Below are 56,761 nucleotides of genomic sequence, written 5' to 3' on the forward strand. Positions count from 1 at the left end.
CCAGATCGCGATGACGGCGCAACAGATCGAAGCAACGGCGAATGGCACTGAGCATGCCCAACGCGAGGATATCGACCTTGAGCAAGCCGACCGCGTCCAGATCGTCCTTGTCCCATTGAATGATGGTGCGCTCGGCCATGGCGGCGTTTTCCACCGGCACCAGCGTGTCCAGCGGGTGCTCGGAAATCACGAAGCCACCGGGGTGCTGGGACAAGTGCCGGGGGAAGCCGATCAGTTGCCCGGTGAGGCTCAGTACGCGTCGCAGCACCGGGCTCTCGGGGTCGAAACCACCCTCCAGCAAGCGCTCCACGGGTGGGGTTTCATCGCTCCAGTGACCGCAGCAATCGGCCAGGGCATTGATCTGATCCGGCGGCAACCCCAGCGCCTTGGCCACATCACGCACCGCGCCAGCGGCATGATACGTACTGACCACGGCGGTCAGCGCCGCGCGTGCCCGGCCATAGCGCTGGAACACGTACTGCAAGACTTCTTCGCGGCGCTCGTGCTCAAAGTCCACATCGATATCCGGCGGTTCGTCGCGTTCCCTGGACAGAAAACGCTCGAACAACATGTTCATCCGGTCCGGATCGATCTCGGTGATGCCCAAGGCGAAGCACACCGCCGAATTGGCCGCCGAGCCCCGGCCCTGACAGAGGATTTTCTCGCGCCTGGCGAATGCCACGACGTCCTGAACGGTCAGGAAATAGCTTTCATACCCCAGCTCGGCGATCAGCCCCAGTTCCTTGTCGATCAGCCCGCGCACCTTCTCGCTCGCACCGGCGGGCCATCGCTGGCGAATGCCACGCTCGGTCAACTCGCGCAGCCAGGAGCTGGCCGTGTGCCCCTCAGGCACCAGCTCCCGCGGATACTGATAACGCAACTGGCCGAGGTCGAACGTGCAGCGCCGGGCGATGGCCAGCGTTTCGTCGAGCAAGGCGGGTGGATAAAGCTCACGCAGGATCTCGAGACTGCGCAGGTGCCGTTCGCCGTTGGGGTGCAGGCGCAACCCGGCATCGGCCACCGGCAGGTGATGACGGATCGCGGTCATGGTGTCCTGCAAGGCGCGGCGACCGCGAGCGTGCATGTGCACATCGCCGCTGGCCACGGCGGGGATGCCCAGTTCCCTGGCCAGGGTCAGCAGATCGTTCAGGCGCCGGCTGTCGTCCTGACCACGATGCAGCTGCACCGCCAGCCACAGGCGTTCGGCGAACACCTGTTTCAGCCAGCGGCCCTGCCCGACGTCATCCACCGCGTCCGGCCCCCACAACGCCAGCAGCCCCGGCAAGGGTTCGCTGAAGTCATCGCGCAGGATCTGATACTGGCCTTTCTGCGTGCGGCGACGGGCCCGGGTGATCAGTCGGCACAGGCTCTGATACCCCTCGAGATTCTCCACCAGCAGCACCAGTTTCGGGCCGTTCTCGATGCGCATTTCGCTGCCGATGATCAGCGGCAGCTCGACGGACTTCGCCGCTTGCCAGGCACGAACGATCCCGGCCAGGGTGCATTCGTCAGTGATCGCCAGCGCCTGGTAGCCCTGTTTTTTTGCCCGTTGAAACAGTTCAAGGGCACTGGAGGCACCGCGCTGGAAACTGAAATTCGACAGGCAGTGCAGTTCGGCGTATCCGACGCTCATGCGAACCAACCCTGCAACCACAACGGGCCGTTTTCGCCAACCGCGCGCCAGGCCCAGCCTTGTTGGCCGGCTCGGGTTTCGATCAGGTAATAATCGCGGCGCACGTCGTCGCCGTCCCACCAACCGGATTCGATGCGCTCCGGTCCCATGAGGATGCATGTCGAGCCTTCATGCACCGCCAGCGGTTCGGTCAGCAGCCAGCCCGGTCGTTTCACGGTAGGCAATCCCGTACAGGGCTGACTGTCGGCACTGGCCTGCCATGCGCACTCGGGGCGGTGATCGGCCTGAAAGCGCAGGCCATGCACGGCCTCGTCCCCCAGCCGTGCGCGCAGACGTTCGCGCAGTTGCTCCCAGGGCAAGGACTGCTGCGGGCGGTCGTCGAACAGCTCCTGACACTGGGGCACGAAGGCCGGCAAGTCTTCGGCGCGCAGGCGAAACCCGCGCACCGGTGCCTCGACCTGAACCTGTTCCAGCCGCCCCCGGGCCAGCTCAAAGAGCATCGCCGGATCGCGCTCGGCACTGAGCAGGCCGACCTTGATCAGCGTGTCCGGCAACCCTGCATGCTCCAGGTGCAGGTCGAAGCGCTGCACACCGCTGTCCCGGCCACACAGGAACGCCGAGAGATCACCGGTCAAGCGGCGCAATGGAAACAGCAGGGCCTGATGGGATTGCACATCGAAGTTGAGTTCGATGCGCACATCGAAACGATCCGGCGGCAGATAGAACGCCAGCGCCAGCCGCCGCAACCCGAACAAGTCGTCCAGATGCTTGAGCACCCGGGCCTCGAAACGCCGGGCCAGACTCTGCCGGGGCAACGCCTGCACCTGGCTCAAGGTGCGCAGCCCCATGCGCGACAACGCCGTGGCAACGCCGGGTTCCAGGCCGATACGGTCCACGGGCAATTGTCCGAGGTAATGCTGCAAGGCGTGATCGTCGGGCACCACCAGACCGTCATAGGCATTGGCCAGCATCCGCGCCGCCACCGGGTTGGGCGCGGCGACAATGCGGTGACGAAAGCCCAGCTCGCCGAGTTCGCTGCGCAAGCGCGCCTCCAATTGCGGCCAGGCGCCGAACAGGCCCAGGCTGGACTCGATTTCAAACACCAGCGCCCGCGGGTAATGCACGCTGACCTGGGCACTGAAGCGGTAGGCCCAGGCGGCCAGAAACTGCTGCCAGTGTTCGATCTCGGCGACGTCGTACTCGGCCGTGGCAAAGCCTTTGCTCAAGGCCTGGGCGGCGCTCATGGACTGGCCGGGACGCAGCCCCAGCGCTCGCGCCGGCCCGTTGACCGCCTGCAACACCCGACGCTGGGCCGGACCGGTCAGCAGCGCCAGTGGCTCGTCAGGATCGGCGCGCTGACGCAGTACCGCGTCCAGCGCCAATTGCGGGAACAGAATACAGACCCAGCGCATGGCAACCTCAATGCCCCACGCAGAAGGCAATCGGCGCCGAGCGGGCCAGCCCGCCCCGGCATTTGAGCACGCGCAATTGCGCAGGCCTGGCGTCGATGGCGATGCGCAGGGCGGCTGGCGACGGATTGATCGCTTCACTGAGCGAACGGTAGGCGAACGCCAGGGTCTGGCCGGTTTCCGCCGCCACCTGCAAGCGGCGCAAGGCGCGGTCGTCGGCCTTGTGCGGCCAGCACAGCACCGCGCCGCAACTGCCCGAACGCAGGCATTGTTCCGCCGCCCACAACGCATCGCGCTCGCTGGCCTGGATGATCGACAGCTGGCGTAGATCGACCCCGGCGCTCTGCCAGGCCTGGGGATACGGCACATAGGGCGGTGCCACCAGCACGATACGCTCGCCCGCCGCCGACAGCCGTGCCAGCGTCGGCCACACCAGTTGCAACTCGCCCACGCCCTGCCCGGCCAAGAGAATTTCGCTCAGTGCCGCTTCGGGCCAGCCCCCCGTGGGCAGCGCCGCATCCAGCGCGGCATGCCCGGTGGGTTGCGGACTGGCGGCCGGTGGCGCAGGCCGGCCCTTCCAGACCTGGCCGCCATTGAACAGCGTCTCCAGCGCAACGACGGCACCCATCAGCCTTGCCTCACCAGACCACAGAACACCCCTTCGATGGCCAGGTCCCGGTCGGCTTCGACGATGATCGGCTGATAGGCCGGGTTGCGCGGCAGCAGGCGCACCGTGTCGCCGACCCGTTCGAAGCGCTTGATGGTGACTTCGCCGTCGAGCCGCGCCACGACGATCTGGCCATTGACCGCCTCAGGGCTGCGGTGCACGCCCACCAGATCGCCGTCGAGAATGCCGTCTTCGATCATCGAGTCGCCGCGAACCCGCAGCATGTAGTCCGGTGCCCGGGAGAAAATCGCCGGGTCGAGCAGCAATCGGCCATGGATTTCGGCATCGGCGCCGATTGGCGCACCGGCCGCCACCCGGCCGAGCACCGGGATATCCAGCAATTCTGGGCGCGGCGGCTGCCCGAGCAGGCGAATGCCCCGGGCCTGATGCGGGTTGACCTCGATGAAGCCGGCTTCGGTGAGCGCCAGCACATGCTTGCGCGCCACACTGCGCGAGGCAAAACCGAACGCCTCACTGATTTCAGCGAGGCTCGGGGACTGACCGTGCTCGGCGATACGCTCGCGGATAAAGGTCAGGATGGCGGTACGGCGGGGAGTTAATGTCGTCATGGAGTACATTTGTACTCTTCTGCGAATTTTCTTACAAGAACTGTCCGTCTGCTCGCACTGTGGCGCACACCGTTGTGGGAGCAAAGCTTGCTCGCGATGGCGGTGCGTCAGACACATCAATATTGATTGTGGAAACGCAATCGCGAGCAAGCTTTGCTCCTACAGGACGGGGGATGCCAGGAAATCGGTGATGTAGTCGATGAACGCCAGCACCTTGGCCGTGGCCCGCCGATGGCTGGGGTACACCGCCAGGATGTGCGGGCCGAAGCTGTCCGGGTCGATGTCGTAGTCGGCCATCACCCGCACCAGTCGTCCATCGGCCAGATACGGTGCGGCGCTCCATAGCGGCGTATGCAACAGACCGCGCCCGGCCAGGGCATTGGCCAACAACAAGTCGTAATTGTCGCTGCGCAGGCGCGGTGCCGAAGGCTGCGGAATGCTCAGGCGCTGGCCGTCGCGCTCGGCCCACCAGAATTCGCGGCTGAGCAACGGATGGCGATAGAGCAACCATTCATGCGCCTCGAGGGTCTGCGGGGTGACCGGCAACCCCTTGCGCGACAAATATTCCGGGCTGCCACACAACGCCAGGCGATTGCTGCCGACGACACGGGCAATCAGCCCCGGCAGGTCGTCATGGCCTTCGCGCAAGGCCAGGTCGTAGCCGCTTTCCAGCAGATTGACGAAGTCGTCGCACAGGTCCACCTGCAGATTGATTTGCGGGTATTGCTCCAGAAAACCGCCACACACCTGATCGAGAAAGGCCTGACCGTAGGCCAGCGGCGCGGTGATTTTCAGGCTGCCGCGCAGACCGTGTTGCAACTGTTCGATTTCCTCGCCGGCCTCGTCCAGTCGCTGCAACACCTGGCGCGCGGTTTCCAGATAGAGCCGCCCGGATTCCGTCAGCGCAATCCGCCGGGTGCTGCGCTCGAACAAGCGCGCGCCGAGTTCCGTCTCCAGGTGAGTGACCGCTTTGGTCAGGGCCGAAGGGGTCTTGCCCAACTGCTCGGCGGCGCGGCTGAAACTGCCCAGCTGCGCCGTGACCACGAACATTTTCAGTGCACCCAACTTGTCCATGCTTTTTCCATTCAGGCAAAAACGTTTTTCGCCAGCGAGGCGTTCTGCCCAGCGCAGCAAGCCACTAATCTGGCCATCAGACGCAATAACAAGGAAACATTCAATGAAAAGATTCATTCCGAATCTATTGATGGTCGCCATGAGTTTTGCCTCGTTGGAAGCCATGGCGGCCGCTGATCTGGTGGTATTCAACGGCAAGATCTTCACCGCCGACCGCAGCCAGCCCAGGGTTCAAGCCCTGGCTGTGCTGGACGGCAAAGTGCTGCAAGTGGGCAGCGATACGCAGATCAAGGCCCTGATCGAATCGGGAACCCAGGTCATCGACCTGGGCGGCAAGACCCTCATGCCCGGCCTGATCGACAGCCACTCCCACGCTATTTTCGGCGGCCTGGAGATGGTCTCGGCCAACATGGAAGACGAGGTGGTCGATCTCGACGAACTGGAAAAACGCCTGCGTGGCTGGCGTGACGATGGCAAGGCGAAGCACGGCGATGTGCTCAGCGTGGCGGGCATGAGCTCGGCGTACTGGGCGCAGTCCGAGGCACTGGGCAAGACATTCAACAGTGGCGAATGGGCCAGCGTGCCGGTCGTCTTTACCGGCAGCGACCACCACACGGCCTGGGCCAACGACGTGATGCTCAAGCGCGCCGGCGTCGATGCCGCGCTGATCAAGTCTTTGCCGGCCGCTGAAGACGGCACCATTGGCAAGCTGAAGGACGGCAGGCCCAATGGCTTTCTGGTGGACGCCGGCTGGGACCGGGTCGCCTCGAAAATGCCGGCACCGGGCGCCGCCGACCTGCTCAAGGCCGCGCAAACCGCGGTGCGTTACAACAACAGCCTCGGCATCACCGCGTGGATGGACCCCGCCGCCAACGCCGCGCCCGGCGAACCGGTGTTCGCGCTCAAGCCCACGGAGAAAACCGTCGGCGTGCTGCCGGTGTACAAAGCGTTGTCGCAAAGCGGCGGCATGACCGCCCACGTCGCCGCGCTGCTGGTGGCCAATCCGAAAAGCGTGCCGGCCGATCTCGACACCCTGGACAAGGTTCGCCAGCAATTTCAGGGCGTCCCCAACCTGACCTTGCCGGGCATCAAGATCTTCGCCGACGGTGTGATCGAGTACCCGGCGCAGAGTGCGGCGATGATCGACCCCTACAGCAACTCGCACAAACAGGGTGAACTGTTGATCGATCCAAAGCATTTCGGCGAACTGGTCAGCGCCATCGATCAACGGGGCTGGCTGGTGCACATTCATGCCATCGGTGACCGCGCCGTGCGCGAATCCCTGAACGGTATCGAACAGGCGCGCAAGGATCGCCAGAGCGGCGTCACCCACTCCATAACTCACTTGCAGATGGTCAACCCGAAAGAGTTCGCCCGGTTCAAGCCGCTCGATGTCATCGCCTCGATGCAACTGCTCTGGGCCAGCGCCGACGACTACACCACGGACATGATCAAGCCTTACGTCAGCGCCCTGGCGTTCCGCTACCAATACCCGGCGCACTCGCTGCTCAAACAGGGTGCAACCATCGCCGGGGCCAGCGATTGGCCGGTGTCCTCACCCAACCCGTTCAACGCCATGGCCCAGGCCATCACCCGTGACGGCCCGCTGGGCGTGCTCAACGCCGATGAACGCCTGGACCGCGAAACCATGTTCTACGCCTACACCCTCAATGCCGCCCGGACCATTGGCCTGGACCACCAGATCGGCTCGCTGAGCGTCGGCAAGCAAGCGGACTTCATCGTGCTCGACCGCGACGTGTTCAACGTCGACAACAAGGCCCTGCACGACACCCAAGTGCTGCAAACCTGGTTCGCCGGTCGCCAGGTTTACGCACCACCCCTCTAGCAGCACTGTTTTCCCTGTGGGAGCCAGCCTGCTGGCGATTGCGGCCTGACATTCAACGTTTATGCATCGCTATCGCTGGCAAGCCAGCTCCCACAGGTTTCCTCGCTCCCCAAAACAATCACAATAACGGGACTTCACATGAAAGCCTTGCCCCTGCTCGCCCTCACTTCCTTGAGTCTGCTGCCCCTGTGCAGCCAGGCCCTGACCTTGAACGATGATTTCTCGCTACTGCTGGACGTGACCCTGGCCAGCGACTACCGCACCCGCGGCATCTCGCAGACCCAGAACGACCCGGCCGTGCAGGCCGGTGCAACCCTCGCTCACAGCAGCGGCCTGTACCTGGGCGCCTGGAGCTCCAACGTCGATTTTGGCGGCGACCTGAAAACCCGCCAGGAAGTCGACTATTACGCCGGTTGGCTGTGGCAGGCCACTGACGATGTCAGCCTCGATGTCGGCTATCTCAAATACACTTACCCAAGAGAGAGCCAGTTCAATCAGAGCGAGGTCTACGGCATTCTCAGCCTCTACGGGGTGAAACTCGGGGCCTATTACTCCGACGATGCGCCGGGCATCGACAGTAAGCAGAACTCGCTCTACAGCTACGTCGGTTACGAGACCGAATTGCCCTACGACATTGGCCTGAAACTGCGTTACGGCATGATGGACTTCAAGGACCCGCACCTGTATTCGAGCTCGGGCAAGGCCGAAGACTCGTACCGTGAATGGGAGGTCAAGCTGACTCACGAACTGGCCGGTGTGGTGCTGGGGCTGAGTTATATCGACACGGATCTATCGAAAAGCCAGTGCGCCAGCAATTGGGGGTTTGACGATGTGTGCAGCGCCACCGTCGTGGCGAGTGTCAGCAAGTCCTTCTAACCACCCGCCCTTTGTAGGAGCGAGCCTGCTCGCGATGGATGTCCGGCTGATGCGTTCATTCAGGCAGCACGCGTTATCGTTGTCGTCCATCGCGAGCAGGCTCGCTCCTACAAGGGGATCAGGTCAGGCTGGAAAGATAGGCCCACGGATAGATCCCGCGTTCGTGGCCATCGCTGAAGATCAGTTGCACCCCATAACCCTGCGCATTCAATTCGATCACCTGGATTCGCTCATCAACCATCGGCGTCATCCCCCGCACCCGAAACGCCCGGCACTGCGAACACGGGCACTGCCGCCGTAACTCGGCATGACCCAGCACCTGCTCGCGGCCATCCGGCCATTGCAGGCGCAGTTGCTGTTGGCTGCGTGAATTACCCACCGCCACCGGGTTCATTGCAGTTGACTCAAGGCGATGCGCACGGCTTTGCGCACTTCCGGGTCGCCGTCATCTTGCGCGGCCTGCAACGCTGCGATGGCGCCTTTATCGTTCAGTTCACCGAGGGCCAGGGCGGCTTCCTTGCGCAGGTTGCTGATGCGGTGGCCGAGGGTTTCGATCAGCGGGTCGAGGGCGGGTGCAAAACGCAAGCGGCCAAGGCTCCGGGTGGCACGCAGGCGGACTTGCCAATAGTCGTCACCCAAGGCTTCAACCAGCGCCGGCCCGGCATCAGCGTGACCAACCTTGCCCAATGTGGTGGCGGCTTCTTCGCGCACTTGCCAGGCCTGATCCTGCAATGCCTGGCGCAATGCCGGCAGGACCTGTGCATCAGACGCCAGGCCCAATGCCCCGGTGGCGGCGCGACGGACTTCGGTGTCCGGGTCATCACTGGCCAGGCTCGCCAAGGCCGGCAAGGCATCGAGCTGCTTGAGCCAGCCCAGTACGCCGACCGCTTCGCGCCGGACATTGGCGTCCCGGTCGCTCAGCGCCAACACGGCAGCCGGGGCCGCTTCGGCAAAGCGCAGTTCGCGCAAGGCCCGGAACGCGGCGATGCGCACACTAACGTCGGCATCCCCGGTCCACGGCAGAATCACCCGTCCCGCTGCTTCGCTCTTGAGCAGACTGAGGCTTTGCGCGGCGGCGGCCCGCACGGTGTCGCAAGGGTCGGTCAAGGCCTGGCACAGCGCCTCGACCACCGGTTCGTCCTCCCAGGCCTCCAGCAACCGCGCGGCTTCGGCGCGGACGTCGGCGACCGGGTCTTGAGCCAGTCGATTGACCAGCCACAGCAGGCCCTCCGGTTCTTCCAGGTCCGCCAGTTCGATCAGTGCGATGCGGCGCACGCCGGCATCCTCATCGGTCAGGCGCGGTTGCAGGGCGAGAATGTCATCGTTATCGGTTACATCAAATAGTGAGGTCATAGGGCAAATCGCGGCAGTTTGTTTTCTGGGGGAAGTCCGAGAGGGTTCAGGCGCGGCAGCTGCCGACCCTCTTCGTGACGCAATAACTCGAGGCAGTGACGCTTCAAGCGGGAAAATTCGTGGCTCGTCACCAATTCAGTGGTACGGGGCCGGGGGAAATCCAGGCGCAGGTCTTCGATGATCCGGCCGGGACGCGGACTCATGACCAGCAGGCGATCGGCGAGGAACAGTGCTTCGTCGATGTCATGGGTAACGAACACCACGGTGGTGCGAATGCGCGACCAGATGTCCAGCAACAGCTCCTGCATGTTCAGGCGGGTCAAGGCATCGAGGGCACCGAAGGGCTCATCCATCAGCAACAGGCGTGGACGGTTGACCAGCACCCGGGCGATTTCCACTCGCTGCTGCATGCCGCCGGACAGTTGGTTCGGCCAGCGTTCGGCAAAGCCTTCGAGGCCGACCAGCGCGAGAATGTCGGAGGCCGCCTTGTGCCGTTCGGCTTTGCCGATGCCGCGCATTTTCAGGCCGAAGGCGACGTTGTCGCGCACCGTGTGCCAGGGGAACAACGTGTGTTGCTGGAACACCATGCCCCGTTGCGGTGACGGGCCCGACACCGGCACGCCATCAACCTTAAGGCTGCCAGTGCGCGGTTGCAGGTGACCGGCCAGGGCGCCGAGCAAAGTGGATTTACCGCACCCGGACGGCCCGAGAATGCACACGAATTGGCCCGGTTCGATCTGGCAATCGAGGCCCTGCACCGCTTCGAAAGCCGCGCTGCCCTCGCCCAGGCTGATCGACAAGTCGCGTATATCGATACGACCTTCAGGTTGTTGAAAGACGCTCATCAGACCTTTCCTCGTGGTCGATGCCAGGGCGTGAACAGCCCGCCCAGGCGTTTGATCAGCAGGCTGCTGCCCATTCCGAGTACGCCGATCAGCAACATGCCGACCACGATGTCGGGGTAGTTCTGGATGGTGTAGGACTCCCAGGTGTAGTAACCGATGCCGAACTGGCCGGAGATCATTTCCGCAGTCACCAGGCAAAACCAGGAAGTACCCATGCCGATGGCCAGCCCGGTGATGATGCTCGGCGCGGCGCCCGGCAAAATCACCTCCAGCAGCATGGCCCTGCGCCCTGCCCCGAGGCTTTTCGCCGAAGCGATCAGCCGTGGATCGACGCCTTCGACGCCATGCACGGTGTTGAGCAGGATCGGAAACAGCGCGCCGGTGAAGGTGATGAAGACCATCGACAGCTCGGACGACGGGAACATCAGGATCGCCAGGGGAATCCAGGCCACAGCCGGAATCGGGCGCAGCACCTCCAGTGGTGGCAGCAACAGATCTTCAGCCCATTTCGAGCGGCCGATGGCCAGGCCCAGGGCGACGCCGATGATCAGCGCCGCGAGGTAACCGGCGAATACCCGGCCGAGGCTGCTGCTCAGGTGCCGGGCGAGTTTGCCGGAGTCACCGAGGCCGAGCGCCGCCTCGATCACCGCCAGCGGTGTCGGCACGTTGGCGAAGGTCACCAGGCCGAGGTTCCAGTGGTGGCTGGCGGCGAGTTGCCAGAACAGCAGGCAGAGCAGCAGCGAGGTGGCTCTTGGAAGCCAGCGTAAACAGGATCCGTACACAATTCTTCCTCTCAACCCATACCTGTAGGAGCCGGCTTGCTGGCGAATGCGATTTGACATTCAACATTGATGCTGGCTGGTCAGACGTCTTCGCCGGCAAGCCGGCTCCTACAGGGAATTTCGGTGTTCCGGGATTAGCGGACCGCCACGGCTTGTGCGGTGGCATCGGTGAAATCGAACACCTTGCCACCCTGCGCCGACGCGAACTGCTGGGCCTGGCCCTTCAACAGGAACGCGCTGAGCCGCCCTTTCGCATCACTGGCAAACCACGCCTGATCCGCCAGCAACTTGATCCCGCTGTCGCTCGCCTGGGCATACACCGCGCGGATGCTCTTGCCTTCCTGCTTGAGACTGGCCAGTGCAGTGAACGCCGACTCTGCCGAGGCGTACTGGCGGACTTTCGGCTCGCCGCGCACCCAGATTTCCGCCACATGGTTGAAGTCGGTGATGGCTTTGCCGCTCGATGCATCCACTGCCTTGAGCGGCGACTGCGCGTAGTTGGCCAACTGCGCCGTGTAGTCCAGGTTCGACGCCTTGAACGCGGCGCGGATGTACTGATCATCGATAAAGGTATTCAGATCGAGCCCGCGATCGGCCTTCTTCAACAACTTGAGCGTATCGATGGCAGTACCGACGGCCTGGCGGTATTCGGGTTTCCAGGTGAGGTCGCGGGTTTGCACGCCCAGCGGACCGTGGAACAGGTAGTTGACCTCGGCATCGACCCCGGTGACCTTGGCGATCAGTTCGCTGTACTTCTCCGGTTCGGCAGCGAGCAACTGGTTGGCTTCGAGGCTGGCGCGCAGGTAGGCGACGACGATTTCCGGGTACTTTTTCGCGTAGCCCTGATCGACCAGCGCACCGTGGAAGGTCGGCGCGCCGGCCTGGGAACCGTCGTAGATCTTGCGGGCGAAACCACGGCTCGGGAACAGTTCGGCAAACGGCACGAAGTCGGCGTGGGCATCGATCTTGCCGGCCTGCAACGCGGACCCGGCGACTTCTGGCGGCTGGGCGATGATGTTTACATCTTTCTGCGGATCCCAGCCCTGGGCCGCCACGGCCCGCAGCAACATGCCATGGGCGGTGGACGCGAATGGCACGGAAATGGTCTTGCCCTTGAGCTCGGCCAGCGACTGCACGCCCGAGGCACTCGGTACCACGATGCCGTTGCCACTGCCCTGGGTGCTGCCCGACAGCACGCTGATGAACAGGCTGTGCTTGCCTGCCGCCTCGAACGCCACGCCGTTGAACGAGCCCGGGAAATCAGCCATGGCGCCGAAGTCGAGCTTGCCGGCAACCATCTCGTTGGTCAGCGGTGCGCCGCTGGTGAAGTTCTTCCACTGCACATCGTATTGGGCGTCCTTGTACTGGCCGTCGTGGGGCAGGTATTTGTCCAGCAGGCCCAGCTCGCGGATCAACAGACCGCCGGCGGCACAGTTGATGGTGGTGTCCTGGGTGCCGATAGCGATGCGGATGGTTTCGGCCGAGGCCGACAGAGTGAAGGAGGCCAGTACCAGACCGGCTAACGTTGCACGCAATAACATGGTAGATCCCCTCGAATCATTTATAGGAAGTTCGTCTCCGCCACGATCAGGGCGTGGTGGGAAACGAGGGGTGTTTTGAAGCGGGCGTCCGGGGGTGGCCGGATGGCGTTTTTGAGTTGTCACAAACCCAATGTAGGAGTGAGCCTGCTCGCGATAGCGATGGCACATCCAACATCTCATTGCCTGACCCACCGCTATCGCGAGCAGGCTCACTCCTACAGAGATTGCGTTTCAGCGCAGCAGGTACGGGATATCCACTTTCACCGCACCCGTCGGGCAGTCCTTTTCACAGGGCATGCAATACCAGCATTCGTCGAAGGCCATGTAGGCCTTTTGCGTGGCCGGGTTGATCGCCAGCAAGTCCATCGGGCACACGTCGACGCACACGGTGCAGCCTTTGTGGGCGATGCAAAGGTCCTCGTCGACCGTGACCGGTGCGTTGGAGCGGAAGAAGATTTCCTGGGGTTGATAAGCCATGTCTGGTCTCTCTTTGTCTGGCGGCATCAAGCCGCGTCGGCACCGACCCGCAATCGGTCGTAGGCCTGCATTTCATCGGCATCCAGCGGGATGATGTAAGGCTCGACGGGTTTCTTGAAGCTGGTCATCACGCCGTTTTCGTCCTTCTTCAGGTGGCAATGGCAGAACCACTCGCTGTCATTGCGTTGCGGATGGTCAACGCGATAGTGGTAAAGCCCCCAGCGGCTTTCGGCACGGAACAACGAAGCGCGGGCGGCCATTTCGGCGCAGTCGCGGATCATGCTGACTTCCATGGCGCGCATCAGTTCGTGGGCGTTGTGCGCCTTGATCTGGTCGAGGTCGCGCTGGATATCGCTGAAGCGTTGCAGGCCGATTTGCATCTTCTTGGTCACTTTCGGCGGTTGCAGGTAGTCGTTAACGAAGCGCCGCAGCTTGTATTCGACCTGGGCCGGTGGCAGGCCGTGCTCACGGTCCAGCGGTGCGTAGACCCGTTGTTTTTCTGTTTCGATTTGCTGGGTGTCCAGTGCCGAGAACTCACGACCGGCGACAAAGTCCGCCGCGTTGGTTCCGGCAAACCAGCCGTAGGTGAATGCGCCGAGCATGTAGTTGTGCGGCACCGCGGCCATGTCACCGGCCGAATACAAACCCTTGACCGAGGTCTCGGCCTTCTCGTTGACCCACACCCCGGACGCCGAATGACCGCTGCAAAAACCGATCTCGGAGATGTGCATCTCGACCATCTGCGTGCGGTAATCGGTGCCGCGATTGGCGTGGAACTGGCCACGACTGGGACGTTCGTTGCTGTGCAGGATCTGCTCGATGTTCTGGATGGTTTCCTCGGCCAGGTGATCGAGCTTGAGGAACACCGGGCCGTTGCCGCTTTCCAGTTCCTGGTGGAACTCCCACATCATCTGGCCACTCCAGTAATCGCACTCGATGAAGCGTTCGCCCTTGTTGTTGGCGGTGTAGCCACCCAGGGGACCGGTGACGTAGGCGCAGGCCGGACCGTTGTAATCCTTGATCAGCGGGTTGATCTGGAAGCATTCCAGGTTCGCCAGTTCGGCCCCGGCGTGATAAGCCATGGCGTAGCCGTCGCCGGCATTGGTCGGGTTTTCGTAGGTGCCCATCAGGTAACCCGAAGACGGCAGGCCCAGACGTCCGGCGGCGCCGCAGGCGAGGATCACCGCCTTGGCCTTGATCACATGGAAGTCGGCGGTGCGGCAATCGAAACCCATTACACCGTTGACCGCGCCCTCTTCGTCCGTCAGCAAACGGGTGCAGACCAGTCGATTAGTGATGCTGACCCGCGCCCGCTTCAACTGGCGGTACAGGACTTTCTTGATGTCGTGGCCTTCCGGCATCGGCAGCACATAGGCACCCATGTGATGGACTTTCTTCACCGCGTAGTCGCCGGTCTCATCCTTCTCGAACTTCACGCCCCAGCGGTCCAGTTGCTCGATCGTTTCGAAGCTGTGGGTGGCGTAGGCATACACCGCGGCCTGATTGACGATGCCGTCGTTGGCGATGGTGATTTCCTTGGTGTACTGCTCCGGCGTGGAATGGCCGGGAATGATCGCGTTGTTCAGGCCGTCCATGCCCATGCTGATCGCGCCGCTGCGTTTGACGTTGGCCTTGTCGATCAACAGTACCCGCAGATCGCGGTTGCGTTCCTTGGCCTTGATCGCCGCCATGGGCCCGGCCGTGCCACCGCCGATCACGACGATGTCGTATTCCTGCTCCAGAGTTTTTCGACTCATGCCTGTGCCCCTTTTTGCCGGTCGATCCGCAGGCGGTACTGGAAGGCATCGCCACGGTAGTAAAGGTGTTCGAAGTCCAGCGGCTGGCCGTCAGCGTCGTGGGTCAGGCGCTCGATGCGCATGATCGGCGAACCGGGTTCGACGTTCAGCGCCTGGGTCAGGTCGCTGTCGGCCAACACCGCATCAATGGCCAGGTCGGCGTGACCGAGGGCCAGGCCGCAGTCGTTTTCGAGGATCAGGAAGATGTCGCGGGTCACCAGATCAGCCTTCTCCAGCCGCTCGCCGATGGCCTTGGGCAGGTAGGTGATTTCCAGCGAAATCGGCTCGCGGTTGATCAGGCGAACCCGCTTGATCTGCGCCACGGTCTCGCCCTCGGCGACCTGCAAACGCTCGGCGATCAGCTTGTCGGCGGCGATGAATTTGAAGCTGCGCAGGCGGTTGATCACCTCATAGCCGCGTCCGGTCATGGACTCGGCCAGGCCTTGCAGCGTGCTGACGTTCTGGAAGGTTTTGGGCTTGGCGACAAAGGTGCCCTTGCCGTGGATCTTGAAGATCAGCCCTTCCTTCTGCAGATCGCCGAGCGCCTGGCGCACGGTGATGCGGCTGACCTTGAACAGCGCGCCCAGCTCGCTTTCGGAAGGCATCTGACTGTCTTGCGGGTATTCGCCGTCGAGGATGCGTGTGCGCAGTACGTCTCGCAGCTGGGTGTGCAACGGAACGCTACTGAGAGAAAGAACGTTATCGGTCATCTGGAATCACTTGTCATAACGAGTTATGACGTGATCTTAAAGTTCTAACGACAGGCTTGAGAAATATTGTTTGAGCATAAGGTTAGATTGTAGGAGCTGGCTTGCCAGCGAAAGCAATCTTGAGCCTCGCATCGCCAATCAGCACGCCTTCGCCGGCAAGCCGGCTCCTACAGGTGTTGCGTCAGCCGCAGATTGTTCAGCCACCCCGGCCATTGTAGGAGCTGGCTTGCCAGCGAAGACAGCCTCGAGCCTTGCATCGCCAATCAGCACGCCTTCGCCGGCAAGCCGGCTCCTACAGATTCAATTCAGGTCAGCCAATGCGCAGGGCGCGCAGGTCCAGCTGGCCATCTTTGAGCGGCGGGCACCAGTAGTAGCCACCGGTGATCGGTCGGCTGATACGGTACAGACCGTCGGTGATGCCGTCTTCCAGACCGCTCATGCGCCGCAGCTGGACTTCAAAGGCGTCGAGGGAAAAACCGAAGGCCAGGAACATCAGGCCAGCGCGGTCGTCTTCGATCCATGGCATCGAACGACGGACGATAAAGGCTTCAGGTGAAAAGCTCTCCTGTGCGGTGCGTTTGACGTGGGCCGAGATCGGGGCGTCATCGAGTTCTTCGTTGTCGCTCAAGCGCCGGCCCATGATGTCGTCCGTTTCATGGGACGGCATCCCGTGGAAACGCTTCAGATCATGTTGCCACTGCTGGATCGCGGCAAAACTGCCACCGACCGTGCCTTCAACACCCTCGCCCACCAGCGCCGCAGCCGCAGCAGCTTCGTCGCGGGGGTTTTCAGTGCCGTCTTCGTAGCCGGTCAGGTCATGGCCGTCGCGGTGGCGGAAGCCTTCGGTCACCTGGACCAGGCGCAGGGCCGGGGCCAATGCGGCGGCAAGAGCGTTGCTGCGATTGAGCAGTTCGCCACGGTCGGTACCGTGCAGCCAGCACCACAGCGCGTGTTGCGTCGACGGGTTATCCACGCCCACGCCGGTCAGTGCCGGGAACGGCCGTAGCCCTTCAATATTGCCATCGAGCGCCTTGACCAGGGATTCACCGAAACCGACCACCGCCGACTTGCCGTCCACCTGTTGCACCAACTTGTCGAGTGCGGCCGGCAGATCGGCAACGGATTCGAGGGCGAAGAACATATGGCGGGCGTGAGGCGGAACAGGGGTGGCGAGAATGCCCGGCTGGTAGTGACTCATGTGAACTCCTTCAGAAAGAACACGAAGTTTAACCGCAGCACCGATGGTTGTGTGCGGCGAGGTCAAAGATTGCGGTCTACGCTTGAGACACAAGATCCAGACCCTCAACCCCTCTACTCTGCCTATTAGCGCCGCAAATCCTACTGTAGGAGCGAGCATGCTCGCGAAAAACGCCCAAGCGCCGCGGGATACCTGATAGCCCGCGTCATCGTTCACGACCATCGCGAGCATGCTCGCTCCCTACAGGGTGCTGGAGGTGGCAGCAGGGTTCGCGGGTGACACTTCATATGGGGTAGCGACATGAGCACAGCAGATCTCCTTGGCAACCTGTTTCCCGAGGCCGACAGAATCCCGGAAAAATATCGCCTGGACGGCCAGATCGAGCAGCGTGAATACCTGGTCGACGGTGCGCTGAAAACCTGGACGGGCCCTCTCGCCCTGGTGCGCAGCCCGGTCTATCTGAGCAGTGCTGCGGGTGACGAACAAGTGATCCTTGGCAGCACGCCGCTGCTGGACGCCGACACCGCACTGACCGCCCTCGACGCTGCCGTCCGCGCCTACGACCGCGGCCAGGGTTTGTGGCCGACCATGCGCGTGGCCGAGCGCATCCAGCATGTCGAAACCTTTTTGGGGCGCATGCGCGAACAGCGCGAAGCGGTGGTCAAGCTGCTGATGTGGGAAATCGGCAAAAACCTCAAGGACTCGGAAAAAGAGTTCGACCGCACCTGCGACTACATCGTCGACACCATCAACGCCTTGAAGGAACTCGACCGCCGCTCCAGCCGCTTCGAACTGGAGCAGGACACCCTCGGCCAGATCCGGCGCGTACCGATGGGCGTGGCGTTGTGCATGGGGCCCTATAACTATCCGTTGAACGAAACCTTCACCACACTGATTCCGGCCTTGATCATGGGCAACACCGTGGTGTTCAAGCCAGCCAAGCTGGGCGTGCTGTTGATACGCCCGCTGCTGGAGGCGTTCCGTGACAGCTTCCCGGCCGGGGTGATCAACGTGATCTACGGCAGCGGCCGCGAGACCGTCAGTGCCCTGATGGCCAGCGGCAAGATCGATATCTTTGCGTTCATCGGCACCAACAAGGCCGCCAGTGACCTGAAGAAACTGCACCCGCGCCCGCATCGCTTGCGCGCGGCGCTGGGACTGGATGCGAAGAACCCCGGCATCGTCCTGCCGGAGGTGGACCTGGACAACGCCGTGAACGAATCGATCACCGGCGCCCTGTCATTCAACGGCCAGCGCTGCACGGCACTGAAAATCCTGTTTGTCCACGAAGACGTGGTCGATGCCTTCATCGAGAAACTCAACGCCAAACTGGCCACGCTCAAACCCGGCATGCCATGGGACAGCGGCGTCGCCCTGACGCCCCTGCCGGAGTCAGGCAAGGTCGATTACCTGCACGCACTGGTGGCCGATGCCGTCGACAAAGGCGCAAAAGTGGTTAACCCCAATGGCGGCGAATCCCGCGCGTCGTTCTTCTACCCTGCGGTGCTGTACCCGGTGACGCCGCAGATGCGTGTCTATCAGGAAGAACAGTTTGGCCCCGTGGTGCCGATCGTGCCTTACCGCCACCTGGACACGGTGATCGATTACGTCCTGGAGTCGGACTTCGGCCAGCAATTGAGCATCTTCGGCACCAACCCGGTAGCGGTCGGCCGGCTGGTGGACACCTTCGCCAATCAGGTCGGGCGCATTAACCTCAACGCCCAATGCCAGCGCGGCCCTGACACCTATCCCTTCAATGGCCGCAAAAACTCCGCCGAAGGCACCTTGTCGGTGCATGACGCGTTACGGGTGTTTTCGATCCGCACGTTGGTGGCGACCAAATTCCAGGAGACCAACAAGGAGTTGATCAGCGAAATCATCAGCGGACGCAGTTCGAGCTTTTTGACCACTGACTACATTTTCTGAGGAGAGTGAACCTGAGCACATCCACTACCCCTCGACTGCCACCGCTGCTGCGCCGGCTACTGCGTCCGCTGATTGACCCATACCAGCGCTATCGGCATGCCAAGGTGATTCACGCGGTGCGCGTGTCGGTGGGGTTACTGGCGACTATCCTGCTGACCACCGGCATCCATCTTCCCCACGGCGAATGGGCATCGGTGACGATGCTGGTGGTGATCGGCGGTTTGCAGCACCACGGCAATATCGGCAAAAAAGCCGCCGAACGAGCCATCGGCACCCTGGTCGGCGCGGCTATCGGTCTGGTGCTGGTGGTGCAACAGGCCTGGCTCGGCATGCCATGGCTGACCTATTTCGCGATGGCGGTGATTTGTGGGTTTTTCTCGTACCACGCCATCGGCAAGGGCGGCTATACCGCACTGCTGGCCGCGATTACCGTGTTCATCGTCGCCGGGCATGGCGACAATCCGGTCACCGACGGCTTATGGCGCGGGGTGGATATCCTGATCGGCATCGCGCTGGCCCTAGCATTCTCTTTCGCCCTGCCCCTCTACGCGGCCTATTCCTGGCGCTACAACCTGGCCGACGCCCTGCGCGACTGCGCGGCGATCTACGGGCGCATTATCGACGGCCAACCCGTCACGGCTGAGGAGCACCTCAAGCTGATGGGTCGCCTGAACACGGTCATGGTGCAACTGCGCTCACTGATGCCATCGGTATCGAAAGAGGTGAAGATGTCGATGACCGAGCTCGATGCCATTCAACGTCATCTGCGCACCTGTGTCAGCACCCTGGAGATTCTCGGCAATACCCGACCGGATGCCAGTGATTCCGATGCCATGGCTCAACTTCAATCGACGTTGAAGGCGGAGCACCGGCTGATTGGCGTGCAGCTGATAGGCATGGCCAGGGCACTGAAGTCAGGCGCCACCGAACGGCTGAGTCGAACCATGGAGTTGCCGGCCGTCAGCCTCGATGCGCCGATCTACAACGCGCTGGACGGTTATCGATTGTTGACTCAACAACTGGCAACAAACATTGGCGAGATGCGCCAGCGGCTGGCCAGGACGGCACCGCGATGGAACATCTGACGCCTGCCTATTGGGTTACTGTGCGTCGCCATTTCAGGCTCCAACCCTGCTGCATCCCGGCAGCAGCCAGCAGAATCGCGGCAACCCCGATCCATTGCATCAGTTCCAGACGATGGCCGAAGGCAAACCAGTCGACGAAGATTGCCGCAATCGGATAGATGAATGACAGCGCGCCAGTCAATGCCGTCGGCAATTTCTGGATCGCGCCGTACAGCAACACGTACATCACACCGGTGTGCACCATACCCAGGGTGACCAGACTGCCCCATGCACTTTGGCCCTGCGGCAGTGCCGAGAAGTGCGCGAACGGCGCGAGCAGCAACACACCGGTGCTGACCTGAACCAATGCGATCAAATGCGGTGGCGTGCCGGTCAGGCGCTTGATGATCAACGCGGCAATCGCGTAAAGAAATGCAGCGCCCAGCGCCAGCACAATGCCGATCAGGTATTCATTGCCGCTCTCGCCCTGCCCGCCATGGGCGCTGACGATCGCCAGCATCCCGAGAAACGAAACGCCCAGCCACGCCAGTTTCTGCAAGGTGACTTTCTCGTTGAGGAACACCGCGGCCAGGCCCACCAGCATGAACGGCTGCACGTTGTAGACGGCAGTGCCGATGGCAATCGAGGCGCGGGAATAGGAGGCGAACAACAACACCCAGTTGCCGACGATCGCCACGCCGCTGAGCACGGCCAACAGGAACGTGGTGCGGGTCAGGATGCCGGGCCGCAGGAAGCCGAATACCGCGCAAATCAGCAGCAACGCGCCGGCACCGAACAGGCAGCGCCAGAACACCACGTCCAGCACCGGTTGCCCCGATACCAGCACAAACCAGCCGATAGTCCCGGAGATCAGCATGGCGGCGGTCATTTCGAACGAGCCGCGACGAATTGTTTTGTCCATTTTCAGACTCCTCTGTTGATGGGCAAAGTATGCCAATCAGCCGAGGCGCTTCTCCAGCGCAAAAATCAGGCTAAACTCGGAATCTGCCTTTTTTATCAAGGCAATTTTGAAAAACTGCCTAATAGAGGTTTTCGCCATGACCGATGACATCGACCAGGTGCTGATCACGGCATTGATGGAAGACTCGCGACGCTCACTCAAGGCCCTGGCGCACCTCAGCGGCTTATCTTCGCCCAGCGTTGCAGAGCGCCTGCGTCGCCTCGAAGAGCGTGGTGTGCTCAAGGGCTACACCGTTGAAATCGACCCGAAATGCTTCGGTTATCAACTCCAGGCCATCGTGCGCATTCGTCCGCTACCCGGCCAGTTACAGGAAGTTGAACGCCAAATCATGGCCATTCCCGAGTTCACCGAGTGCGACAAGGTCACCGGAGACGACTGCTTCATCGCGCGCCTGCATGTACGCTCGATGGAACAACTGGACACCCTGCTCGACCGGCTCAATACCCACGCCGAAACCAACACCGCAATCGTCAAGAAAACCCCGGTCAAACGGCGGTTGCCCCCGATGGCGTGAATGCAGTTTCGTTCTAAGGGGCGTAAATTAACCGTTTTCCAGCTAAGGATTGGCGGTATGAAACTTCGATTTATGTTGCTGACAGCACTGATGCTTTCGGGCTGCGGCACTGTCCAGACGGTTGTACGTGGAGACGACGTGGCCGCAAAGAGCCTCAGGGAGAAAAATAGCTACTGCGGCGCAGTTCGCCGAATCTACAGCGGTGTGACATATGACTTCTGCTATCTGAACGCGCCTTTGGAAAAAGGACGGGACGCGCAGGTCCATGACAGCGCTCCAGCCATTGTGCTGATCGATGTGGTCCTTTCCGGCGCCTTCGATACCTTGCTGTTGCCCTACACCCTCTACCGGCAGCAAGCCGATGGAAGCATCATCATTACCGAATAACCCTGAATGCCAGACAATAAAAAACCCGCCGAAGCGGGTTTTTTATTTAACGCTGACTATCAGTCATCGCGGCTCATGATGCCGAACAGCTGCAACAGGCTGATGAACAGGTTGTAGATCGATACATACAGGCTGATGGTGGCCATGATGTAGTTGCGCTCGCCGCCATGAATGATGGCACTGGTCTGGAACAGAATGCAGACCGAGGAGAACAGCACGAAACCTGCGCTGATCGCCAGTTGCAGGCCGCTGATCTGGAAGAAGAAGCTGGCCAGGGTCGCACCGAGCAGAACGAAGAAGCCCGCCGTGATGAAACCGCCGAGGAAGCTCATGTCCTTGCGGGTGATCAGCACATAGGCCGACAGACCGCCGAACACCAGTGCCGTCATCGCAAAGGCCGAGCTGACCACTTCAGCCCCGCCTTGCATGCCCAGGTAACGGTTGAGGATCGGGCCCAGCAGGAAACCCATGAAACCGGTCAGGGCAAATGCCGATACCAGGCCCCAGGCGGAATCTCGGAGTTTGTTGGTGAGGAAGAAAAGGCCGTAGAAGCCGATCAGCACCACGAAAACGTTCGGGTAGCCGACCCGCATCTGCTGAGCGACGTAAGCCGTCAGACCGCTGAATGCGAGGGTCAGGGCGAGCAAGCCGTATGTGTTGCGCAGGACGCGGCTAACCTCTAGCTGCTCAGCCTGCAAGCTGTTATTAACTGCGTAATCCTGTTCGCGCATGGCGACACTCCTGTTGGTTTGAAACGTTCAGTCGCAAAGATCATAACAGACGCCCTGTAACAAGCTATGCAGAGAGTTTGACAGTGTGTTTCATTCAGGTATTATGGCGCCCGCAACGCAAACGGAGGTGTGGCCGAGTGGTTTAAGGCAACGGTCTTGAAAACCGTCGACTGTAACAGGTCCATGAGTTCGAATCCCATCGCCTCCGCCATCTTTATACGACAAAGCCCTGATTATTCAGGGCTTTGTCGTTTCTGGCTTTCAGGTTTCCACAACGGACTCCCGATCCGTTACAAAACTTTTTAGTAGCCGTTACAAAACTTTCCGTTTTCCCTCTACCAGCACGCCCTCAAGTCGCTCGTTTTGAAAAGTGATCCCGGGAAAGCGTGGAGCATTCTCAAGACATTTCACCGGCGTCCTATCAGACTCGAAAAATCCATCATGCTGGCGAATTTTCAGCCTTGATTTTGGCTTGCGCATCCCCCTCCCCCTGCCCAAAATCCTCCAACTCAATGGAGCAAACCTGGAGCCGCTATGGGCAATAGAGACAGACACAACGCAATGCTGGGCCTACTTTTTGGAATCATGGCGGTAGGCACGCTTTGGGGCGGGGCCAAGCAAATAGGCGAGGCTGCGCGGATGGTGAATGAGATTGGCATACCGCCCTTGCCTGTTTTACTCATCCTCGCCATAGGCTTGCCTAGCTGGGCCATCGTCACCGGCGTACTAGGTCTATTGAGTCATGACTTACTACAGGATAAGAGTGCCTGATTTGGCCCACAAAGCGGGGCTAAATACTACCCACCCCGCTTCTGGCAACACGCTCGGGTACCCGTTGCCCGCTTATAAGGAGATAACCATGAAACTGTACTTTGCCCCCATGACCTGCTCCCTGTCGCCGCACATCGTGCTGCGCGAACTGGGCCTGCCTTTCGAACTGATCCGGGTCAACAACAAGACCAAGGCCACGGCTGACGGCCGTGACTTTCGCGACATCAACCCAAAGGGCTACGTGGCCGCACTGGTGCTGGATAACGGCCTGGTGCTGACCGAAGGTCCGGCCATCGTCCAGTACCTGGCCGATCAGGTTCCGGGCAATGCCCTGGCACCGGCCAACGGCACCTGGGAACGCGCTCGCCTGCAGGAACTGCTGAACTTCATCACCGCGGAAATCCATGGCGGCAGCGCGCCGTTGTTCAATGCTGACATCCCTGAGTCCACCAAAGAAATTTTCCGGCAAAAACTATTCAAGCGCCTGGACTATCTGAACAAGGAGTTGCTGAACAAAGACTACCTGCTGGGCGCCTTCGGCCTGGCCGATGCCTACCTGTTTACCGTGCTCAAGTGGCTCCCGTTCTTCAACATCGACGTCAAGGGCTGGCCGGAACTGGCGTCGCTCATGGAACGCATCGAAGCACGTCCAAGCGTGCAGGCCGCCATTGCCGCGGAAGAAGCAACACAGCCGGTTTAATCACGGATGACAGAAGCCCGTCGATGCCGGCTTCTGTCTCACTTCAACCTGGATGAAGCCCCCCTATACAGACAATTGAACGCGTCCCGAGCAGGCCGTGGTGAGTCAACGTGAGCGATTCGACGTGCACCAGTGCTCAATCGCGTAAAACAAAAAAACCGGTGCCCGACATCAAAGCAACGTAAGAACACCGCCGACAACAATGAGCTGTGCCGTCAGCACGAAAGCCAGGATCAATGGCTTGATACCTGCCTTGCGAAGATCGCGCAGACGGGTGCTGAAACCCAGCGCGCCCATGGCTGCGGCCAGCAGCAGGTCATCCAGCCCCACGACGATCTGCCGGATGCCTTGCGTCAGCGGCATCCAGGAATTGATCAGCATGCAGATCACGAAGCCCAGTACGAATACCGGTACTTTTACAGACGCAGTGGCTTCATTACCGGTTCTTCCCCGCGACCACCACAGTCCGATGCCGATCAATGCCGGCGCGAGAAGCAGTACGCGTATTAGCTTGGCAACGATCGCCGCCTCGGCAGCCTGTGGGTTCATGGCCTGGCCGGCGGCTACGACCTGAGCGACTTCATGCAGGGTGGCGCCGGTGAACACGCCAAAGGCGTGGCTGTCACCCAGCAGGGTTGGCGCGAGGCTGAACACCCGGGGATACACCAGCATGCCAAATGTGCCGAACAGCACGATGCATGCAATGGCAATGGCGACCTGGTCGTTGCGCGCCCGCACCACCCCCGCGCTGGCGAGGATCGCTGCGGCGCCGCAGATGGCGTGACCGGCGCCGATCAGGATGGCGGTCTGACGCTCCATGCGCAAAACGCGGACACCCAGCCAGATAGCCAGGCCGAGTGTGGAAAGGATCAACAGCACATCGATGATGAAGGCCTGCACGCCGAGCGCCTGCACCTGTTGCACGGTCAGACGAAAGCCGTACAGCGCTACGCCGACGCGCAACAATGATTGCTTGCACAGCAGCACGCCACTGGCCAGTGCGTCGTGGACACTGCCGGGGGTCAGATTACCCAGCGCCAGGCCCACCAGCATGGCCAGCGTCAGCGCGCCAAGACCGCTGCCATGCAGTATCGGAGCCGCCGCGAGCCACAGCGCAAAACCGGCCAGTGTGAGGCTGCCGGCGAGGCCGGGAAGCAGATTGAGGGGATAACGACGGCTTGCGACGAGCATGAGCAAATCCCGGCCCGGACGGGCCAAAAGAGAGTTCGGGGGAATTTCGCGGCGCGAAAAAAACCGCTGCCGAAGCAGCGGTAAAGGGCACAGCGTCGTGAAACGAGGATTACTTGCCGTAGCGGCGCAGGGCTGCGGGGCTGTAGTTTTCTTTCGAAGCTACCTGGTTGAAGACCATTTTCTGCTGGGTCTCGTTGGTCATGTAGTTCGTGGCGTAGCGACCCGAAATGAAGTCATAAGTGGCTTCCATCGCCTGGAACGGCACATCCACGTCCGGCAACTGAATCGGGTAGCTCTCGTACATGCGCCACAGTTCGCCACGGCTGTCGTACATCTCCGAACTTGCGATCTGCCAGTTGTCCTCGTCGATGTAGAAGCGACGCTTGCCGTACACATGGCGGGCATCGGGCTTGAGGGTCGCTTCGATCACCCAGACGCGGTGCTTCTCATAGCGTACGTACTGCGGGTCAATGTTGTTCTTCTTCAACAGGTCGGCGTATTTCAACGACTTGCTCGCCAGCTTGTAGCTGTTGTACGGGATCAGGCGTTCCTGCTTGCCGATCAGCTTCCAGTCGTAACGGTCCGGGGCGCCGTTGAAGCCACCCACGCCATCGGAGGTCAATTGGCCGTAGCTGTAGCGGGCACTGTTGTCGTAGGCCACGGTCGGTGCACGACGCACCCGACGCTGGCCGGGAATGTACTGCCAGGCACCGCGTGGCTCGGCGACCTGGTTGACCGGCTCGTGGACCATGGTGATTTCACCGGCCACACGGGACGGGCTCAGGGCGCGGATCATGCTGAAGTACAGGGCGTTTTCTTCCGGTTGCAGGTCGCTGACCGCCGAGCGGAAGTGCACGCTCTGCTCATAGGTCACCAGCGTGCTGGCACCACTGTCTTCGACGGTGGCCGAGGCCATTTCGCGCTGAACCGAGCTACCGATGTAACGCGTCAGGTGGTTCCACATGACTTCCAGGGGCTCGGTTGGCATCGGGAAAGGTACGCCGGTGTTGTAGCCGATGATGCCGTAGCCGTTTTCAGCCAGTGTCACCTTGCCGGCGTTATCACGGGTGGCCGCATTGATCTTGTCAGGCATGTGGGTGGTGCGGTGCGACGGGTAGACATTCATCCGGTAAGTCGGAAAACGCTTGAGCATCGCCACCTGCCCCGGCGTCAGCAGCTTTTCGTACTGAGCAGCATTGGTGCCGGTGATCACCATCAGCGGTTTTTCGCTGGCGAATGGGTCTGTGTAATCGCCATTGGCACTGGCGCTCAGGCTGCCCGGTTTCAGGCCGCCGTCCCAGGCCGGGATGCTGCCGTCGGCGTTCGTCGCACGCTCGCCCCCCATGGCATTGAGGCTGGAGCCCAACTTGGAAACGTCAGTGTCCTTGGCGTACAGCGATGCGCTGAGGCAAGCCGACGCCAGGACGGTCAAAACGAGGGGCAGTTTTTTCAGTTTCATGTTCATCAGAAGCTCACCTTAAGGTTGACCGACGCAAAGTCACGGTCGTCGAGGGTGCTGAAGTCGCCACCGAAGAAATCGTTGTAGTTGAACTCCAACGAGTAATTGGTGCGGTACTCAAACAGCAGCGAGAGGCCCACTGCTTTCTGTCCTTCCTGGAAGTTGGGGCCATAACCGTTCACGTCATGGCGGAAGTTGATGCTGGGGGTCACGACGGTCGAAGGCAGGATGCCTTCGTAGGCCAAGGCACCGCGCAGGCGGTAACCCCACGACCAGTCGGTGTAGAAGCCGCGGTTGTCGTTGCAGTTGTCGGCGTTGAGATTGGCAATCTGGCCGGCGTTGAGGTTGGCCGTGCCCGGCGTGATGCAGAAGCTGGCCGGCACCGCCGGGTTGAACGCGGTGGTGGTCAGCTCGCTGCGGCCAAAGGCACCACTGCGGCCGAAGCGCTCGTTACCCAGGTCAGCGATGTGGTTGACCGCACCTTCCGCGGCCCAGGAGAACTTGCTCGCGCCCAAGATGTTGGACACGCTGTCCGTGGCACCCAGCGAGAACTGCGACACCGGCATGCGCTTGTAGCCTTCGATCGGCGCCCCCAGGGCCGGGGTAACCCCCGGGTCGGTGAACGGCGTGTTGGGGCTGCGCAGCAGGAACTGGATGGTGTCGTTGCCGTTGAACCCCAGTGGCTGGTTCGGCCGGTAGCTCAACTCGCCGAACACGGCAGTGCTGCCGACCACGCCGTTGAGGCTCAGGCCGAACAGACGGATGTCTTCGGGGTAGACCGAGTTGTAACTGGCCGTCGAGATGTTCGCCAGCGAACCGCCCGGACCGGAAATCGGCTTGCTGACCGCAGTACCGTTGAACGAAGCGAAACGGCTGGCATAGTTGGCGTAGTACAGGCCCAACTCGGCATCGTTCAGGCTTTCGATGACCTTGTGCAGGGCAAAACCGTACTGGCCGCCGTCATGGGGGTAGTCGGTCTGGCCGCGCGGAACGAAGGTGCCGGCGCTCAACGCAGTCGCGGTGGTCTTGTCGCCAGTCAGACCGGCAACGATCGGGCCGCAGCCCTCCGGAGCAAAATCGGCGGACTGGAAAAAGGTGCCACAACCGTCCAGCACCGAAGGCCGGAAGTTGAATTGATAGAAGCCTTCCAGGCTGAGGGTGTCGTTCAGGCCGAAGTTGAACGAGACCATCTCGACCGGCAGTTGCCCTTCCTTGAGTTCAACACCCGGGCGGTTGAAGGCCGACACGTCCAGCGGGTTGATGGCGTTGATGCCGTTCTGGAAGAACAACGCTTCACCCCAGCTCAGTACCTGCTTGCCAACCTTGACGTTGAGCGGATGGTCGGCCACGTCGAAATTTTTCCAGACATAGGCGTCCAGGGTTTCGAAGCCCTGGAACTTCGCCAGGTCCGGCCAACCGGAATCGTCGAATTTCTTGAAGTCGCCGTTGCCGCTGTCCAGCGCGTGGTCATACCAGTACTTGAAGCGAACGAAGGCGCCCTGGTTGCCATCGTTCAGATCGAACTCGGTCAGGCCCTTGTAGACCTGCGAAATAGTGTCGTGCTTGGAGAAGTTCAGCCGGCCGTCGTCACCGTTGGTGTCGATGCCCTTGCCGTTCTTGCCGATGCTCCGGGCATCCGGGGCATACATCATGCCCGGGTCCGGGTTGCGCAACGCCCAGCTCTGACCGTAGGTCAAGGTGGTGTTGGTGGTCAGCGACCAGTCCTCGTTGACATCGAACTTCACGGCGTACGCCGACGGGCAAGTGAAGGTCGCGAGGGCGACGCCGACGGCCAGAAGGCTGGGCGTAAAACGCCGGTGTTGCAGGGTGGAGATGGCGGTACTGCTCAACATGCATGTCACCTATTTTTTGTTTTTAATGGTGAAGCGCTCCCCGCACCGGGGCCTTGGGGCCCCAGCGTGAGTGGCGTTGTGTGGCGTCTTAGATAGGGTTGGAGGTGCGCTCGTGCAGCAGTTTCGCGGGGATGCCCAGCAGCAGGACGGTCGCGCCGAACACCAGCAGACCGGCGATCACATCGAAGGCGACGAACAGGCTACCGGTCCGCGTCTTGACGGCGCCCACCAGCACCGGGGCGATCATCGCGGCGATGCCGCCCAGGCTGCTGATCAGCGCGATGCCACCGGCAGCGACCGGTCCGCTGAGGTAGGCCGGTGGAATGGTCCAGAACAACGGCACGGCCGACAGGCAGGCGGCGGCCCCCAGACTCATGAACAGGACCGACAGCTCAAGATTGCCCTGGAAGATACCGAGCAAAATGAAACTGGCAGCCCCCACCAGCATGGTCAACGCCAGGTGCCAGCGGCGCTCAAGGTGTTTGTCGGAACTGCGGCCGAGCAGGTACATGGCGACCAGGACGATGCAGTACGGCAGGCTGCTGATCAGCCCGATGCGGCCGATGTCGGCGAGACCGAAGCTCTGGATCAGGCTCGGCATCCAGTACGCCACGGTATTGGTGCCCGAATAGATGCAGAAGAACACCAGGCCGGCCATCAGCACACGCGGATCACCCAGCAGCTGTCGGAACGAGGCATGGGCGTTGTCCTTGCTGACATCCTCCACTGCCAGTTGCGACTGCACGATGGCCTTTTCATGAGCGCTGAGCCAGGGTGCATCCTGCGGTTTATCGACCAGCCAGAACCAGGCGAGCACGCCCAACAGCACCGCGGGAATGCCTTCGAAGACGAAGAGCACCTGCCAGTCGTGCAGCCCTGCCCAGCCATGGAAATGGGTCATGATCCAGCCCGCCAGCGGCCCGCTGACGATCCCGGCGAAGATACCGGCCATGATGAAAATCGAAGTAATGCGGCCACGACGCGAGGCCGGAAACCAGTAGGTCAGGTAAAGAATCACGCCGGGGAAAAAACCTGCTTCGGCAACGCCCAGCAAAAAGCGTGCGATGTACAGCCCGGTCGCGGAGCTCACCAGGCTGGTGCCAATAGTCACCAGCCCCCACAGCACCATGATGCGCATGATGGTCAGCCGCGCGCCCACCCGTTGCATGTAGAGATTGCTCGGCACTTCGAACAGCAGATAGCCGACGAAAAACACCGCCGCACCCAGCCCGTAGGCGGCATCGGTCAGTGCAAGATCTTCAACCATGCGCAACTTGGCGAAAGAAATGTTGATGCGGTCGATCGAGTTGATCACATAGGCGACAAACAGGAACGGCAGCAGGCGCCAGGTCATCTTGCGGAAAACCTGCTGTACCTCGTGTGCAGTTGCCTCACCCGTCAGGCACTGGCCTCGTTCAACCACGCTAGTCATTGCTTCTCCTCCTGCGACAGACGCATTGGAAACTTTTCTTGTTGTTCTTGGTCACGCCCACCGGCGCGTCTGGAAACAGGGCAGACAACCTGCCCTGCCCCGGTCATTGCGCAGCGGACAGCGCGCGCAGCTCTTCATCCAGCATCGGCACACCCAGCTCGCAGGCTTCAATGCCCTGCAGGCTGACGATCTTCAGCACTTCCAGCACCTGCTCGCGGGTCGCGCCCAGTTGCAGTGCCGCCTGAATGTGACGCCGCGTGCCATGGCCATATAAGTGAGTGATGGCGGCATCGCCGGCGATGCACAGAAACTCGATCCACAGCGGCGGCAGGATGCCGTCCTTCCACAACCCGAAGCCCATGCCGAGGAATTTCTCCAGATAGGCCGGATCCCACTTGTAGAGGGTCTCCCACAGCGGGTTGAACATCCCGTTGGCTCGCACCGCATCGCAGACCGGCGTCGCGCCCGCCGCCACCGGCTCGTCGGCAACACCGGCATTGGCCAGCTCCTCGGCGAGGATCGGCACCCCGAGCGCGCAGGCATGGATGCCGACCACGCTGGCCAGCTTGAACACTTCGAGAATCTGCGCACGGCTCACGCCCAGGCGCAGCGCGTCACGCACATGGCGCCGCACGCCGGGGGCATACAAATGCGTGGCGGTGACGTCGATGTTCAGACGGATCAGCGCCACCAGTTTCGGATCGAGGATGTCATTGACCTGACTGTCCTCGACCAGCGCCATGAAACGTTCGGTCCATGGCCCATCCCACTCGGCCATGCGGTCCAGGCGTTCATCGAACAGGCCGGCGGCGCGCAGCGCGTTGTAATTGGGGGTATCGCTCATCGTTCTTTTACTCGCTATGAAAGGAGGTCAGATCACGCCGCCGCCATTGGGGCTGAGCACCTGGCCGACCAGGTAATGCTCGCCCGCCAGATACAGCACGGTGCCGGCATACTCCTCGACCGTACCGAAGCGCCCCAGCGGAACTCCTTGCCACAAACGGTTGCGGGCCTCCTCGCCAATGGCGTCCAGGTAGTCATTGAACGCCGGGGTAGCGACGCCGCCCGGAGCCATGGCATTGACGAAGATGTTGGCGCCCGCCACCTCGTAGGCCACCGACTTGGTGAAGGCGATCACCGCGCCCTTGGTGGCGCAGTAGTGCGGGCTGTGCGCGCTCTTGCTGGACAGGCCGGCGATCGAGGCAATGTTGATAATCTTGCCGTCTTGCTGCGGCTCCATCAGCCTCAGTGCCGCACGGGTGCAATAGAACATGCCATGGACATTGACACCCCAGTAGCGGTGCCATTCCTCGTCGCTGATCGCGCTGGTGAAACCCAGCGAACGGCGCGGCTCGGGGCTCGACATGTAGCGGTACAACGCATTGCGGCGCAGGGTGTCGACCTCGCGGTTCGGCGTCAGCGCGGCATTGTTGACCAGCACGTGCAGGGTGCCGAAGCGCGCGACGATCTGGTCGAACATCGCGTCCACTTCGGCGCTCGACGACACATCGCAGCGAACAGCCAGACACTCTGCACCCTGTGCTTCAACAGCGTCCCGAGCCTGTGCCAGCGATTCTTCGCTGACATCGCAAATCACGACCTTCGCACCGGCCTTGGCAAAAGCAACGGCGCACGCCTTGCCCAAGCCGGGACCGACGCCGGTCACCAGGGCAACTTTTTTCAAAAGATTCATTGCACTCTCCATGGAAACGGGTGAATCAGGCGACCGGCAGTGAATTCGCCACCGGCGGCCTGCGTCCGGTCACGCGTGACTCAGTTCTGTCCCGGCACGGTAAAGCCGCGTTGACCCGGCTTGCGGTTCGGTGCCATGCCCAGCCGGGCGATGGTTTCATCAGCGCTGGTATAGGTTTCGCCGATCTTGTAGATCTCGCGTGCTTCCTTGCCGCTGGCAATCTCGCGACCCAGTTCCCGGGACAGGCGCACGGTCTGTTCGATCTGCTGGACAGAGGTCATGCGCTCGCCCTTGCGACCCCACAGGGTGTCTTCGATGCCGACACGCACATGCAGGCCCAGGGCGATCGCCATGGCGTTCATCGGCAGCACGGCGCGCATGGCACTTTCCATGGTCAGCACCGAGCCCGGCGGGGTGCGCTTGACGAACTCGATCATGTCGGACGGATCCAGGCCCGCCGCGCCGCCACCGATGGCGACGTAGTTGAGAATCAGGGGACCTGTGTACAGGCCCTTGCGAATCAGTCGGTCAACGGTTTCCAGCTGGTGCACATGGCCGAGCATGAAGTGCGGCTGGATGCCGGAGGCCTGCAGGCGCTTGAGGTGCTCGATGAAGAACGACGGACGCGCGTCGGAGACCATTTCCTGGTAGGCATTGAAGTAGGCAGGCTGTTCCAGGATGGTGCCGGCGATGTCATCGGCCGTCAGCAGCTCGCAGATGTTCATCTGGCTGGTGTTGATGGCGATGGTCACCTGGTCCGGCTTGGGCGACAGGTCGGCGAGCATGTGCCGGGTGTCGTAATCCAGCCAGGTGGCCGCCTGACCTTCGCTTTCCGGGGCGAAGGAAATCGAACCACCCACCTGAAGGACCATGTCCGGCACCGCCTGGCGCAGCAGTCCGAGCATCTCGTTGAACTTGCTCAGGCGCTTGGAGCCCTTGCCGTCTTCTTCACGTACATGAACGTGCAGCACGGTGGCGCCAGCGTTGTAGCAATCGATCGCTTTCTGGACCTGATCGTCCATGCTGACCGGAATATCGTCCGAGTCGGCAGGTGTCCATTGCGGACCATAGGGCGCCACCTGAATCACCAGTTTTTCCTGGTTTTCCGGGAACAAGCTGTCATCAAGGAAATGCATCGTAACTTCTCCGTCCTGTCTTATCGTTATTGAACGAATGAGCGGTGTAGCTGCTCGCTTGACTGAAAAGTTACTGGTTTCCGGGCCGTGGCTTTTATCATCCTGGCACCGGGTTTTATCATTTCGGCACATTTGCAGTGACCAGGGATAGGCGTGAACGGACCTGACTTTTGCGGATTGACCCGCTCTTGTAGGAGCAAAGCTTGCTCGCGATAGCGGTGGGTCAGACACTGCATGGTTGTCTGAAACACCGCCATCGCGAGCAAGCTTTGCTCCTACAGGGGGATACGTGAGTCCGTTCGACCAGGTTCGCGGCTTTTGCGCCACTCACGCGGCGTAGAGTCAAACCAGCGCTTGAATGCGCGGGTGAAGTTGCCCTGGGTCTCATAGCCCAGGCGGCTGGCGACCTCGGCGATGGGTAAATCCGGGTCAATCAGCAGGCGGGTGGCCATGTCCTTGCGAGTCTGCTCCAGGAGCACCTCGAAACTGGTCCGCTGTTCGCTCAAATGGCGATAGAGGGTGAAGCGGTGCACGGCAAAAAATTCAGCCACCCGTTCGGCCGAACATTCGCCCTGCAACAGCAACGCTTCAATGACCTGGCGTACGCGGCTGGCGAGGTCCTGACCTTCACGGCCTTGCAGTTCGTCAAGGTGGCCGCGCAGGAAGTCTTCGAGTTGGCGATCGTGCGCGGCGCGCGGTTTGTCCAGCAAGGCCTGGGGAAACAGCACTTCATGCTGCGATTGCCCGAACCACACCGGACAGCGGAAAAAATGTTCATACAACCCGGCCGAGCGCGGCTTGCGATAGGCGATACGCACCAGCGCCGGTCGCCAGGTATGGCCGACGATGAGTTCCATGATGGTGACGATGGCGGCCAGGTAAGCTGTCAGTAATTGATCGCTGCCTGGCACGTTGCCGACAATCGAAAGACGCAGGCCCGCATAGCCTCGTTCCTCGACCAGGCTCAGGTGCAGGCCGCGATACCACAACCCGCAGTAACGGATAAGGCATTCCGTGGCGGCGCGAACCGTGGCGGCGTTGAGTACGAGAAAGCGCAGTGGGCCGGCGTTTTGCAGGTTGGCCCGCTGGCCGAGCAACAAGCCCAGATGATCGCAGCCGGACAGCTCGGCCGCCGCTTCCAGAATCCTGCCGTGGGTGATGACAGGCAACGGGCTCAGGTGCTGCTTGAATGAGTCGGGATAAATGCCAAATCCGCCCAGCAATGGCCAGGGATCGACACCGTGCTCCTGCAGCACCACCGGCAACGAGACGAGCGCACCCACCGGAATGGACTTATCCGCCACCCGAGGACTCGCTCGCTTCATCGTCGGATCTCCCTGGTTGACGCTAGAACTGCTCGGGGTCAAAGGCCTTGAGCGTATCGGCGCCGGTGCCGATACGGTGCAGGTGTATCGTCGTTTCGGGCAGTATACGCTCGAAGAAGAATCGGGCAGTGGCCTGCTTGGCGCGGTAGAAATCGCCATCAACCGAACCTTGCGCAAGGTGGCGCTGGGCAATGACGGCCATCTTCGCCCATTGCAGACCGAACGCAACCAGGGCGGTCAGGTGCAGGAAATCGACCGCGCCGGCTGCCGTGGCCGTCGCATCTGCACTGCCCATATAGTCGACAGCCACCACCAGATCACCCAAAGCAATACGCAGCGCGCGCACCTCCATCATCTCGTCGGCATGCGCGTCGCAGAACGCGTCCACCAGCGTCAGGAAGCGTTGCATCGCCCGGCCATCGTCGAGCCTGAGCTTGCGAGCCGCGAGGTCCATCGCCTGTACACCATTGGTCCCTTCATAAAGCGGTGTGATCCGCGCATCGCGCTGAAATTGTTCCATGCCCCACTCGCGGATGTAACCGTGTCCACCAAAGCACTGCATGGCCAGGCCGGTGGATTCGACAGCCTTGTCAGTGCAATAGGCCTTGATCATCGGGGTGAGCAGTCCGAGCAGGTCGCTGGCGGCCTCACGCGTGGCCGGGTCCGGGTGCTTGTGTGCCAGGTCGACCTGCAGGCCGGCCCAATAGGTCAGCGCCCTGCCCCCCTCGACGAACGCGCGCTGGGTCAGCAACATGCGTTGCACGTCAGGGTGCATCACGATCGGATCGGCCGGCTGCCCAGGCGTCACCGCGCCACCCGGTGCACGGCCCTGCAAGCGCTCGCGGGTATATCGCGCGGCATTCTGATACGCCACCGAGGCCAGGCTAAGCCCCTGGACGCCGACCGCCAGGCGAGCGCTGTTCATCATCACGAACATGACGCGCAGGCCTTGATGCGGCTGGCCGATCAGGTAACCGGTGGCGCCGTCATAATTCATCACGCAGGTCGGGTTGCCGTGGATGCCCATTTTCTCTTCCAGGGAACCGCAACGCACCGCGTTGCGTTTGCCCAGCGAGCCATCGGCGTTGACCTGGAATTTCGGCACGATGAACAGGCTGATGCCCTTCACGCCCGGCGGTGCGTCAGGCAGGCGGGCAAGGACGAGATGGATGATGTTTTCCGCCAGGTCATGTTCGCCGGCGGAGATGAAGATCTTCGTCCCGGTGATGTGGTAGCTGCCATCCTCCCGAGGTTCGGCGCGGGTGCGCAACAGACCCAGGTCGGTGCCGCAGTGCGGTTCGGTGAGGTTCATGGTGCCTGTCCAGCGCCCCTCGATCATCGGCGGCATGAACAGCGCCTTCTGTGCCTCGCTACCGCCATTGGCGATGGCATTCACCGCACCATGGCTGAGACCGGCGAACATCGAGAAAGCCAGATTGGCACTGGTCATGATTTCCCGCACGGCAATGCCCAACAGGTGCGACAACCCCTGGCCGCCGAATTCGGGCGAGGCTGTCAGGCCGGTCCAACCACTTTGCGCATAAAGCCTGTAGGCCTCGCGAAAACCTGGCGCGGTCGTCACTTCGCCTTCGACCAGCTTGCAGCCCTGATGATCGCCGACGGCATTCAGCGGCATCAGCACTTCACTGGCGAGTTTCCCGGCCTCTTCGAGGATCGCGGTGACGACATCAGGCGTGGCCTCGGCGAAGCCCGGCAGGTCCGCGTAATGCTGCACTTGCAGCAGTTCATCGAGGACAAAGCGCATGTCCCGCAGGGGTGCGTTGTAAGTTGCCATGGTCGCCTCCTTATAGACGTTCGATCACGACAGCCAGCCCCTGGCCGACGCCAATGCACAGGCTGACCACGGCGTAGCGGCCACCACGGCGCTCCAATTCCCGCAGCGCGGTCAGCGCCAGGCGCGCACCGGAAGCCCCCAGCGGATGGCCGAGGGCAATGGCGCCGCCGTTGGGATTGATACGCGGGTCGTCGGCACGCAAGTCGAGCAGGTGCAAACAGCCCAGCACCTGAACGGCGAAGGCTTCGTTGATCTCGATCAGGTCCATGTCTGCCAGGCTCAGGCCGGCACGCTCCAGCGCCTTGGGAATGGCGAAGGCCGGACCAATACCCATCACCCGAGGTTCAACGCCACTGGCCGCACCGGCCAGGATCCGCCCACGCGGCTGGACGCCATGGCGCTCACCCAGGGCACGGCTGCCGATCAGCAAGGCCGCGGCACCATCGTTGATGCCCGAGGCATTGCCGGCGGTGACGACACCTCCCTCGAACAACGGCTTGAGCCTGGCCAGATCCTCGGCGCTGGCCTGCGGACGTGGATGCTCATCGGCCGCCACGGTGACCGTGCCCTTGCGCCCGGCCGGCGCCTGCACGGTAAGGATTTCATCGGCGAAGAAACCGTCGGCCAACGCCTTCGCATAGCGCTGCTGGGAGGCCAGGGCGAAAGCGTCGGCCGCCTCGCGTCCGATGCCGTAGTCATGGGCAACGTTATCGGCGGTTTCCGGCATGGTGTCGTCGCCGTACTGCGCATTGACCTTCGGATTGGGGAAGCGCGCACCGATGGTGGTATCGAAGAGCTTCGCGTCACGGCTGTAAGCAGACTCGCTCTTGCTCAACACAAAGGGCGCCCGGCTCATGCTTTCCACACCACCGGCCAGGTACAACTCGCCCTCGCCGCACGTGACTGCGCGGGCCGCGTCGAGAACGGCGGCCAGGCCGCTGGCGCACAGACGATTGACGGTCTGCCCGGGCACGCTGACTGGTAGCCCCGCTGCCAGCAGTGCGTTGCGCGCGACGTTGCGGCTGTCTTCGCCAGCCTGATTGGTGCAGCCGAGGATCACGTCCTCGATCTGCCCGGCAGAAAACGCCGAGCGCTCCACCAGGGCACGGATCAGTTGGGCGGCCAGATCATCCGGGCGAACCGGCGCCAGGCCACCGCCATGGCGACCGAAAGGCGTGCGCAAACCATCGTAGATATAAGCGTCGAGCATGTTCTGTTCCTTTTATTTTTGTTTCGCACAGCGGAACTGTGTTTTGATTTTTTATAAAGCCTACGCAAGTTCGTTCACCATTTGCAATCGATGGTGAAGTTTTACGACCAGAGAGAATTGAACCGATGGCTTTAATTGTTCCGCAGTGCGAAACTACGTTCTATTTTATTGACTATCGCTTTTTGCCTGTGCCAGCATCCGGCCGGCGATCGGCGAGCCACCTTCCGACGTACGAGGAATGACCATGACCAAGCGCAATGTTTTCGACACCGAACTCGACCAGCAAACCCTGGAAGAAGACCGCCAGTTCGTCACCGCCCTCGCCCGCGGGCTGGAACTGTTGCGCTGCTTTGGCCCGGGCGAGCGCTTGCTGGGCAATCAGGAGCTGGTCGTGCGCAGTGGCTTGCCGAAAGCCACGGTGTCGCGCCTGACCTACACCCTCGTGCGCCTGGGCTACCTGCAATACATCGCGAGCATGGGTAAATACGCCCTCGACACCGGCGTGCTCGCCCTCGGCTATGCACATCTGAGCGGACTGGACATTCGGCGGGCGGCACGACCGCTGATGGCGGAACTCGCCGAACAGACCCAGAGTTCGGTGTCACTCGGCGCGCGCGACCGCCTGAGCATGGTCTACATCGACAACTGCCAGGGCAGCGGCCCGCTGACCCTGCGCCTGGACATCGGCGCACGCATACCCTTGGCGACCACCGCCATGGGCCGCGCCTACCTCGCCGCATTGCCGGAACAGGAGCGGGACTTGCTCCTCGACCAACTGCGCGCCCGCGACCAGGCGCAATGGCCGGCGATTCGCGAAGAACTGGAAAAAGCCTTCCGCCAGTACCAGGACCAGGGTTTCTGCCTGTCCCTCGGGGGCTGGGAGAAGGACATCAACGCCGTCGGCGTTCCACTCATAAAACCTGACGGCTCCGGCGTCGTCGCCTTCAGCTGCGGTGGCCCGGCATTCGCCCTGCGCCAGCACATGCTGGAAGACGATCTGGGGCCGCGCCTTTCGCACATGGTGCGCAATGTCCAAGCCAATCTGGGCCGACAATTCCAATAAGAGGTCATGCATGATCAACGATCAGGAAACACTCAACCGGTTACTCGACAACGTGTCGCGTTGCGTATGCCAGCGCCCGCAACCTCATTCGACGTGCGGGGCAAACGTGAAATGCTGACGCGTGAAGACGTACTCGCCGGCCTGCCGGATTACCTGCATCAGATCATCGAACGCCATCCCTCCAGCCACGACCACAAAGCGGCGCTGTATGAGTGTGGGCAAACGATCAGCTACGGCGAGTTGCGCGAGGCGGTCGTTCGCCTGGCCGAGCAGTTCGAAAGCGACGGCATCCGCGCTGGCGATCGGGTCATGCTGGTCGCCGAGAACAGCTGTCTGCTGGTGGCTTCCGTTCTCGCACTCAGTCGCCTGCACGCCTGGTCCGTGGTCGTGAATGCGCGATTGTCGGAGGGCGAGATCGACAACATTCTCGCCCATTGCAGCGCCCGTCGGGTCTTGTACGGCAGCGCCGTATCGAAGGATGCCGCGGCCCATGGCGAGCGCGCCGGGGCGCAGTTGCGCATGGCGGCTGGCCTGGGCAGCTACCACCTCGGACCGCTGAACGAGCATTGCCAGCCCGAGCCTGTAGAGAACGACCCAGCGCGCCAGGTCGCGATCATGATCTACACCACCGGCACCACCGGCGCGCCCAAGGGCGTGATGCTGACCCACCGCAACCTGCTTTACATCGCCCACTCCGCCAGCCTGTTGCGTCAGCTGTGCAACGAGGACCGTGTCTACGCGGTGCTACCGATTTCCCACGTCTACGGCTTGTCGGCCGTGTGTCTCGCCACGCTGTTCGCCGGCGCCGCGCTGCAGCTGGAAGCGCGCTTCGACCCGCCCGAGCTGGCCCGCGCCCTGCGTGATGACGGCATTACCCTGATGCAGGGCGTGCCGACCATGTACGCCCGGCTGCTTGAGCTGGCGGACGCCGGCCACATCGAGCTGCACGCACCGCAATTGCGCTTCATGTATGCCGGTGGATCACCGCTGGACATGACGCTGAAAACTGCCGTCGAACAGCGGTTCGGCCTGCCCCTGCACAATGGCTATGGCATGACCGAGAGCTCGCCGACGATCAGCCAGACGCGCATCGACGCCCCGCGCGGCGATACCTCCGTTGGCCTGCCGATTCCCGGCCTGGAAACTCGCCTGATGAACAACGACCGCAGCGCCTGCGTCGCGCGAGGAGAAGTCGGCGAACTGTGGGTACGCGGTCCCAATGTGATGAAGGGCTACTACCGTGCGCCAGACAAGACCGGGGAAGTCCTGGCGGCAGATGGCTGGCTGAACACCGGCGACATGGCACGCCTGGACAGCGATGGCGCGCTATTCATCGTTGGGCGCAGCAAGGAGTTGATCATTCGCTCCGGCTTCAACGTGTATCCCCCCGAGGTCGAGGCCGTCATAGCGTCCTTTCCGGGCGTGGTGATCGCCGCTGTCGTCGGTCGCCCGGTGGAAGGTAATGAAGAGGTCGTGGCATTCGTTCAAGTCGCGAATCGCCCGTCATTCGATGTCGCTGACTTGAGGCTCTTCCTGGTTGAGCGCCTTTCTCCCTACAAGCGCCCCAGCCACATCCACGTGCTCGACAGCCTTCCTGCCACCGCGTCTGGCAAGGTGTTGAAGCATCAACTGAAGCTATTGGCCGAAGCGAACTGAGCCCGGCCATTGACGAGGCTCTCGCAAAAGAGCCTCGTCACGAAGCTGCTTCTTGATCAATCAGCCCCCTTCAACACTTGCAGGCGTTCCCATGAAACGACTGATCGAAATCCCGATAAACCGCCTGCCCGCCGAAGGACAGCGCATCTTGCTACGCCATGAAGAAAAGTCGGTTCTGCTATTGAATGTCGCCGGCACCTTCCACGCCATCGACGACAGTTGCCCGCACAGCGGCGCTTCCCTGTTTGCCGGCAAACTGCAAGGGAACATGCTGCAATGCCCGGCCCATGGGCTGCGTTTCAACCTCGACAAAGGTTGTCCGGCCGCGAAAGGACTGGAGGTGAGAACCTATCCAATCGACCGGCAAGGCGAGATCTGTATCGTGAATCTGTCCGGGTCTTGAGCCACTCGGTGAGCAAACCTAAAGGCCATTTGGCGATCATCTAACGCCCCTATCCCGGTGAACAATCGCGAGCCAACTCTATTCCACCTGCGCCTTGAACGCGTCGTACGCCGATAACGGCAGGCTGATGCCCTCGCGGACCGCACGGGCATAGGCTTGCTCTTTGGCCTTGCCCGGCAGGTAAACGCCCAAGGCTTCAAGCCGCGTCATCTGCTCGCCCAGCCGTGAGGCAAAGCACTCGTCCAGCAACCTGGGAGCAATGCCAATCACCAGCAAGCCAGCCCCCGGGGATTCGCTGCCGGCACGGAAATCTGCTGCATCCAGCGACCAATTGGCCCCCGTCAAACCCGCCGCGAGCACCTCGACCATCAACGCGATGTTGGCGCCGCGACCGCCCCCGAATGCCAGCAACGTCCCGTGCAGTGCCTCCCGCGCGCTGCGCGTTTCATTGCCTTGTGCATCAACCGCCCAGCCTGCCGGTATCGCCTCCCCCGCTTCAGCGGCCCGAAGCAGGTTTACGTAGGCCGTGGCGCTGCTGGCTTGGTCAATCGCCAGTAAACGACCCGCAGCACTGGCGGCGGCAAATGCGATGGGGTTGGTGGAGTACAGCGGCCGGCTCTGGCCCGCCACGGTGAGCAGCGGTGAGCCATTGGTGAACGCCAACGCGACCAGCCCCTCGCGCGCCAGGCGACGGGTGTAATAGCCCAACTCGCCACAGGTGAAAGCGTTGAACTGCGCAAACAGGGCGATACCCAGTTGATGCGCATTGCTGCACAGCACTGGGAAAGCGCGATCGAACCCCAGTTGCGCGATGCCTTGGGCCGCGTCGCAGCGGATCATGGCCGGCGCGACCTGGGTCACGAGGGGCTCGGCAGCCATGGCGATTCGGCCGGTGGCAAAGCCGCTGAGGTAGTCAGGCAAATGGCCGAAACCGACTTCATGTTGGCCATGGGCCTGGGCTGATACCGTGGCATTGGCAAGCGCCGAGGCCACGGCGTAGCTGGTGCCGTGGGCAAGGCAGAGCTGTTGTGCGAAGGTGGTGGCATCGGTCAGAGACAGGCGCTTGTAGGGTTTGTCGTCGTCCATGGTGGCTTCAGTGTTCTCGGATTGTAGGTGTGCCGCAGCTTGAGAACCTGCAGGAGCAGCTTTAGCCGCTCCTGCAGGATTTGTGTCGTTCAGTTGATTATCTTTACTGAATCATCCTCGGCTCACCCACCTGCGCAGCCTCGCGGTCCAGGCCAAACGAAGCGAGGATTTCAGCGATTTCGCCCGAGGCATGCAAGGCCTGGATGTTCTTGCCCAGCGCCTCGCCCAAGGCTGCGTTGGTCCTGGTGTACGGGAAGGCGCTCTGCCCAGGCTCAAGCGTGGCCTTGACCCGTTGATCGGGCTCGGACACCTTGATGCTCTTGCCGGGGTACGCGCCCTTCTGCTGCGAAGAAACCCCCACCGCGAAGCTGTCCGCGCCGACCTGGATGCGCTTGGACGCCAGGTCCTGGGCCATGGCCACCGGGTTCGGGTAGAGCACCAGATTATCGCCAAAAGCCTTCTTCAAATCGTCCACCCACAGGTAGCCCTGCACGGTGCCGATGCGCTTGCCGTCCAGTTCGGAAATCTTCGTGTAACCCTCATCCGAAATAATGCCCATCACGTCCAGGTACAACGGTGCCGACAACCCCAACGCCTTGCTGCGCTCTGCCGTGCGGTACCAGTCACCGATGCCGACATCGGCGCGCTTTGCCACCACCGCCTGCACCACCGCTGCGGTGTCCACCACCATGGTCTTGACCTTCAGGCATTCGCGCTCGGCGATGCGCTTGATGATCTCGCCATCCACACCGCTCAACTGGTTGTTCGGCCCCGGTATCGAGTAAGGCGGGAAGACATACGCCGCCACGGTCAGCACACCCGGCGTAATGGTTTCAAACTGGTTCGCCGGGGTGCATTCGGCCAGGGCGTACGGCGCGCCGGCCAGGGTCGAACACAAGAACATCCAACGGGTAAAATGTTTGAATGAGCGAGTCATCACGTCACCTTTGCAATAAGAGAGCAGCAGCCGAAAACGGCGTGAGTGGCATTTGTTGTTATGGCTGGCTGGGTGCCAGTCTTTTTTCCAGCGCTGCCACGCCCAGGGTCGCCGGAGCGCAGACAGCGGCATACATCAAACCGGCCAGAATCAGCACCGGCATGTACTCAAACGTGGAGGAACCAATGGAGGACGCCCGGCTGACAATCTCTGGCAGGGCGATGGTGAAACACAGCGACGAGGCCTGGAACATCATGATCGAGAACCCCAGCAGCGACGGCAGCGCTACCCGCAAGGCCTGGGGCAGGATCACAAAGCGCAGGGCGTCGAACCGGTTGAGGCCGATCACCTCAGCGGCCTCGGTTTGCCCTGGGGCCACCGCCTCGATGCCACCGCGAATGATTTCACTGGTGTAGGCCGCCGTGCAGTACGCCATGGCCAGCGCGGCAGCCCAGAACGAGGTCAAGGTCAGGTTGACGCTGGGCAGGCCAAAGTAAAAATACTGCAGCAGGATCAACGCCGGCGCACCGCGCCCAAACTCCACGATGACCAAAGACGGGTAACGCAACCAGCGGCTCGGGGCCGAGACACTGAGTGCCAGCACCAGCCCCAGAACAATACCCAGGCCCAGGCTCACCGCCGTGACCTGCATCGACAGCACAAAGCCCTTCCACAACTCCGGCAGCCATTGGGCCCACATCGTCAGCAGTTCGCTCATCGGGCAATCCTCTGTTTCAACGTGGCCGAGAGCCAACGGGAGAACAAGGCCACCGGCACGCTGAGCACCAGGTAAACCAGCGCCGCCGCGCTGTAGACGCTCAGGCCCTGAAAGGTTTGTTGTGAAACCTGATAGGCCTGGAAGCTGATATCGCCGACGCCAATGGTCGAGGCCACGGCCGAATCCTTGAGCAGGCCAATGGCGTAGGTGGCCGAGGTGGGGATGGCGATGCGCACCAACTGCGGTAACACCACATCGAAAAACCGTTGCGATGCCGACAGGTTAAGCACATAGGCGGCTTCGAATTGCCCGGTGGGAATCGCCGCGAAAGCACCGCGGTACACCTCGGACATGTGCGCCGCCGTAATCAGCCCCAGGCCGACCACTGCCGCGGTAAACGGCGACAGGCTGATATAGCCGCCACCGATGCCAAAGAAGATGAAAAACAGCCAGACAATCGGCGGAATGGAGCGCAGGGTCAGCACCAGCATGGCCGCCAGAAAACGCAGGGGCTTGACCCTGGACAGGCGCAGGGCACAGATCGGAAACCCCAGCACCACGCCGACGCAGAAGGCGAGCACGGTGACAGCAATGGTCCACGGCACACCGTTCAACAGCATCATCAGGATGTCTTGCATCAGCGATTCCTCACGGCCTGGAGGAACTGGATCACCCGTTCATGCTCGGGCTGGCGCATCACTTGCTGGCTCGGCCCCTGCTCGATGATTCGCCCCTCGGCCATCACTACCACGCGGTCGGACACGGTTTCGGCGAAGTGCATTTCGTGGGTCACGACGATCATCGACATTCCTTCGCAGGCGAGCTCTTTCATCACCGCCAGCACCTCCAGGCCGAGCTCGGGGTCCAGCGCCGAGGTCGGCTCATCGAACAGCATCAATTCAGGGTCCAATGCCAGGGCGCGGGCGATGGCGATCCGTTGTTGCTGGCCACCGGAGCAGCGCGCCGGATAATGCTGGGCCTTGTCGGCCAACCCCACGCGTTCGAGCAGTTGCATGGAGCGGGCGTCGGCCTCTTTGGCGCTGCGGCCCAAGGTACGGATTTGCGCCAGGCTGACATTGCGCAGTACCGTCAGGTGCGGAAAAAGATTAAACGACTGGAACACCATGCCAATGCGCCGGCGCAGCTTGAGCAGCTCTGTACGGGGCAGCGTCTTGCCAGCTTCGATGTGCACGCCATCCATACTGACCCGGCCCTGGGTCGGCGGCTCCAACTGATTGATACAGCGCAGCAAGGTACTTTTGCCCGAACCACTAGGCCCAATAATGGCCACCACCTCGCCCTTGCTCATTTCAAAACACACGTCGTGCAGGACGGGATAGGGGCCAAACTGTTTATGAATGCCCTCCAGGCGCAAGAACGGTTCGGCGCTGGCCGCTGGGCGCGGCGCCAAGGAGGGCGCGGTTTCGATCACGGTCATACTGCTCATGGTTTTGCTCCAGCTATCGATCGCCGTCGACTAAGGGCGTGCGCGAAAGTTTTATCGGCCCGTTGGCGCTGATCAGCACCTGTTCTTCGAGCTTCACCCCTTCCCCACCGCCTTGTTCACCGATGTAACTTTCCACCGACACCACCATGTTTTCCTCGAACAGGCCGTCGTAACCCCACTCGGTGAAATCCACGGCGTAGGCGACGCTGGGGTACTCGTCCACCAGGCCGACGCCGTGCAGCATCATCATGTAGCGGTTGTGCTCAAAGCGCTTGGGCACAGGCCAACAGTGTTCGGCAAACTCGCGAAAGGACAGGCCCGGGCGCAGCAGTTCGACGTTGTGGTTGATCTGCTGCGAGGCGATTTCCAGCAAGTCGCGCTGGGCCGTTGTCGGCGCCTTGCCGGGGCAGACGAAGCTGCGAGAGATGTCCGAAAGGTAACCACCGGGCCCGACCATGTCGGTGTCAAAACAGACCATCTCACCTGCCTTGATGACCTTGTCGGTGGCGTCCTGGAACCACGGGTTGGTGCGCGGCCCGGAGCTGAGCAAGCGGCTTTCGGCCCATTCCCCGCCGTGCGCGACATTAGTCCCGTGCATGATGCTCCACAGCTGGTTTTCAGTGACCCCCGGCACCAGGCTTGTGCGCATCCGGGCAATGGCCAGGTCGCACACGCCCATGGACACCCGGTGACTGGCGACCTCTTCAGCCGATTTGATCAAGCGTGCCTGCTCCATCAACGGCTGCGCATCGAACAGCTCAATGCCCTTATGCGTCAGGCGCTGCGCGCCCCAAGGGTCACAACGGTCCACCGCCAAGCGGCGATTGCCGCCACCGTGGCGGGCCATCAGGTCCGCCACTTCCTGGGCCCAGCGCTCGGCTTTTTCCTGCACGCGGGGACCGGCAAGAAAATACAGCCAGGGAATCGCCGGGCGAATTTCATCGATGGTTTCCACGTGCTCGCTGTTGTGCCGGCTGCTGGTGAACTCGAACAGCACCACCGGGCCGTCGGTGGCCACAAACACATAGCGGCTGGGCGAGTGCATCACCCACAAACCGAGGTTATTGGTGTCGGTGGCATAGCGAATATTGATCGGATCGGCCAACAGAATGCCGGCGTAATCCTGGGCGCGCAGTTGCTCGCGAATGCGCTCCAGGCGGTAACGACGCAGGGCTTTGCGGTCGATGGCGGTATACGCATCGAGTAACGCCGTGTCGACCGGCGCCAGGGCATGTTCAGTGACCTTGGCATCGCTGCGAAAGCGCAGGTCGCGTTCGGTTAACGCAGTGAGCAGCTCAATGGAATCAGAACCCGTATGCATGCAACAACCTCCGCTGGGAAGAGTTTGATGTTCATCAAATTCAATCAGACCAACTGTCGGGGCAGTAACTAAAGGCTTCTAAATCAGGTGACGGCTGTCTTTATTGTTGTGGGCGACACACGGCAGCTAGAGGTCCTTGACCAGCCGCAGGGCATCGTAGATGGCCGCATGGGTATTGCGCGACGCCACGGCATCACCAATGCGGAACAACTGGAAGCGCCCTTCGGGGTTGCTCGCAACGGTTTGCGGCTTGCCGACAATCAGGTCCATGTACTCCACGGCGCCTTCGTTGCTGGCCAAGGGTTTGAGTTCGAAATACAACTCGTCCAGCGGCCGGGTGCCGTGGTTGACCACCACCTGATCCACCAGGCGTGTTTTAGTCAGGTCGCTGTAATCGGTGCCGATCGTAGCCAGCAATTGGTCGCCTTGTTTCTCCACAACCTTGAGCCGGTAAGTGACGGTGAAGGTGGTGTCCAGTTGCTGCAACGAGCGCATGTAGGGAACCAGGTTCATGCCCATGACTTCCGGCGCGAACGAGCGGTCGGGGGTCATGATTTCAGTCTTGGCGCCACTGCGGGCGATGAATTCGGCGGCTTGCAGGCCGGCGTGGTCGCCTGCATCGTCGTACACCAGCACATTGCGCCCAGGCTTCACGTCGCCGGAAATAATGTCCCAGCTTGAAACCAGGAATTGATTGCCGTGCTCCAGCACTTCGGTGTGCGGCATGCCCCCGGTCGCCACGATCACCACGTCGGCATTTTCATCGAGAACAATCGCGGTGTCGGCCCAGGTGTTGAAGTGAAACGTCACGCCAAGGCGCTCGCATTGCGCCATGCGCCAATCGATGATGCTGATCATTTCTTTGCGCCGCTCGGACTGCGCGGTCAGGCGAATCTGTCCGCCGGGTTTGTCCGCCAGCTCATACACCACCACCTCGTGGCCGCGCTCTCCTGCCACCCGTGCCGCTTCCAGGCCACCAGGGCCGGCGCCGACAATCACCACTTTGCGCTTGCGCGCAGCCTTGGGTATTTCATGAGGCATGGTGGTTTCACGCCCGGTCGCGGCGTTGTGGATGCAGTAGGCAGCGCCAGCGTTGTAAATGCGGTCCAGGCAATAGTTGGCGCCCACGCAAGGGCGGATATCGTCTTCACGGCCTTCGATGATCTTGCGCACGATGTGCGGGTCGGTCATGTGCGCACGGGTCATGCCGACCATGTCCACCAACCCCGAGGCAATGGCATGCCGCGCCGTGGCCACGTCGGGAATTTTCGCTGCATGGAAGGTCGGGAAGCCGGTCAGCGCCTTGATTTCGCCGGCAAAGTCCAGGTGCGGGGCATTGCGCATGCCCTGGATCGGGATGATGTCGGTCAGCCCGGCGTCGGTGGCGATGTTGCCGCGAATCACATTAAGGAAGTCGATCATGCCACTGTCTTTCAACAGTTGGGAGATCTGCAAGCCCTCCTCTTTTTGCAGGCCGCCGGCGAGGACTTCGTCCCCGGTGTAGCGAATGCCGACGATAAATTCCGAGCCCACGCGTTTGCGAATGGCCGTGAGCACATCGAAGGTAAAGCGCAGGCGGTTTTGCAGCGAGCCGCCGTACGGCCCTTCCAGTTCGTTGGTCAGTGGCGACCAGAACTGGTCCATCAAGTGGCCGTAGGCTTGCAGCTCGATGCCGTCCAGGCCGGCGGCTTTCATGCGTTCGGCGGCATCGGCGTAGTCGCGAATGATGCGGTCGATGTCCCACTGTTCGAGCTGCTTGGGGAAGGCGCGGTGTGCGGGTTCCTGATTGTGGGAGGGCGACACCACCGGTAGCCAGTCGCCTTTGTCCCAGCGGGTACGCCGGCCCAGGTGAGTGAGCTGGATCATCACCGCCGCACCATGTTCGTGGCACTCGTCGGTCAGGTCTTTCATCCAGCCGACCACTTCGTCCTTGTAGGCCAGAATGTTGTTGAACACGGGCGGGCTGTCACGGGAGATCGCGGCGGAGCCTGCGGTCATGGTCATGGCGACACCGGCTTTGGCACGTTCAACGTGGTAGGCCCGGTAGAGCTTTTTCGGCATCCCGTCTTCCGGGTAAGCCGGTTCGTGGGAGGTGGTTATGATGCGGTTGCGCAAGGTCAAATGCTTGAGGCGATAAGGCTGAAGTAGCGGATCGTTTTTCATATCGGTCTCGCAAACAGGTCATCAGGCACGCCGACAATATGCCCCTCTGTACACAGGTGTCAATACTCTTGACACTGGTGTACAGTTGACCACGAAAAGCAAATTCAAACAGGGAAGAAATGCCCATGAAAGCAACCACCTCAACGGCGGAACCGGCAGGCCGAGGCTCACTGGAAGGCTGGCTTAATGCGGCCTACGAAAGTCTGACTGAGTCGGGCGTCGATGCCGTGCGAGTGATGCCGCTGGCGAAAAAACTGAATTTGTCGCGCACCAGCTTCTACTGGTTTTTCGAAGACCGCGATGCCTTGCTCGTAGCCTTGATCGAGCAATGGAAAAACAAGAACACCTTCAACCTGGTGACCAAATCCCAGGCCTATGCCGAGTCCATCACCGAGGCGATTCTCAACGTCTTCGACTGCTGGCTGAACAGCGAATTGTTCGACTCGCAGTTCGAGTTCGCCATGCGCAGTTGGGCGCTGCAATCACCGGAAGTGGCGCAGGAAATCAGCGAGGCTGACGCGCAGCGCGTCGAGGCATTGCGGCAGATGTTCGACCGTTTCGGCTTTGAACACGATGCTGCGATTACCCGCGCCCGTTCGATCTACCTCACGCAAATCGGCTACATCAGCATGAAAACCCGGGAGCCCCTGGCCCAGCGCATGCGCTACATCCCCGAGTACCTGAAGATTTTCACCGGCAGGGAGCCGGAAGCCCGTGAGCTGGAGCGCTTTTATCAGCGCAACGGTTTTAGCGATGCCGATTTGAATGTTTAGTGGTCGCTATCCGACCCGAAGCGGACATAGCGCATGGTGGCGTTAAATTATATCCAGACGTTGTTCAACGCCGTCCGTTCGTCATCTTCATGCCCCGTGTTCAAAATGCCTCGTGGCTCGATCATCATCAATTTCGCTTCACCTTGCGCGGCGGTCCTGTGCATCACGCCGCGTGGCACTACATATAGCTCACCCTGATTCACATGGACGCAGCCTTGCGGCAGATCGATGCGCAAGGTGCCTTCCAGCACAAGAAACGCTTCGTCGGTCTCAGGGTGCGAGTGCCAGATGAATTCGCCTTCGATTCGCACGACCTTGAACTGGTAGTCGTTCATTTCCGCGACAACCCTGGGACTCCATTGCTGTTCAATCAGTGAAGCCTTTTGCGCCAGGTTTACGGGTAACGTTGCTTGTTGAAGATGGGACTCAAGCATGACAGATCCTCTGTAGTTGGAGTCGTCAGCCTATAGAACAGGGAAACTACCGCTCTTGTACGATCCTGCAAGTCAGCGTGCGAGCCGCAAGCGTTCCAGCCAACGCAGGGGTGGTACGCCGTAGCAGCGCGTGAAGTGTCGGGTCATGTGGCTTTGATCGTGAAAGCCCGCAGCGAGGGCGGCGTCCACCAGTGTGAAACCGTCAAGGATCAACCCGCGAAAGCGATCTAGACGGCGTAGGGTGACGAACCGGTAGGGACTGGTGCCGTAGAGCGTCCTGAAGTCGCGCGACAGGCTCCAGCGTTCGCGTCCACTGGCATGTTCGAGCATCTCCAGCGTGATGCTCAAGTGCAGGTGTTCCAGGATGAACGCTCTGGCGCGTTCAGCTGAGGGGTAATCCATGCGCTTGCGGCCGCGAGGCTTGCCTGCGACGGCACGCAAGGCCATCGCCAGGTCATAGAGGGCGTCCTGCTCCTCCAGTGCTTCCAGTGGATGATCCATTGCTTGCACGAATGCTTCGCTGGCATGGTGCAAGCGCGGATCGCTCGAGAGCCCGCTGGCGATGAAGGGTAACGGTTCCCCCTTCAGAACGTTCTGGATCAATGCCGGATCAACGTAGGCCATGCGGTAGCGAAAACCTGCGTCGGTGCCGGCCATACCATCATGAAGTTCGTCGGGGTGAAGCACGAGTGTGTTGCCTGGCACCCCGTGGCGTAGGGAACCTTTGTAATGAAAGCTCTGCACGCCTGCCAGCGTGCGGCCGATCGAGTAAGTGTCGTGGCGGTGTGGGTCATAGCCGTGGCTGCCGAACCACGCTTCGATACGCTCGATGCTTCCGGGTTGAGCGTTGCGGATTACCCAGTCGGAGTTTGAAGGTTGGCCTTTTTTCCGGTCCATGGAGGGTCTTCCCGTTTCTTCGCAGTAATGGCGCAGATATGCCTTATCGGGAATATACAAGGGCACGCATTTCGATGCCTGCTTTTGGTCGATTACAGCCCCTCGCGAAAGGCTGCAAACGACCATTGTTGTTCAGAATTGCAAAAATACATTGGATCGTTTTTAACTTCTGAAATCAGAACTAGGCAGGTGTGAACGTGGCCGCGTGGCGGCGAGCGAACTCGGTGGCGGACATCGGTGCGCGGCCGACCAATTGCTCGAAGGTATCGGTCATGCGGTCGTAGCGGTTTTCGCGATGCAGTTGGGCCATGACGATCAGGTGGTCGGTCAGATGCGCCGGCTGCTGGATCTCCCGGAGCTTGGCCTCCCACATCTGCGGCGGCACGTTGACGTACTGGATGTTGCGACCCAGCGCGACGCTGAACGCTTGTGCGAGTTCGCCCATGGTCAATGACTGGGGACCGGTCAGTTCATAGATCTTGCCGATATGCGGCTGCGGATTGGCCAGCACGGCCGCGACGGCGGCCCCCACGTCGGCGGCGGCGATCGGCGAGGTCTTGCCATCGGCGAACGGCATGCGAATGACGTTGTCATCGCGGATGCCCTTGGCTGCCTGCATCAAGAACATACTGTCGAAGAAAGCGGTTGGACGCAGGTAGACCACCGGCAGCCCAGACCAGCGCAGCATCTGTTCTGCGAGCCAGTGCTGCTTCTGTTGTGGACTGCCGGTGGTTGCTGTCTCGCTCATTTGCGACAGCGTCATTTGCGACAGATTGACGAAGGCCTTCACTCCCAGACGCTTGGCGACGACCGCCACGTTGGTAGCCGCTTCCAGGTAGTCGGACGTAACCGACATCGTGAAATACACCACTGAGCAACCTTGCATGGCTGCGCGCACGGCGACGATGTCGAGCATGTCGGCGACTACAATCTCGGCGCCCAGGTCACGCAGACTGTCGGCGCGCGCGTCCAGCTTGCGCACCATGGCGCGTACACGATGGCCTTGTTCCAGCAGAATGGCGATGGCCGCGCGCGCGGTTGAGCCGACACTGCCGGCGGCGCCGGTGACGAGGATGGTTTCTTGGGACATGTTTTTTTCCTTTTATCAGTGAGCAAAACGGAGGCGGCCGTACCCGGTCCACGCTTGCGGCGTCTGCTCAAGGCGCTGTCCAGTGGAATAGGGTAAGATCTGGTATGTGGAAAAATACATAGTTGCACGGTTTTTCGACTATGTAAAAAAAAACATAGTCATTCTGCGTGCGCGTTGACGCAATCAAGGAGCAAAGTGAGTGGGCAATCTGAAGGAAACCAAGGCAGGCAAGGAAAAACCCTTGAAGCATGTGCTTCTTGCCGGGATACACAGCCAGCCGCGTTCGGGCTATGAACTGACTAAATGGATGCAGGTCGCGGGTCAGCATTGCTGGTCGGTTGAGCACAGCTCGGTGTACCCGGCCTTGCGAGAACTGGAGGCTGATGGCTTTATCCAGTCGGAGCGCTTGCCGGGAACCCGCGGGCCGGAACGTTCGATCTACAGCATGACCGTTGCCGGACGCGAGAAGCTGACCGCCTGGGTGGCAAAGGGCTCACCACGCCCGGCCATCAAGGACGAACAGATACTGCGGGTATTGTGCTTCGATTTGCTCTCGCGCGAGACCGCGTTGCAGCAGATCCGTGAGGTGCGTGCGGACCACCAGGCCCAGCTGGAATTTTTTCTCGCGAGGCAGGCCACGCTGGGTGAGCATCAGCCTGGGCCGCTGCTGGTGACGCGCCGCGGCGTGTTGGCAGAGCAGGCCTATATCGCATGGTGTGACGAGGTGGAGGAAATGGTGACTCGCAGATCAGCCTGACGTTCGCTTCTGGCCGATTTATGCCTGGTCGCCACCGTCAGCTATGGGCCGAATAGCGACCACTACGTGTTGTGACTCTGTCCAACGACTTCCCCAGGCGCTCACTTGGCGCCGATGAGGCTATCTCTGCTCCGTCTTGACGCTAACCGCCAACCACTGGTCATAAGCGGCTTTCATCCTTTGCCAGGTATGAGCATCGGCGGGGACAAGATGCTCGATGCGCAATGACGCTACCGTGATATCGAGCGGCATTCCGAACGTTGTAAATGTGGATAGAAAGCGAAGTTCCCCGTTTTCGGTGCGCACTCGAGTCAGTATCAAGGGTGACGGTGGGACGTCCAGTGGTATTTCTTTCGGCCCTGCCAGGTCTTCCAGGAGGCGAGCCAAATCGGGATTGCTGGCAGATTCCCTTGCGGCGCGTTGCCAAGCAATTGTCCGTATCTCTTGCGCATTCGCCAGACAATCACCCAAGCCGCCGGGACGCATCAGAGTATCCAGCAGGTTGAGACCTGACTCGCCAACCACTGAAATGCCGGCCATTTCGAATAGCAATCCCGCGCTGGCGTTGGCTGCGGTGATGTCCCATCTGCTGTTAATGACAATGGCTGGTGCAGGATTGTTGGCTTGCAGAATGTGATCAATCGCGACGTGGACAACCTCCAATGCCGGAGCGTCCAGCGCAGAAGCAACGTAGCGCGGCGCATAGCCAGCCGCAATGAAGACTGCGTTGCAATGCTCGAGAGGTACATCGAGGGCTGTTAATAGCGCATGTAATGTGCCAGGGCTGGCCTTGGCGCGACCCGTCTCGACGCAGCTAAGGTGACGTTGAGACAAGCCTGCCAACAGGGAAAGATTTAGCTGGCTGAGCCCCGCTTGCTGACGGAGACGTCGTAGGTGCTCGCCAGCAGCATTACTGGCGACTGAATACGTAGGATGAAAGGAGTGGTGGCCCATTAATCAACTCTGACTGTCCATGTGAAGAGTGTCTATGACCTCTCAGGTCATTGTGAGGCGAGCAACATTATCACTACTGTGCAGGCGCTACCCACCAAGGAGAAGGACATGAGAGGCGCCTACGTTGCACTACCCGTGCTTTTGATTTTTTCGCTCTATACCGGCTGGACGTTGCTGATGGCAGAGCAGTCGCTTTTTGCCTTTGGTTTGGAGTTAATGTCCCGGCCTGACACCGCGCAAGTAGTCATCGATCTCTATCTGATGGCGGCGCTCGCTTGCCTCTGGATGATTAACGACACCAGGTCGAGAGGCGGTTCGTGGCTAGGTGCATTGCCGTACCTGTTGCTTACGCTCTTTTTCGTTTCCATAGGCCCACTCCTGTACATCGTGGTCAAGGGGTTGCGGGGCCGCGCGGGCAATACATACCCTTGCGCTGAAAGCGCGGCAGTCAGGTGCCGTAATGCTCGACGGAAGACCGGATGACAGTCGGCAAACGGCAAATCATCGAGCGGAGCCCAAAAAAAACTGAAGGTGTGACCATGGTCATCGAGCGTGTGATGGGTCCATTGCTCCGGCAAAAGCGCCTGCGTGTAACACAGTTGAAATGACCATATCTGGTCCAGATGCGAGGCGTCCCAGCAGCCCATATCGCTGACAACCGAGGCGGCTTCTATGCCGGATTCTTCGCTTAATTCACGCAGGGCGGTCTGAGCTGGCGTTTCACCTGTCTCGATTGTCCCTTTGACCAGTTGTACGCCTGCTATTGGATGGCGGAACAGAAGGATGTGTGTGCCAGGAATACTGGAGAGGATGACGGGGCAAGCCTTGTTCGGTGACATGGCGATTTCCTTATCGGCAATGAAGCACACATCTTACGGCCTTATCCCTTACGCGAGCGGCCAGATATTCAGATGCCCGCTTCAGGTCGATTTCTGCCTCCCGAGACAGGCTGAAAAGGCCCCCGCCCCGTCGTTCGTTTCCACCGCAATCAAACTCAATCCGATGGTTCGCGGACGATCAGATCTCTGCGAAGCAAACATACGAAACCCGCGACAGCGTTAGTGTCGTGAGATCAATCGCAAGGACGCGCTATTTGATCTGCACAACCACCGGGCCTTCCGTTACGATCGGCGGCTCCGCATGGATATGCGATGCATTTTTCTGAATCCATTCACGTGCGACTTTCAAGCTCGCATCGCTGCCGGCCTTGTCCGTGCAAACAGTCACCGACGTGCCGCCATCACCCGTATTCAACAGTGTGTAGCTGACGAGACCTGGCACTGTCCGCAGGGTCGCTTCGACGTCTGTGTTGCGCTCTTCCAGCAGCGCGAAAAGCTGCCTCGCGCCTGCGCCCAGGTAGGTTCTTATGACCGCATACATTTTCGTCTCCTTTGGGAGCACCGTCTGATGCCGATCCAGATGCGCTGATGACCAGTACCACCCACGTTTCAATTCGCCTCGATTTATTAAGCTTAGCCACACGCCGGTGACAAGCCAAAGGCAACGACCACCGGTTGAAGCCGCAAGCACCCTGCCCGGGCCACTTCAAACGCCCCGGACACATCAGCGATCAATGACTATGCTTGGGGTGCAACGTGCTCTGACCCAAGATCCATCGCGCTGATCTGTCAGCCATCACATGGAAATACAGGCCGATGAAACCGATCCGCTCCCTTACCTGCGTGGTTGCCCTTGCCTCGATCATCTCCACCGCCGGTTTTGCTCGTGCAGCCGATGTGCCGCTGGGTAGCCATTCCATGGAAGGCCACATCGTTACGCGGGTAGTGGCCGTTGATCCGGCGAATTATCAGGTCACTGTAGAAGGCCCTGACAAAAGCCCGGTGCCCATCCAGCTCACGGACAAAGCCAAAGCCCTGCACAATTTGAAAGTCGGCGACACGGTCGATATTCACGTTATGCGCTCAGTTGCCTATGTGCTCGACACCGATGTCGACGGCGCGCCGGGCGTCAGCAACGAATCCATGACCATCCGGGCCACCAAGGACAATCCTAATCCGGGTGGTGAAGCGGTTCGTCAGGTCAAGGTCACTTCGAAGATCACCCGCATTGATTTGAAACGGCATGAGGTGACCTTGCTTCCTCCAGAAGGCAAAGAGACCGTCCTGAAGGTCGAGGACCCCAAGCTCCAGGCTCGGATGAAGAAGCTCCAGGTGGGTCAGACGATCAACGCCATCTACACCGAAGTCATGCATGTCAAAACTTCACGCTAGTCACATCGGCTGGGCATCGTGGGCTGCCGGGCTCCGTCCAGGGCCATAGATGGAAAACAGGATCTGGATCCATGGCAACAAAATATGTTGCTACCATTAGTGGGTGGCAACGAGGTTGCCTGCTTTCAGTGCCTGACGTTGATCCGGTCAGTCCATGCCTGCCTGACCACATAGGGGTAAGGCGCAATGCGTATTTCATTATTTTACGCGGTGTCAGCTGTACTGTTTCTCAGTGGATCTACGTGCCTGGCGCAGCCGGTGGACGCACCCGCACCGACACCCGCGAACGCTGCCGCTACAGCGCCCGTGCCGGCAGCGGCCAAAGACGCCGTGTTTACCCAGGAGCAGCTGGATCAAATGCTGGCGCCCATTGCGCTCTATCCGGACCCACTGCTGGCACAGGTCCTGATGGCTTCCACGTACCCGGGGGAAATCGCCGAGGCGGTCACTTGGTCCAAGGCCCATCCGGACGCCAAGGGCGATGACGCGGTCAAACAAGTGGCGAACCAGACCTGGGATCCGAGCGTACAGGCGCTGGTTGCCTTCCCACAGGTCCTGGCAACGCTGGGGCAGGATCCCGTCTGGGTACAGCGCCTGGGCGATGCCTTCCTGGCGCAACCGGACGATGTCATGGGGGGCGTGCAACGTTTGCGCCGCCAGGCGCAAGCCGCCGGCAATCTCCAGAGCAACCAATATCAGAATGTGACGGTTCAGGCGGCACCGGCACCGGCACCGGCACCTGCACCGGCGCCAACAACGTCTTCGGCCCCTGCCCCCGCCCCTGCGCCTGCCAGCAGCAATTCCACCATCATCATTCAGCCCGCCGATCCACAGGTTGTGTACGTACCCACTTACAATCCGACAACCACCTACGGCACCTGGCCCTATCCTGCGTCGCCGCCCGCGTACTATCCACCGCCGCCGGCTTACTACCCCGGTTCGGCATTGGTGGCCGGGCTGGCGTTTGGGACCGGTGTGGCTATCGTCGCCTCGTTATGGGGTGATTGTGACTGGGGCAATAACGACGTCGATATCGACGTCAATCGCTACAACAACATCAATCGCAACAACCAGATCACCAATAACCAGAACAAGTGGCAGCACAACGCCGTGCATCGCGATGGCGTGCCCTATCGCGACAACCGGAGCCGGGAACAGTACGGAAGGCAACTGAACGGTGCCAATCAGCGTGAAGCTTTTCGAGGGGACAATGCCCAACGAGCCCAGGCTCGAGAAAACGCCCGTAGTTCCATGGACAGGGCCGGTATCGAACGACCTGCCACCAGCAATCGCCAGGCCCGGGATCAAGCGCGCAAAGCGCAGTCCGATGCCTCGGTCGGTAATCGGATGCAAGCCGGTGCGGACAGACCCAGGGCGGCTGACAGGGGCCAGGGCACAACCGGTGCCGACAGACCCAGGGCATCGGACAGGGGCCAAGGCACAAACCGGAACATTCGGGACAATCAGCAGCCCGGGAGACAGACCGCTCAGACCAATCAACGCCGACAGGAAAGCCCGCAGGCGCGCCAGGCTACGCAAAAACGACCGGCCGCCAGTCCCGGCAGTGCCCGCAACAACGCATTCGCCGGCGCGCGGTCTCCGTCGCAGACCAACATGCAAGCTGCCCGTGGTCGCTCCAGCCAGGCATCCGCCCTGCGCCCGAGTGCCGAGCGATCTGCCGGTCGTCAGATCAGCAGGCCGTCCAGCCCACCCATGCGACAACGAGGGGGGGGCCGGCGTTGAACATCCATCTTCGAGTGAAGGTACCCATGGACTTGCTCCCTCGTGTTCTGGCAATCGCTTTCGGCCTGGCATGGTCATGCATTGCCATGGCGCAGCAGGCATTTCCAACGCCAGAAAAAGCCGCGCAAGCGTTCGTCGAAGCA

The 56,761-nt window shown here is 61.2% G+C and carries 54 protein-coding genes, 1 tRNA gene and 1 pseudogene (2 of these 56 running past the window's edge); 17 read left to right on the top strand and 39 right to left on the bottom strand.

What is annotated here, in order from left to right; all coding sequences use genetic code 11:
- The 5 genes from GPL81_RS13405 to GPL81_RS13425 all read right to left on the bottom strand — a co-directional run.
- On the bottom strand, positions 1–1,654 hold the 5' portion of the coding sequence (locus GPL81_RS13405; RefSeq protein ID WP_218585646.1) for an error-prone DNA polymerase. It extends 1,445 nt beyond the left edge of the window; only the first 1,654 of its 3,099 coding nucleotides appear in the window; the start codon lies at positions 1,652–1,654; its stop codon lies beyond the left edge, outside the window.
- Positions 1,630–3,045 (bottom strand): Y-family DNA polymerase, encoded by a 1,416-nt coding sequence (locus GPL81_RS13410; protein WP_160107097.1) that lies wholly within the window; start codon positions 3,043–3,045, stop codon positions 1,630–1,632. The genes GPL81_RS13405 and GPL81_RS13410 overlap by 25 nt, the downstream gene beginning before the upstream one ends.
- A gap of 7 nt (positions 3,046–3,052) precedes the next feature.
- Positions 3,053–3,670, bottom strand: coding sequence for a translesion DNA synthesis-associated protein ImuA (gene imuA / locus GPL81_RS13415; RefSeq protein WP_121105274.1), 618 nt, complete (start codon positions 3,668–3,670; stop codon positions 3,053–3,055).
- Positions 3,670–4,287: a transcriptional repressor LexA gene (gene lexA, locus GPL81_RS13420; protein ID WP_096512007.1), complete on the bottom strand. Its 618-nt coding sequence runs from the start codon at positions 4,285–4,287 to the stop codon at positions 3,670–3,672. The genes imuA and lexA overlap by 1 nt, the downstream gene beginning before the upstream one ends.
- Before the next feature lie 150 nt (positions 4,288–4,437).
- A complete protein-coding gene (locus GPL81_RS13425) occupies positions 4,438–5,352 on the bottom strand; it encodes a LysR family transcriptional regulator (protein WP_160107098.1) in 915 nt (304 codons plus the stop codon).
- A gap of 103 nt (positions 5,353–5,455) precedes the next feature.
- Between GPL81_RS13425 and GPL81_RS13430 the strand changes: the two genes are divergently transcribed.
- Positions 5,456–7,198 (top strand): amidohydrolase, encoded by a 1,743-nt coding sequence (locus tag GPL81_RS13430; protein ID WP_160107099.1) that lies wholly within the window; start codon positions 5,456–5,458, stop codon positions 7,196–7,198.
- 138 nt (positions 7,199–7,336) lie between these two features.
- Positions 7,337–8,074, top strand: a complete 738-nt coding sequence (locus GPL81_RS13435) for a TorF family putative porin (RefSeq protein WP_160107100.1) — start codon at positions 7,337–7,339, stop codon at positions 8,072–8,074.
- A gap of 118 nt (positions 8,075–8,192) precedes the next feature.
- Here the strand turns inward: GPL81_RS13435 and GPL81_RS13440 are convergent, their stop codons facing one another.
- From GPL81_RS13440 to GPL81_RS13480, 9 genes are all read right to left on the bottom strand, one after another.
- Entirely contained in the window at positions 8,193–8,468 is a 276-nt protein-coding gene (locus tag GPL81_RS13440) for a DUF971 domain-containing protein (RefSeq protein WP_160107101.1), read from the bottom strand.
- A complete protein-coding gene (locus GPL81_RS13445; protein ID WP_160107102.1) occupies positions 8,465–9,427 on the bottom strand; it encodes a HEAT repeat domain-containing protein in 963 nt (320 codons plus the stop codon). Before GPL81_RS13445 ends, GPL81_RS13440 begins: the two co-directional genes overlap by 4 nt.
- Complete coding sequence (locus GPL81_RS13450) at positions 9,424–10,272, bottom strand: ABC transporter ATP-binding protein (protein ID WP_160107103.1); 849 nt, start codon at positions 10,270–10,272, stop codon at positions 9,424–9,426. The genes GPL81_RS13445 and GPL81_RS13450 overlap by 4 nt, the downstream gene beginning before the upstream one ends.
- Positions 10,272–11,054 carry an ABC transporter permease gene (locus GPL81_RS13455; RefSeq protein ID WP_160107104.1) on the bottom strand — a complete coding sequence of 261 codons (783 nt, stop codon included), beginning with the start codon at positions 11,052–11,054 and terminating at the stop codon, positions 10,272–10,274. Before GPL81_RS13455 ends, GPL81_RS13450 begins: the two co-directional genes overlap by 1 nt.
- Before the next feature lie 134 nt (positions 11,055–11,188).
- Positions 11,189–12,595, bottom strand: coding sequence for an ABC transporter substrate-binding protein (locus GPL81_RS13460; RefSeq protein ID WP_160107105.1), 1,407 nt, complete (start codon positions 12,593–12,595; stop codon positions 11,189–11,191).
- Positions 12,596–12,826: 231 nt separating this feature from the next.
- The gene (locus GPL81_RS13465; protein ID WP_008060065.1) at positions 12,827–13,072 is read right to left on the bottom strand and encodes a 4Fe-4S dicluster domain-containing protein; all 246 of its coding nucleotides are present in this window, start codon (positions 13,070–13,072) and stop codon (positions 12,827–12,829) included.
- 26 nt (positions 13,073–13,098) lie between these two features.
- Positions 13,099–14,829 carry a fumarate reductase/succinate dehydrogenase flavoprotein subunit gene (locus tag GPL81_RS13470; protein ID WP_160107106.1) on the bottom strand — a complete coding sequence of 577 codons (1,731 nt, stop codon included), beginning with the start codon at positions 14,827–14,829 and terminating at the stop codon, positions 13,099–13,101.
- Positions 14,826–15,578, bottom strand: a complete 753-nt coding sequence (locus GPL81_RS13475) for a GntR family transcriptional regulator (protein ID WP_160107107.1) — start codon at positions 15,576–15,578, stop codon at positions 14,826–14,828. Before GPL81_RS13475 ends, GPL81_RS13470 begins: the two co-directional genes overlap by 4 nt.
- A gap of 310 nt (positions 15,579–15,888) precedes the next feature.
- Entirely contained in the window at positions 15,889–16,776 is an 888-nt protein-coding gene (locus GPL81_RS13480) for a Dyp-type peroxidase (RefSeq protein ID WP_160107108.1), read from the bottom strand.
- Between the two features lie 300 nt (positions 16,777–17,076).
- Between GPL81_RS13480 and GPL81_RS13485 the strand changes: the two genes are divergently transcribed.
- Entirely contained in the window at positions 17,077–18,702 is a 1,626-nt protein-coding gene (locus GPL81_RS13485) for an NADP-dependent glyceraldehyde-3-phosphate dehydrogenase (protein WP_160107109.1), read from the top strand.
- A gap of 44 nt (positions 18,703–18,746) precedes the next feature.
- Positions 18,747–19,787: an FUSC family protein gene (locus GPL81_RS13490; protein ID WP_160107170.1), complete on the top strand. Its 1,041-nt coding sequence runs from the start codon at positions 18,747–18,749 to the stop codon at positions 19,785–19,787.
- A 7-nt stretch (positions 19,788–19,794) separates the two neighbouring features.
- Here the strand turns inward: GPL81_RS13490 and GPL81_RS13495 are convergent, their stop codons facing one another.
- On the bottom strand, positions 19,795–20,688 hold the full coding sequence (locus GPL81_RS13495; protein WP_160107110.1) for a DMT family transporter: 894 nt from the start codon (positions 20,686–20,688) through the stop codon (positions 19,795–19,797).
- 136 nt (positions 20,689–20,824) lie between these two features.
- Between GPL81_RS13495 and GPL81_RS13500 the strand changes: the two genes are divergently transcribed.
- On the top strand, positions 20,825–21,262 hold the full coding sequence (locus GPL81_RS13500; RefSeq protein WP_096512023.1) for an Lrp/AsnC family transcriptional regulator: 438 nt from the start codon (positions 20,825–20,827) through the stop codon (positions 21,260–21,262).
- 57 nt (positions 21,263–21,319) lie between these two features.
- On the top strand, positions 21,320–21,649 hold the full coding sequence (locus GPL81_RS13505; RefSeq protein WP_160107111.1) for a YceK/YidQ family lipoprotein: 330 nt from the start codon (positions 21,320–21,322) through the stop codon (positions 21,647–21,649).
- A gap of 59 nt (positions 21,650–21,708) precedes the next feature.
- On the opposite strand, the gene GPL81_RS13510 is transcribed toward GPL81_RS13505, so the two are convergent.
- Positions 21,709–22,380: a Bax inhibitor-1/YccA family protein gene (locus tag GPL81_RS13510; RefSeq protein ID WP_160107112.1), complete on the bottom strand. Its 672-nt coding sequence runs from the start codon at positions 22,378–22,380 to the stop codon at positions 21,709–21,711.
- Between the two features lie 123 nt (positions 22,381–22,503).
- Here GPL81_RS13510 and GPL81_RS13515 point away from each other — a divergent pair.
- Positions 22,504–22,591: transfer RNA gene (locus tag GPL81_RS13515), tRNA-Ser, on the top strand.
- Positions 22,592–23,239: 648 nt separating this feature from the next.
- Positions 23,240–23,851 (top strand): glutathione transferase GstA, encoded by a 612-nt coding sequence (gene gstA, locus GPL81_RS13520; protein WP_160107113.1) that lies wholly within the window; start codon positions 23,240–23,242, stop codon positions 23,849–23,851.
- 171 nt (positions 23,852–24,022) lie between these two features.
- On the opposite strand, the gene GPL81_RS13525 is transcribed toward gstA, so the two are convergent.
- The 10 genes from GPL81_RS13525 to GPL81_RS13570 form a co-directional block, all read right to left on the bottom strand.
- Positions 24,023–25,042: a YeiH family protein gene (locus GPL81_RS13525; RefSeq protein WP_160107114.1), complete on the bottom strand. Its 1,020-nt coding sequence runs from the start codon at positions 25,040–25,042 to the stop codon at positions 24,023–24,025.
- 109 nt (positions 25,043–25,151) lie between these two features.
- Positions 25,152–26,507 (bottom strand): DUF1329 domain-containing protein, encoded by a 1,356-nt coding sequence (locus tag GPL81_RS13530; protein WP_160107115.1) that lies wholly within the window; start codon positions 26,505–26,507, stop codon positions 25,152–25,154.
- Positions 26,507–28,354 carry a DUF1302 domain-containing protein gene (locus GPL81_RS13535; RefSeq protein ID WP_160107116.1) on the bottom strand — a complete coding sequence of 616 codons (1,848 nt, stop codon included), beginning with the start codon at positions 28,352–28,354 and terminating at the stop codon, positions 26,507–26,509. Before GPL81_RS13535 ends, GPL81_RS13530 begins: the two co-directional genes overlap by 1 nt.
- 88 nt (positions 28,355–28,442) lie before the next feature.
- Positions 28,443–29,786 carry an MFS transporter gene (locus GPL81_RS13540; protein WP_160107117.1) on the bottom strand — a complete coding sequence of 448 codons (1,344 nt, stop codon included), beginning with the start codon at positions 29,784–29,786 and terminating at the stop codon, positions 28,443–28,445.
- Positions 29,787–29,889: 103 nt separating this feature from the next.
- Positions 29,890–30,630 carry a carboxymuconolactone decarboxylase family protein gene (locus GPL81_RS13545; RefSeq protein ID WP_160107118.1) on the bottom strand — a complete coding sequence of 247 codons (741 nt, stop codon included), beginning with the start codon at positions 30,628–30,630 and terminating at the stop codon, positions 29,890–29,892.
- Positions 30,631–30,657: 27 nt separating this feature from the next.
- Complete coding sequence (locus GPL81_RS13550) at positions 30,658–31,479, bottom strand: SDR family NAD(P)-dependent oxidoreductase (protein WP_160107119.1); 822 nt, start codon at positions 31,477–31,479, stop codon at positions 30,658–30,660.
- Positions 31,480–31,559: 80 nt separating this feature from the next.
- On the bottom strand, positions 31,560–32,615 hold the full coding sequence (locus GPL81_RS13555; protein WP_160107120.1) for a beta-keto acid cleavage family enzyme: 1,056 nt from the start codon (positions 32,613–32,615) through the stop codon (positions 31,560–31,562).
- 275 nt (positions 32,616–32,890) lie between these two features.
- On the bottom strand, positions 32,891–33,940 hold the full coding sequence (locus GPL81_RS13560; protein WP_160107121.1) for an AraC family transcriptional regulator: 1,050 nt from the start codon (positions 33,938–33,940) through the stop codon (positions 32,891–32,893).
- Between the two features lie 22 nt (positions 33,941–33,962).
- Entirely contained in the window at positions 33,963–35,735 is a 1,773-nt protein-coding gene (locus GPL81_RS13565; RefSeq protein WP_160107122.1) for an acyl-CoA dehydrogenase C-terminal domain-containing protein, read from the bottom strand.
- 10 nt (positions 35,736–35,745) lie between these two features.
- Complete coding sequence (locus GPL81_RS13570) at positions 35,746–36,945, bottom strand: 3-oxoadipyl-CoA thiolase (RefSeq protein WP_160107123.1); 1,200 nt, start codon at positions 36,943–36,945, stop codon at positions 35,746–35,748.
- Between the two features lie 244 nt (positions 36,946–37,189).
- On the opposite strand from GPL81_RS13570, the gene GPL81_RS13575 reads away from it, so the two are divergent.
- From GPL81_RS13575 to GPL81_RS13585, 3 genes are all read left to right on the top strand, one after another.
- Positions 37,190–38,008 (top strand): IclR family transcriptional regulator, encoded by an 819-nt coding sequence (locus GPL81_RS13575; RefSeq protein ID WP_160107124.1) that lies wholly within the window; start codon positions 37,190–37,192, stop codon positions 38,006–38,008.
- Between the two features lie 66 nt (positions 38,009–38,074).
- Positions 38,075–39,664 carry a class I adenylate-forming enzyme family protein gene (locus tag GPL81_RS13580; RefSeq protein ID WP_246218922.1) on the top strand — a complete coding sequence of 530 codons (1,590 nt, stop codon included), beginning with the start codon at positions 38,075–38,077 and terminating at the stop codon, positions 39,662–39,664.
- A 91-nt stretch (positions 39,665–39,755) separates the two neighbouring features.
- Positions 39,756–40,067, top strand: coding sequence for a Rieske (2Fe-2S) protein (locus GPL81_RS13585; RefSeq protein ID WP_160107125.1), 312 nt, complete (start codon positions 39,756–39,758; stop codon positions 40,065–40,067).
- 78 nt (positions 40,068–40,145) lie between these two features.
- Here GPL81_RS13585 and GPL81_RS13590 read toward each other — a convergent pair whose 3' ends face one another.
- From GPL81_RS13590 to GPL81_RS13620, 7 genes are all read right to left on the bottom strand, one after another.
- Positions 40,146–41,153, bottom strand: a complete 1,008-nt coding sequence (locus GPL81_RS13590; protein ID WP_160107126.1) for an Ldh family oxidoreductase — start codon at positions 41,151–41,153, stop codon at positions 40,146–40,148.
- Between the two features lie 103 nt (positions 41,154–41,256).
- Positions 41,257–42,090 (bottom strand): substrate-binding periplasmic protein, encoded by an 834-nt coding sequence (locus GPL81_RS13595; RefSeq protein WP_160107127.1) that lies wholly within the window; start codon positions 42,088–42,090, stop codon positions 41,257–41,259.
- A 58-nt stretch (positions 42,091–42,148) separates the two neighbouring features.
- Positions 42,149–42,808 carry an amino acid ABC transporter permease gene (locus GPL81_RS13600; RefSeq protein WP_160107128.1) on the bottom strand — a complete coding sequence of 220 codons (660 nt, stop codon included), beginning with the start codon at positions 42,806–42,808 and terminating at the stop codon, positions 42,149–42,151.
- Positions 42,805–43,446 (bottom strand): amino acid ABC transporter permease, encoded by a 642-nt coding sequence (locus tag GPL81_RS13605; protein WP_160107129.1) that lies wholly within the window; start codon positions 43,444–43,446, stop codon positions 42,805–42,807. The genes GPL81_RS13600 and GPL81_RS13605 overlap by 4 nt, the downstream gene beginning before the upstream one ends.
- The gene (locus GPL81_RS13610) at positions 43,446–44,255 is read right to left on the bottom strand and encodes an amino acid ABC transporter ATP-binding protein (protein ID WP_160107130.1); all 810 of its coding nucleotides are present in this window, start codon (positions 44,253–44,255) and stop codon (positions 43,446–43,448) included. Before GPL81_RS13610 ends, GPL81_RS13605 begins: the two co-directional genes overlap by 1 nt.
- Positions 44,256–44,268: 13 nt before the next feature.
- Positions 44,269–45,576 (bottom strand): M24 family metallopeptidase, encoded by a 1,308-nt coding sequence (locus GPL81_RS13615; RefSeq protein ID WP_160107131.1) that lies wholly within the window; start codon positions 45,574–45,576, stop codon positions 44,269–44,271.
- 126 nt (positions 45,577–45,702) lie between these two features.
- Positions 45,703–47,739, bottom strand: a complete 2,037-nt coding sequence (locus GPL81_RS13620) for an NADH:flavin oxidoreductase (RefSeq protein WP_160107132.1) — start codon at positions 47,737–47,739, stop codon at positions 45,703–45,705.
- Between the two features lie 125 nt (positions 47,740–47,864).
- Between GPL81_RS13620 and GPL81_RS13625 the strand changes: the two genes are divergently transcribed.
- Complete coding sequence (locus tag GPL81_RS13625; RefSeq protein ID WP_160107133.1) at positions 47,865–48,512, top strand: TetR/AcrR family transcriptional regulator; 648 nt, start codon at positions 47,865–47,867, stop codon at positions 48,510–48,512.
- 47 nt (positions 48,513–48,559) lie between these two features.
- Here GPL81_RS13625 and GPL81_RS13630 read toward each other — a convergent pair whose 3' ends face one another.
- From GPL81_RS13630 to GPL81_RS13640, 3 genes are all read right to left on the bottom strand, one after another.
- Entirely contained in the window at positions 48,560–48,946 is a 387-nt protein-coding gene (locus tag GPL81_RS13630; protein WP_160107134.1) for a cupin domain-containing protein, read from the bottom strand.
- 72 nt (positions 48,947–49,018) lie between these two features.
- On the bottom strand, positions 49,019–49,843 hold the full coding sequence (locus GPL81_RS13635; RefSeq protein WP_160107135.1) for an AraC family transcriptional regulator: 825 nt from the start codon (positions 49,841–49,843) through the stop codon (positions 49,019–49,021).
- Between the two features lie 181 nt (positions 49,844–50,024).
- A complete protein-coding gene (locus tag GPL81_RS13640) occupies positions 50,025–50,933 on the bottom strand; it encodes an NmrA family NAD(P)-binding protein (protein ID WP_160107136.1) in 909 nt (302 codons plus the stop codon).
- 199 nt (positions 50,934–51,132) lie between these two features.
- Between GPL81_RS13640 and GPL81_RS13645 the strand changes: the two genes are divergently transcribed.
- A complete protein-coding gene (locus GPL81_RS13645; RefSeq protein ID WP_160107137.1) occupies positions 51,133–51,690 on the top strand; it encodes a PadR family transcriptional regulator in 558 nt (185 codons plus the stop codon).
- Positions 51,691–51,810: 120 nt separating this feature from the next.
- Here GPL81_RS13645 and GPL81_RS13650 read toward each other — a convergent pair whose 3' ends face one another.
- On the bottom strand, positions 51,811–52,644 hold the full coding sequence (locus tag GPL81_RS13650) for a helix-turn-helix domain-containing protein (RefSeq protein ID WP_160107138.1): 834 nt from the start codon (positions 52,642–52,644) through the stop codon (positions 51,811–51,813).
- Between the two features lie 108 nt (positions 52,645–52,752).
- Here GPL81_RS13650 and GPL81_RS31405 point away from each other — a divergent pair, with 108 nt between their 5' ends.
- Positions 52,753–53,127 (top strand): DUF2834 domain-containing protein, encoded by a 375-nt coding sequence (locus tag GPL81_RS31405; RefSeq protein ID WP_246218923.1) that lies wholly within the window; start codon positions 52,753–52,755, stop codon positions 53,125–53,127.
- A 14-nt stretch (positions 53,128–53,141) separates the two neighbouring features.
- On the opposite strand, the pseudogene GPL81_RS13655 reads toward GPL81_RS31405, so the two are convergent.
- Positions 53,142–53,483 (bottom strand): annotated as a pseudogene (locus GPL81_RS13655) (NUDIX hydrolase); the annotation flags it as partial.
- Positions 53,484–53,733: 250 nt separating this feature from the next.
- Positions 53,734–54,024, bottom strand: a complete 291-nt coding sequence (locus GPL81_RS13660; RefSeq protein WP_096512084.1) for a hypothetical protein — start codon at positions 54,022–54,024, stop codon at positions 53,734–53,736.
- A 275-nt stretch (positions 54,025–54,299) separates the two neighbouring features.
- On the opposite strand from GPL81_RS13660, the gene GPL81_RS13665 reads away from it, so the two are divergent.
- From GPL81_RS13665 to GPL81_RS13675, 3 genes are all read left to right on the top strand, one after another.
- Complete coding sequence (locus GPL81_RS13665) at positions 54,300–54,875, top strand: hypothetical protein (RefSeq protein ID WP_160107140.1); 576 nt, start codon at positions 54,300–54,302, stop codon at positions 54,873–54,875.
- 186 nt (positions 54,876–55,061) lie between these two features.
- On the top strand, positions 55,062–56,618 hold the full coding sequence (locus GPL81_RS13670; protein WP_160107141.1) for a DUF3300 domain-containing protein: 1,557 nt from the start codon (positions 55,062–55,064) through the stop codon (positions 56,616–56,618).
- 26 nt (positions 56,619–56,644) lie between these two features.
- Positions 56,645–56,761, top strand: partial view of a DUF2950 domain-containing protein gene (locus GPL81_RS13675; RefSeq protein WP_160107142.1) — the 5' end (the start) only. 774 nt of this gene lie beyond the right edge of the window; the window shows 117 of its 891 coding nt (coding positions 1–117); its start codon is at positions 56,645–56,647; its stop codon lies off the right edge, out of view.

It is taken from the genome of Pseudomonas izuensis, assembly GCF_009861505.1.
Lineage (GTDB): Bacteria > Pseudomonadota > Gammaproteobacteria > Pseudomonadales > Pseudomonadaceae > Aquipseudomonas > Aquipseudomonas izuensis.

Coding starts and splice junctions, on each gene's coding strand:
- GPL81_RS13480 (WP_160107108.1), bottom strand. CDS start 16,776: ATGAGTCACTACCAGCCGGGCATTCTCGCCACCCCTGTTCCGCCTCAC.
- GPL81_RS13585 (WP_160107125.1), top strand. CDS start 39,756: ATGAAACGACTGATCGAAATCCCGATAAACCGCCTGCCCGCCGAAGGA.
- imuA (WP_121105274.1), bottom strand. CDS start 3,670: ATGGGTGCCGTCGTTGCGCTGGAGACGCTGTTCAATGGCGGCCAGGTC.
- GPL81_RS13470 (WP_160107106.1), bottom strand. CDS start 14,829: ATGAGTCGAAAAACTCTGGAGCAGGAATACGACATCGTCGTGATCGGC.
- GPL81_RS13475 (WP_160107107.1), bottom strand. CDS start 15,578: ATGACCGATAACGTTCTTTCTCTCAGTAGCGTTCCGTTGCACACCCAG.
- GPL81_RS13590 (WP_160107126.1), bottom strand. CDS start 41,153: ATGGACGACGACAAACCCTACAAGCGCCTGTCTCTGACCGATGCCACC.
- GPL81_RS13525 (WP_160107114.1), bottom strand. CDS start 25,042: ATGCTCGTCGCAAGCCGTCGTTATCCCCTCAATCTGCTTCCCGGCCTC.
- GPL81_RS13440 (WP_160107101.1), bottom strand. CDS start 8,468: ATGAACCCGGTGGCGGTGGGTAATTCACGCAGCCAACAGCAACTGCGC.
- GPL81_RS13410 (WP_160107097.1), bottom strand. CDS start 3,045: ATGCGCTGGGTCTGTATTCTGTTCCCGCAATTGGCGCTGGACGCGGTA.
- GPL81_RS13425 (WP_160107098.1), bottom strand. CDS start 5,352: ATGGACAAGTTGGGTGCACTGAAAATGTTCGTGGTCACGGCGCAGCTG.
- GPL81_RS13435 (WP_160107100.1), top strand. CDS start 7,337: ATGAAAGCCTTGCCCCTGCTCGCCCTCACTTCCTTGAGTCTGCTGCCC.
- GPL81_RS13650 (WP_160107138.1), bottom strand. CDS start 52,644: ATGGGCCACCACTCCTTTCATCCTACGTATTCAGTCGCCAGTAATGCT.
- GPL81_RS13640 (WP_160107136.1), bottom strand. CDS start 50,933: ATGTCCCAAGAAACCATCCTCGTCACCGGCGCCGCCGGCAGTGTCGGC.
- GPL81_RS13510 (WP_160107112.1), bottom strand. CDS start 22,380: ATGCGCGAACAGGATTACGCAGTTAATAACAGCTTGCAGGCTGAGCAG.
- GPL81_RS13560 (WP_160107121.1), bottom strand. CDS start 33,940: ATGAAGCGAGCGAGTCCTCGGGTGGCGGATAAGTCCATTCCGGTGGGT.
- GPL81_RS13460 (WP_160107105.1), bottom strand. CDS start 12,595: ATGTTATTGCGTGCAACGTTAGCCGGTCTGGTACTGGCCTCCTTCACT.
- GPL81_RS13550 (WP_160107119.1), bottom strand. CDS start 31,479: ATGAATCTTTTGAAAAAAGTTGCCCTGGTGACCGGCGTCGGTCCCGGC.
- GPL81_RS13570 (WP_160107123.1), bottom strand. CDS start 36,945: ATGCTCGACGCTTATATCTACGATGGTTTGCGCACGCCTTTCGGTCGC.
- GPL81_RS13485 (WP_160107109.1), top strand. CDS start 17,077: ATGAGCACAGCAGATCTCCTTGGCAACCTGTTTCCCGAGGCCGACAGA.
- GPL81_RS13605 (WP_160107129.1), bottom strand. CDS start 43,446: ATGCAAGACATCCTGATGATGCTGTTGAACGGTGTGCCGTGGACCATT.
- GPL81_RS13555 (WP_160107120.1), bottom strand. CDS start 32,615: ATGCATTTCCTTGATGACAGCTTGTTCCCGGAAAACCAGGAAAAACTG.
- GPL81_RS13580 (WP_246218922.1), top strand. CDS start 38,075: ATGCCAGCGCCCGCAACCTCATTCGACGTGCGGGGCAAACGTGAAATG.
- GPL81_RS13495 (WP_160107110.1), bottom strand. CDS start 20,688: ATGGACAAAACAATTCGTCGCGGCTCGTTCGAAATGACCGCCGCCATG.
- GPL81_RS13635 (WP_160107135.1), bottom strand. CDS start 49,843: ATGGACCGGAAAAAAGGCCAACCTTCAAACTCCGACTGGGTAATCCGC.
- gstA (WP_160107113.1), top strand. CDS start 23,240: ATGAAACTGTACTTTGCCCCCATGACCTGCTCCCTGTCGCCGCACATC.
- GPL81_RS13505 (WP_160107111.1), top strand. CDS start 21,320: ATGAAACTTCGATTTATGTTGCTGACAGCACTGATGCTTTCGGGCTGC.
- GPL81_RS13575 (WP_160107124.1), top strand. CDS start 37,190: ATGACCAAGCGCAATGTTTTCGACACCGAACTCGACCAGCAAACCCTG.
- GPL81_RS13450 (WP_160107103.1), bottom strand. CDS start 10,272: ATGAGCGTCTTTCAACAACCTGAAGGTCGTATCGATATACGCGACTTG.
- GPL81_RS13620 (WP_160107132.1), bottom strand. CDS start 47,739: ATGAAAAACGATCCGCTACTTCAGCCTTATCGCCTCAAGCATTTGACC.
- GPL81_RS13630 (WP_160107134.1), bottom strand. CDS start 48,946: ATGCTTGAGTCCCATCTTCAACAAGCAACGTTACCCGTAAACCTGGCG.
- GPL81_RS13500 (WP_096512023.1), top strand. CDS start 20,825: ATGACCGATGACATCGACCAGGTGCTGATCACGGCATTGATGGAAGAC.
- GPL81_RS31405 (WP_246218923.1), top strand. CDS start 52,753: ATGAGAGGCGCCTACGTTGCACTACCCGTGCTTTTGATTTTTTCGCTC.
- GPL81_RS13610 (WP_160107130.1), bottom strand. CDS start 44,255: ATGAGCAGTATGACCGTGATCGAAACCGCGCCCTCCTTGGCGCCGCGC.
- GPL81_RS13530 (WP_160107115.1), bottom strand. CDS start 26,507: ATGAACATGAAACTGAAAAAACTGCCCCTCGTTTTGACCGTCCTGGCG.
- GPL81_RS13430 (WP_160107099.1), top strand. CDS start 5,456: ATGAAAAGATTCATTCCGAATCTATTGATGGTCGCCATGAGTTTTGCC.
- GPL81_RS13660 (WP_096512084.1), bottom strand. CDS start 54,024: ATGTATGCGGTCATAAGAACCTACCTGGGCGCAGGCGCGAGGCAGCTT.
- GPL81_RS13670 (WP_160107141.1), top strand. CDS start 55,062: ATGCGTATTTCATTATTTTACGCGGTGTCAGCTGTACTGTTTCTCAGT.
- GPL81_RS13600 (WP_160107128.1), bottom strand. CDS start 42,808: ATGAGCGAACTGCTGACGATGTGGGCCCAATGGCTGCCGGAGTTGTGG.
- lexA (WP_096512007.1), bottom strand. CDS start 4,287: ATGTACTCCATGACGACATTAACTCCCCGCCGTACCGCCATCCTGACC.
- GPL81_RS13445 (WP_160107102.1), bottom strand. CDS start 9,427: ATGACCTCACTATTTGATGTAACCGATAACGATGACATTCTCGCCCTG.
- GPL81_RS13625 (WP_160107133.1), top strand. CDS start 47,865: ATGAAAGCAACCACCTCAACGGCGGAACCGGCAGGCCGAGGCTCACTG.
- GPL81_RS13665 (WP_160107140.1), top strand. CDS start 54,300: ATGAAACCGATCCGCTCCCTTACCTGCGTGGTTGCCCTTGCCTCGATC.
- GPL81_RS13615 (WP_160107131.1), bottom strand. CDS start 45,576: ATGCATACGGGTTCTGATTCCATTGAGCTGCTCACTGCGTTAACCGAA.
- GPL81_RS13565 (WP_160107122.1), bottom strand. CDS start 35,735: ATGGCAACTTACAACGCACCCCTGCGGGACATGCGCTTTGTCCTCGAT.
- GPL81_RS13595 (WP_160107127.1), bottom strand. CDS start 42,090: ATGACTCGCTCATTCAAACATTTTACCCGTTGGATGTTCTTGTGTTCG.
- GPL81_RS13535 (WP_160107116.1), bottom strand. CDS start 28,354: ATGTTGAGCAGTACCGCCATCTCCACCCTGCAACACCGGCGTTTTACG.
- GPL81_RS13545 (WP_160107118.1), bottom strand. CDS start 30,630: ATGAGCGATACCCCCAATTACAACGCGCTGCGCGCCGCCGGCCTGTTC.
- GPL81_RS13465 (WP_008060065.1), bottom strand. CDS start 13,072: ATGGCTTATCAACCCCAGGAAATCTTCTTCCGCTCCAACGCACCGGTC.
- GPL81_RS13540 (WP_160107117.1), bottom strand. CDS start 29,786: ATGACTAGCGTGGTTGAACGAGGCCAGTGCCTGACGGGTGAGGCAACT.